A 55,380-nucleotide genomic window follows, 5' to 3' on the forward strand; every position below is an offset into this window, starting at 1 on the left:
GCACCGCTTTCGACCGAGAAGATCGAACCGTCAAAAGCGCCAAACAACCCTGCTCTTTCAACTCCTTCTGGGCTTCGATGACCTGAAGCAACTCGCTGTCGAAAACCGCATAACTCATTGTTTACCAAGGAGTTTTCCGTTTCGACTGCACCGGAAGTGGGGCGAATTATAGACTTCCAGGATCTGCCGTCAACCATTAATTACACTTTTCTATTAAGCATTTGGCTGGGTGCCACTCAACACCGCTATTACGGGAAAGTGCACCGGAGCGGTCGGGCTATCTCAGTTACCGCATATTGTCAGCTGACGACGTCTCTTCATCCGCCTCTGGCATGTTTCTCTCGGCCGGATCTCTCCAATCTTCAGGACGTTCGTCCTTTGGCCTTTTTAAAGGATCGGGCTGGCCTGGATCATCAGGACGCTGCGGCTCCTCGGAACCTGGCTCAGGCTTGGACGGAACAGAACCTTGTGTTCGATCTTCAAAACTCGAATCAATGGACATACCCACCTCGCAATTGAGGTCCAGCTTTTCTGGGCCGTACACATTTGAATTCTGCGTTAGCGCGGGGTGCAGTCCAGTTGATGAACGGGCTTGAAAAACCGGCGCTTGGGCCAGGTTCATGAACGACACGCAAGCGTCAAGGCTCTGGATGCTCGCTCGACACTGAGTTGGTGGCATCCACATCGGCCATTTCTTCATCGACAGGCGCTTCGTCGTCTGGAGGCAGCGGAACCTCAGGTTCTTTCTCGTTGGAATCATGTCCTGTTTCGTTATCAGTGCCGCCCGTTACGCCCTGCTGAGATTTATTTCCAGGAGCATTCTCATCAATGTCCATGCTGGCTCTCCGTTCTGATACACGGGAAGTCCGTGCTTGTATTTGAGAGATGACAACGTATTGGCAAGTGCCAAGCATTGGACGAACGGACAAACAAAAAAAGGCGCAATGGCTGCTGTCGCCCCTCTCAGGACACCGCGCGACATTTATAGAAGAAAAGATCGCTCTACACCGAATGCTTGGGCAGCCAGATAGAAATCAAGGCCGCGAGCAGCACGAAAGCGCTCGATATCCATAAGCAGGCCTCCAATCCATGCAGCTGGTACACCCAGCCTGAGAGCACCGTGCCGATAAGACGGCCCATGGCGTTGGACATGTAGTAAAAGCCCACGTCCAGCGATACCCCTTCTTCCTTGGCATAGGACACGATCAGGTAGCTGTGCAGCGACGAATTCACCGCGAACAGCGCTCCAAAAACCATCAATCCACCCAACAGCACCACCTGTTGCGACGGCCCAGCATTCAACCCCAGCGCAATGGCCGCAGGTAGTCCTGCCAAGGCAAGTGCCCATAGAAATGCCGCACGACCATCCGGTACGTGCCCACGTTTCTTGCCGGTAATGTTCGGAGCGAAGGACTGCACAATGCCGTAACCGATCACCCAAGCTGCGAGGAAACCGCCAACCTTCCAGAAGTCCCAGCCGAAAACACTGCTCAGGTAAACCGGCAAGGCCACCACAAACCAGACGTCGCGGGCACCGAACAGGAACATCCGCGCTGCTGAGAGGATATTGATCGCCCGGCTCTTGGACAGGATGTCGCGAAACCTGGGCTTGACTTTGGCCTTGCCCAAGTCCTTCTTCAACAGGATCAGGCTGCTGATCCAGATCAGCGTCAGGACGCTGGCCATAGTCAGCAACGCACCTTTAAAACCAATCAGCGCCAGCAAGGCTCCGCCGAGAAAGAAACCGATGCCCTTGAGTGCGTTCTTCGAGCCGGTGAGGATCGCCACCCACTGGTAGAGCTTGCCCTGCTGCCCATCGGGGACCAGGAGTTTGATAGAGCTTTTGGCACTCATCTTGTTCAGGTCTTTGGCAATTCCCGACAGTGCCTGAGCGCCCATCACCCAGGGAATGGTCAGCCAAGCCACCGGAACGGTCAGCATCAGCAGCGCCGCGACCTGAATGCCCAGCCCGATGTTCATGGTTCGGTTCAACCCCAGACGGGCGCCGAGGTAGCCACCCACAAGGTTGGTGATAACGCCAAAGAGTTCGTAGAACAGAAACAACGCCGCGATTTGCAGTGGGCTATAGCCCAACGCGTGAAAGTGCAGCACCACCAACATGCGCAATGCGCCGTCGGTGAGCGTAAAAGCCCAATAGTTGCCCGTAACGAGCAGGTACTGCCGCACTTCCGGAGCGAGGGCTGACAACGCTTTCATGACCGCTCCTTAGACTGCCAGACCGACCATTTTGGCCAGTTCGACGGTGCGATTGGCATAACCCCATTCGTTGTCATACCAGGCATAGAGTTTGACCTGGGTGCCATTGATGACCATGGTCGACAACGCATCGATGATCGATGAACGCGGGTCAGTACGGTAGTCGATGGACACCAATGGACGCTCCTCGAAACCGAGAATGTCTTTCAGCTCGTTCTCGGAAGCGTCTTTGAGGAACTGATTTACCTCTTCGACAGTGGTGGCTCGCTCGACTTCAAAGACACAGTCAGTCAGCGAAGCGTTGGCCAGCGGTACGCGTACGGCGTGACCATTGAGGCGCCCACGCAGCTCCGGAAAGATTTCGGCAATAGCGGTGGCCGAACCCGTGCTGGTTGGGATCAGACTCATACCGGAGGCACGCGCACGACGCAGATCCTTGTGCGGCTGATCGAGGATGCTCTGGGTGTTGGTCAGGTCATGGATGGTGGTGATCGAGCCGTGGCGAATGCCCAGCTTTTCGTGGATCACTTTTACCACTGGCGCCAGGCAGTTGGTGGTGCACGAAGCGGCCGTGACGATGCGATGTTCATCCGGTTTGAACAGCTGATGGTTGACGCCCATGACGACGTTCAACGCGCCTTTTTCCTTTACTGGAGCGCAGACCACCACACGCTTGACGCCCTGATCCAGGTAGGCCTGCAACACCGCCACGGTTTTCATCTTGCCGCTGGCCTCGATCACCAGATCGCAACCCGACCAGTCGGTGTCGGCAATGGCTTTGTTCGCCGTTACTTTGATCCGTTTACTATCGATGACGACGCTATCGCCTTCGGCGCTGGCTTCGTTGTGCCAACGACCATGCACCGAGTCGAAGTTGATCAGGTGCGCATGGGTTATCGCATCGCCTGCCGGATCGTTGATCTGCACGAACTCGAATTCCGGCCAGTTCCAGGCAGCTCGCAGGGCTAGGCGACCGATCCGACCAAAGCCATTGATTCCAACTTTGATGGTCATATTGTTGTGCTCCGTATCTGTAGTCAGTGAGAGTTCGACTGGGTGTCGAACTGGCCGATGAATTGCCTGAGACGCGGATGGTGCTGCGCCCATGCGGTTTTGAATGCTTCACCGGGAGCTTGATCGTCTTCTACCGGCAGGTGAAACCACTTCAACGATCTAGCTTTTACAGCAGGCGAGTGCCCGCTCAGGACGGTCGCCCATTTCATCAAGGCGTTTGGCGTCAGGGCTCAACCAACGCTTATTGCTTTCGAGCACAGTGGTCAGCACTTGATGGACCCAATCAGGAAGATTCGGGTGCAGTCGGTAATACACCCATTGGCCTTGCCGACGGTCCGACAGCAAACCGCAATTACGCAGCTGTGCCAGGTGTCTGGAGACTTTTGGCTGACTTTCATTCAACGCACAGGTCAGCTCACAAACACAAAGCTCTCCTTCACGAGTGATGAGCATCATGGTGCGCACCCGAGTGTCGTCAGCCAGGCATTTGAAAACAGTGGTCGGTGTCAGATGGTCAGCCATATCGTTTCTCAGTGTTTGTTTTTGACCTGGACGAACATCTTGATGCGCTCATGAATTTCGTGAAGGGTGTGACGGAAGGCGGATCTACCTGAACAGGAAGTCTCAGCTCATATACGGCTTTCCGAATATATGATTTATCGTATATCAGGTAAAGACTCAGCGGCAGATTGATCCATTAAAGGGACCTGACCCTGCCGAGCGGACTAATAAAAGCCAGAAACAGGGTCCAGCCATGGCGCATGACATGGCGTTGATGCGGCGCCCTTCTTATTTGATCCGATAATGGAACGTATTGCGCACGGCCGGCACCGGAACTGCTTGACCGTCGACGATTCGCGGTTGGTAACGGAAGGTGTTGGCGGCGGCCAGCGATGGACGAATAAACAGCGGATGGCAACCCTCAAGCACTCTGGGACTCTCGACTTTGCCCTGCGGGTTGACGGTGTATTCCACAGAGCAATCACCCTCTATGTTCTTGTCCAGAGCCCGCTGCGGATAGTCCGGCGCTTCCTTGCTCAAAGGCAAATATTGACGACTGTCGGCCGCCTTCTGTGCGGCCAGTTGGCGCGAGCGTTCGGCCGCCAGTCTGGCCTGCTCGGCGCGTTGTGCTTGCTGCTGGGCGAGTTCGCGTTGCTGTTGTTCGGCCTCACGGTTACGTCGTTGCGTCTCCTGACGCTCGCGCTGTTGCTCGGCTTGCTGCTCGCGTTTTTTATCGTCGACCCGTTTGCGCGCCAAGGCTGCCTGTTCGAGTTTTTTTTGTATCTGGAGCTGCGGATCGACAGCAGGTTTGATCGACTCGACGGGGGCGGCAGCAACGGGCTCGGGTGGAGCTGGCTCCGCTGAAGCTGGAACCGGTTCGGGTGCCTGCGGCTGCGGCGGCAACATCACCAATTGGGTTCTCAACACAGTCGGCTGCGTGGCTGGCGTTTTTTCCAGCGACCAGCCGTGTACCAACAAGGCCAGGACAATGACGTGCAGCGCCCCGGCCAGCCCCGCCGCCAAACTGTTTTGCCAGAACCCGCTGCGAACACTGCGCTGCAGCGAAATGGTCGAAGTGTGCATGATCATCGCCGTCATTGCAGAGCCTCGGTCACCAGCCCGAGGTTGCTGACCCCGCCCTGCTGCAACGCCGCCATCGCCGAGACCACACTGCCATAACCGGCGTCCTTGTCGGCGCGGATAAAGACCTGTGTGTCATGCCGCTCACTGACAATCTGCGCGACCTTTGCCCGCATGTCGTCGAGTGTCACGGCGCTGTCGGTCTGGTGCTGGGTATCGAGTTCACCGCCGAGGTTCCAGTAGTAACCGCCCTCGGCCTTCACCGACAGGGTCAGGATTTGCTGACGCGTGTCAATGGCGAGGGCTTCACTGGCCACCTTGGGCAGGTCGATCTTCACTCCCTGAGTCAGCATCGGTGCGGTGACCATGAAAATCACCAGCAGCACCAACATCACATCGATGTACGGCACGACGTTCATTTCGGCCTTCGGCCCGTGCTTGCGTTGCGGTCTGACCAACATCTTCATTCTCCTCTCAGGCTGCGGCGGCCAGGTTCAACGACTTGCCGTGCAACGTGCGATGCAAGCGCACTTGAAGCTCATTGCCGAAGGCGTAGTAACGGGTGAGCAAGGTCTGGCTGCGGGAGGAAAAACGGTTGTAGGCAATCACCGCCGGAATCGCCGCAAACAGGCCGATGGCCGTGGCGATCAGCGCTTCGGCGATGCCCGGTGCCACGGTCGACAGCGTTGCTTGCTGCACCTGAGACAAGCCGAGAAACGAGTTCATGATTCCCCAAACGGTACCGAACAGGCCGATGTAAGGGCTGACCGAACCGACAGTCGCTAGGAACTGCAAGCTTTTCTCCAACTGCACTTCCTGCTCGCTGATGGCAACGTACAACGCGCGCTCCACTCCTTCGAGCACCACGTCGGCGGCATTGCCCGTGTGCTGATGAAGATGATTGAACTCGTGAAGCCCGGCGTGAAATATCGGCTCGACGCCGTTCTCGCTGTCAGCCGTCTCCCGGTACAGCGGCAGCAGATCCGTCGTATCGCGAAAGCGCTGCACAAAAGCGTTCATCTGCCGTTCGCGCTGTTGCAGCACGCGACTGCGCTGGATGATCAAGTACCAACTGAGCAACGAGGCCAGCAACAGGGTAAGCATGACCGCTTTGACCAACAGACTGGCGTCGCTGATCAGCCCCCAGATCGTCATGTGTTCGAGTGTGGCCTGCATGGTGAAACTCCTTGTCTGATGCTCGCGGGCCGCCGACGCGCGACGGCTGTTGAGCTATTCGATGAAAAACGGATGACGGGTTGATGACAGCTCGGGTCAAGGCAACTTCAGGGCCTGGGTGACTTCGGCCCACGGCACAAATTTGAAGTTCTGCGTTTGCTCGGGCATGCGTTTGCGGCCGTCCTGCACCACCAGCATGCCTTGACTCCAAGGCCCGCCGAGGTTCACCGAGGTGACCTCCAGGCCGTCGGTTTCCGCCGCACCGTCGATGCCGAGCTCGGCGTTCAAACCGACGCGAAAGGCGCCGCGCGAAGCAAACGGTGGCTCGGCATCCAGCACCAGGTAGCTGTCGTTGCCTTGGCTGGAGATCACCAGATAGTCGTGAGCCGCACTTTGATAGAGCGCCAGTCCTTCCACATCGGCCTGCAGTTGCGGCCCGACCTTGATTACGCTGCTCAATGTCGCCGGTTGATCGGCGCGGGCATCCACCGCCCAGACGCCGACGTCTTCTTCACCGAGAAACAGTCGTTGGCGCTGGTCGTCGGCCACGCACCCTTCGGGTTGGCTATCGACCTTGAACTGACGCACCAACTCACCATGCACCGTGCCGTTCGGCGCGTTCAGGCGGTATTGCAGGAAGGTGCCGTCCTTGTCATTGGCAATGGCGTAGAGCTCACCACTCGCTGGCTGAAACAGGCAGATGCCGTAGATGTCCTTGAGTGGCGTGGGGATCTCGCCAGCTTCGCGCAGCTCGCCGCTATGACGGTCGATGCTGAACAGGCTAAGGCTGTTGCGATCGCGATTGCTGGCCACGGCGAGGTCGACCGTCTGCTGGCCGAGTTTGAAATTCGGTCGCACGTCGACGTTGTTCAGGCGTCCGACCGGCAGGTCCTGCAGCAACTTGCCTTGCAGGTCGTACGCCAGCAGCCCCTGCTTTTTATTGGTGCCCAGCACACGGCTCAGGGAGGGTTGCTGGGGGTGAATCCAGATCGCCGGATCGTCCGCCGCATCGCCCTGGCGCCCGACCGGATCACTTTGACTCAGCGCTTTTACGCTTGGCAGCACTGGCGTCAACGGCATCGGCGTAGGCTGCCAGTCGAGCACGCCTTGATACAGTCGGCCGTCGTCATCGTCACGCAGCAGTATTTGCAGGCCTTTATCGGTTGGGCGCAGGGCGAGGCTTTCCGGTTCGTTCAAGCCTGGCAGCGCCAGGATTGCCTGAGCTGACCAGCGTTCACCCTGCTGCTGATAGAGGTGCAATTGCGCCGCTTTCGGGTCGAGCGCGACAATGCCACCCGGCACCAACGCCATGGCGCCTGCGGTTTTTTTGATCTCGCCGAACGGTTCACGCATGGCCACCGGGCTGCGCGTGACATCGGCTTCGGGATGCGCCGGGTAGGCCCACCATCCGACGTTTTCCTCGTTGACCAGCAACTGATTGACGCCATCGTCGACCTGGCAATCCGTTGCCGAAGGCGGCAGCGGCAAACCGCGCACTCGTTGTGGCTGGGAGTTGAGCGTCGCGCCATTGCCCACCAGCCATTGCTCGCCCTTGCCCTCCTCGCCCACTAGAAACAGGAACAGGTTGCTCGCATCGTCGCGGTACAGGCACAGACCATTGACCGGGTAATCGCGCGGCGGCAGATAAACCGGTTGACCCCATGTGCGCTTACGCGGATCAAGGCTGACCAACAGTGCTTGCTGACGATTGTTGTCGAGGCTCGCGACCAACACTTGTTGGCCGGCGGCGCGGCTGTCCACGCCATTGAACGAGCCCTTCAAACGCAGCTGTTCCTTGCCTTGCGCATCCAGCAAGAGCAAGCCGTCACGCTCGCTGGCGGCGAGGCGTTCGCCGTCGGGGCTGGCGGGCAGAAACGCCACGGCGTCGACCGACAGGTTCGGTGCCCAGGGTTTCAGAGACAGGGTCGGCGCAGCCGCCAGCACCTGGCCGGTGGTCAGGCAAATCAATGCAGCCAACACGTGGCGCTTGGGTAGAAACGAAATACTCATGAACAGGCAAAGTCCTTGTCGTAAGAGAGCTGCAACGGGGCTTAGAAGTGGGTGAAGGTCAGGCCGAGCTTGTAGGTCGGGCCATATTCTTCGTACTGGCCGTTGTAGGAGCGGTTGCCGGTGTAAACGAAATAGGGCTCGTCGGTGAGGTTCTGCGCCTCGAAGCTGACCTGGAGGTTTTTGGTCAGCGAGTAACGAGCGCTGAAGTCGACAAAGGTCTGGGCATCGACGTGCAGGTCGTGGGCCTTGTCATTGATCGAGGCGAGCTCAAAGAGGTAATCCGACTTGTAGTTGGCCGACAGGCGCAGGCTCAGCTTGTCGTCCTCCCAACCGAGCATCAGGTTGCCGACCGTATCGGCCTGATTGGGCAAATCGATGCTGCGCTTGCGATTGATACCGCTGGCAGCGTCGAAGCCTTTGATCTCGGCATCCGATCGGCTGAAGGTGGTGTTGGCGCCAACCAGCAGGCCGTTCCAGGGCGCCGGCAGCCAGTCGAATTTCTGTGAGTACGCCAGCTCCAGGCCATAGAGTTTGGCGCTGTCGCCATTGGCGAACGTGTGGGCTTCGGAGAAATCGACCCAGGCACCCGAGCCTGCCAGGTCGGTGTTGTAGACGAAGTTCTTGATGTCCTTGTAGAACACGAACGCCGAGACGGTGCCGGCGCGGCCCATGTAGTGCTCGATACCGAGGTCGAGATTGCTCGACTCCAGCGGTTTGAGTTCCGGGTTGCCAAACGTGGCCTCGTCATCGTCGATGACAAACCCGGGCGCGAGCTGGCCGAAAGTCGGGCGCACCACGGATTTGGTCCAGGCCGCACGGACCTGAGTGTTCTTGTCCAGTTGATAGCGTGCGTGCAGCCCCGGCAACCAGTGGTGATAACGGCGCTTGGTCTCGGTGGACTGGAACTCACCGTCGGTCACGCCGGTGCCCTTGGCTTCGAACTCGGTGCCCTCGTAGCGCAGGCCGGCGATAAAGCGCCAGTCGTCGATATCGAGGGTGTTCATCAGGTAACCGGAATTGATGTCCTCGCTGATCTTGAAGTCGTTGACCCGCGATTCGGTCTCGTCATAGAAATCCGCTTGATTGAGGCCGCCGATCAACTGCTTCACCGCACTGCCACTGATACCCGGCCCGAACTGGCCGAGACGGTAGTCGACATTGCCCTTCTTGAATTGCGTCAGATTGAGTTGGTCATCACTGAATCCGAGATCGTCGAAGTCTTCATAGACCCAGGCGTCGAGGTTGTTGTCCTTGTTGCGCCGGCTGACCTTGCCACCGAATTTGACCTGGGACGCATAGCCTTTGAAGTCATAGTCGCGAGCGAGATCCAGGCGCAGGTTTTTCTCGGTGTCGGTGGTTTTCTGTTTTTCCCAGTCGACTTTGTCGAGGCTGAAATTGCTCGGGTCGTAGAAGGCCTGGCCAATGATCGGCCGTGGCTTGTCGTTGTCGTAGAAACCGCTGTCGGTGAAGTTATCAATACCGGCGAATTTGGCATTGGCGATGTGGCCCGGGCTGTCTTCGCTGGAGCGGCTGTAACCGGCCTGGCTGCTGACAGTCCAGAGGCCGAACATGCGCTCGCCACCGAAAACGTAGGACTGGATTTCCTGGGTCTCTTCGCGCTGCTTGAGTTTGCGCGAACCTTCGGCGTCACCCAATTCGCCTGCGGCCTGTGGATCGGCGAATTCGAAGCTGGTGGAGTTACGCGTTTCGCTGTCCTTGTAGCGGCTGTAAAGCGTGCGCAGGTAATAGCTGCTGAGGTCATCGGGCTTGTAATCGAAGTTCAGGCCACCGCCAGCACGTTCGCGGCTGATGTCGTAGTCACGTTGCTCGAACTCCTCAAGTTTGGCGCCCTGCTCGAAATCCCAGGCACCGCCGGTTTCGACGTTGTCCGAGCCGAAGTCGCGCTTCTGCCAGCTCAGCGCGGCGGCGACACCGAAGTTGTCGATGCCATCGCCGAGACTGAAACGGTCACTGACGGCGCCGGAAAACTTCGGGCTGGTCTGGTGGGTGTTCTTGTCATAACTGGCTTCGCTGCTGCCGGTGTAGAACAGGCCCGTGTGATCGAAGGCCGAGAGGCTTTTCACATCAACGGTGCCGCCCAGCGAGTTGGCATCCATGTCCGGGGTCAGGGTTTTGATCACCGACAAGGACTGCACCAGTTCCGAGGGCAACACATCGAGGGCCACGGCGCGGCGTTCGCTTTCCGGCGACGGCACCAGCGTGCCGTTGATGGTCACGCTGTTGAGGTCCGGCCCCAGACCGCGCACGCTGACAAACCGTCCTTCGCCCTGATCACGCTCGACGCTGACTCCCGGCAACCGCTGCACCGCTTCGGCGACGTTTTCGTCCGGCAATTGAGCCACGCCGTCAGCATGCACCACGCTCTTGATGCTGTCGGAGTTGCGCTGTTCCTTCAGCGCCTGATCGATGCTCGCAGCCTGCCCGACCACTTCGACGTGTTCAGTGTTGGGTGCGGTTTCAGCGGCGCTCAGGCGTTCGCTGGCCATTGCCATGGCCAAGGCGGTGAGCGTAAAGCTGACGATCCCGGCGGTGCTGCTGCGCTGGTACATGGTGGTCCTCCCCAGAGTCCTGTAAACGCCAGGCAAGTGGCCCGGCAACTGGGAGGGCACGCTAGGGTCGACGGATGACAGTCCTGTGACACAGGTTGGCGGGAAGCGCTTTAAACCGGGGGTTTTACCGGTATTGCGGCACACATTGAGCTGATTTGACCTGTCACCGCCAGCCACCACTCAACTCCCCGCACCTGCCGAAGGCTGCGTGAGGGTATTCAGGGCATCGGCAGACAGAAAACTGCGCAGGGCCATGAGCTGATTCGACCTCAAACCCCGGTCACATCGCTGTCACAAACATCTGCTGTGCTGACGCGCATTACCTCTTCGCCAAAGGATCACGGCCATGTTTTCAGTGCTCAAACCCCATCGTTGGAAACTCGCGCTGCTGCTGTTGGCGGCGAACATGGGATTGCTGCTGCACCTGGCCTGCGGTGAGCTGAAAAGTGTCAGCGAATGGGTCTGGCTGGACATCATCGGCGAAGGGGGATCCGCGCTGCTCGCGCTGGTCTGGCTGGGCCTGGTGCTCAAGAGTCGTCCGGCCGGGCGCGTCACCAATTACCTGGCACTGGGCTTGAGTTGCATCTTTTTTTCCTGGTGGATCGATAGCCTTGACGAGTTCATCCGCCTGCCCGACAGCATTACCTGGGACCACTGGCTGGAGTCCGGGCCGATGCCGGTGGGCATGATTCTGCTGACACTCGGCATCTATCACTGGCACCGCGAACAACTGGCGATCAGCGCGCAAATGGAGAAGCGTGAAAGGCTCTTTCGCGAACACCGGCTGTTCGACAAACTCACCCCTTTGGGCGGTGCCGATTACCTCAAACGCCAGTTGATCAGCAGCCTTGAGGACAGCCAGGGTCAAGCGCAACCCTTGTCATTGCTGGCGCTGGACATCGATAACTTCGCGGCGATCAATCAGGCGTTCGGGCATGCCGAAGGCGATGCCGTATTGCAGGCGCTCAGTCATTTGCTGCTGCTCAACCTGCGCCGCCAGGACCTGCTCTGCCGACTGGCCGGCGATCGTTTCGTGGTGTTGTTGCCCAACACCGGTGAGAGCCAGGCACGCTTGCTGGCGCTGGAACTGCAACAGGCAGTACAAGGGCTGGCCCACAAAACCCGACAACACGGCGAACGCATACACCTGTCGGCCAGCACGGCAGTGGTCATGGCCGTGGAAGAAGCGCCGGACGCCCTGCTCAAACGCCTCAATCTGGCACTGGCCCGGGCCAAACAGCCCTTGGCAAAAATTGCCTGAGGCCCGCTCATGACCCTGAAAAATACCTGGTTCGAAGCTGACAGCCGTTTCATTCCCGGGCATTACCAACCCGCAACCCTGATTGATCTGGCGCTGTCCCGGGACATTGACAGCCATCGCCTGCTGCGCGGGACTGGACTGTTTCATGAGGACATCCTGGCCGGCCAGACTCGTCTCAGCCCGCAACAATTTCTAGGGTTGATCGGCAATAGCCGGCGCTTGCTGGATGCCGATGACAGCAGTTTTTTGTTCGGCCAGCGCTTGCTGCCGGGGCATTACGGCCCTGCCAGCCACGCCCTGCGACACGCGCAAAACCTGCACCAGGCCCTCGACACTCTGGTGCAACAGCAGGCGGTGCTCTGCCCGCTGGCCACGCCGCGGCTGGTGCTGGACGAAAAGCATGCCTATTTCTACTGGCTGGACAGCTGCGGCGCGGGCGAGCAATGGCGTTTTTTGCTGGAGGCGAGCATGACCTCAATCGTTGCCATGAGCCGGTCACAGAGCGGCCAGCGCCTGCCGTGGGAATGCAGCTTCAGCCATGCCGAACCGCGTTATGTCGAGCAGTACTGGGTGCACCTGGGCGAGCACACACAGTTCAAACGCCCGCTGGACCTCATGCGCATCCCCCGGGAATTTCTCGCCCAATCCTGGCCCGACGCCTCGGCCACCGCGGGCCAGGTCGCCCGTCAGGAAGCCCACCGACAAATCGAACAATTGGGCTTTGCCTCAAGCTTCATCGATTGTGTTAACCGCTACCTGCAAAGCCACGTGCGCCAAGCTCCCAACCTCGAACAAGCCGCCCAGGCCTTCGCCATGAGTCCCGCCACGCTCAAGCGCAAACTGCAAAAACACGACACCGGATTTCAACAGCAGGTGGATTTGGTGCGCAAGCACGTGGCGCTTTACCTGTATCAGATAAAGGGATTCAGTAATGAACAAGTGGCGGACTATCTGAGATTCAACGATGCAGCTAACTTCCGGCGCTCCTTCAAACGCTGGACCGGCAGCACGCCCAACCTGATTCGCGAGATGTTCAATACCCGTTGAGGTCGGATTTGTGTGTGTGTGTGTGTGTGTGCGACAGAATGTAGCCAAACCAGATCGCCGTAATACGAACATAAGCTGTCTGGATCCCCTGCACCCACTGCTCAGCTCCGGTTGTCGTCATTTGAGCGTCACACTTCTGACTCCGGATCCCAACGGCGAAACAGCACGCTGGCGTTAACACCGCCGAAACCGAACCCATTTGATAGCGCATGCGTGATCGACAACTGCCGAGCGTTGAGTGCGACCAGGTCAAGGCCGCCGGCCGCCTCATCGGGATGATCGAGATTCAGTGTGGGCGGCACCACCTGGTCGCGAAGCGCTAGTACGGTGAACACAGCTTCAATGCCTCCAGCCGCTCCAAGCAGATGCCCGGTGGCGGACTTGGTCGAGCTGATCGCGACGCTTGAGTCGCTCCCGAATATCGAACGAATCGCTGCCAGTTCGCCTTTGTCACCGACCTGCGTAGAGGTCGCATGTGCATTGATATGCTGAACATCGGCAGGACTCACAGCCGCCTGGCGCAGTGCCTGTTCCATGGCGCGGCGTGCACCGCTGCCGTCCTCCGGCCCCGCCGTCAAGTGATAGGCATCGGCGCTGGTGCCGTAACCGACCAGTTCCGCCAGTGGTTTGGCTCCACGAGCCAACGCATGCTCCAGTGACTCGATCACCAGCAACCCGGCACCTTCGGACATGACGAAGCCGTCACGGTCGCGATCAAAGGGACGTGAAGCCTGCTGCGGGTACTCGGCAAAGCCTGTTGATAGCGCGCGGGCCGCCGCAAAACAACCCAGGGTTACACGGTCTATCGCGGCTTCGGTACCGCCGCATATGGCGATATCCGCCTCACCGCTTCTGATGATTCTGGCCGCATCGCCGATGGCTTGTACTCCAGCAGCACAGGCTGTTACCGGAGCGCCGAGCGGGCCTTTGAATCCGTTCCGAATGGATACGTGCCCGGCCGCCATGTTGGCGAGAAAAGACGGCGCAGTGAATGGCGACAATCGGCGAGGACCACGCGCATCGGTGGTGCGGACAGCGTCGGCTATCGCGCCAAAGCCACCCACGCCCGATGAAATGATCGTGGCGGTCCGCTCCTGGTCTGTGACTTCTATCGGATGCCAGCCTGCCTGCTCCAGAGCTTCGTGCGCTGCCACAAGTGCAAACTCGATGAAGCGATCCATCTTCTTGCGATCCTTGGCCGAGATGATGCGCTCCGGGTCGTAACCCGCGATGGCATCATCTTCCAGAGACGGCACCTGGCCGCCTACTGCAACGCCCGTACCCTCAGTAATATCGTCGGGCAGCTTACGGATGCCAGAGCGCCCAGCCAGCAGTCTCTTCCAGACTTCTTCTACTCCGCACCCCAGAGGCCCGACAATTCCGACGCCCGTGACCACGATTCGCTTTTGACCTTCGAGATTAATCATTGAACCCTCTTCATTTTTCAGTCGACGCCCACGCTATGGCCTATGGCTAAAGCTTTGTGGTGAGGTGAACGGCGAGAGGACGCGGTGGTGTCCTATCCACCAGGTTTGCTTGCTTACTCGCTGTTTCAGTTTGACCCGTATTGTCTGGACGGATCTTGAACCAGATGGCGTACATCGCAGGCAGGAACACCAGCGTCATGATGGTGCCGACGAACGTACCTCCGATCAGCGTGTAGGCCAGCGTCCCCCAGAAGACGGAATGGGTCAGCGGAATAAACGCCAGGATTGCCGCGAGTGCTGTCAGCAGTACCGGGCGGGCACGCTGTACCGTGGCTTCGACCACTGCGTGAAACGGGTCCAGCCCTTCTTGCGCGTTGTGATGAATTTGCCCAATCAGAATGAGCGTATTGCGCATCAAAATGCCCGACAGCGCGATCAGCCCGACCAGGGCGTTGATACCAAACGGCTGCTGGAAGATCAGCAGCGTTGGCACCACCCCAATCAATCCCAGCGGCGAGGTGAAGAACACCATGATCATTGCCGAGATAGAACGCACCTGGACAATGATAATCAGCAGCGTCAGGGCAATCATGATGGGAACCAGCGGCACTATCGCCTGACCGGCCTTGCCCGATTCCTCGATCGCACCCGCCTGCTCGATCCGGTACCCGGCAGGCAGCTTGTCTATGATCGGCTGCAGCTCCTTCATGATCACGCTCGAGACGTCCGGTGGCTGCAAGCCTTCGGCAATGTCGCCGCGCACGGTAATGGTCGGCGTGCGGTCACGGCGCCTAAGGATCGGATCCTCCATACGCACATCCACCTCTCCGACCTGGGACAGAGGGATACGCTGACCCGCCGCGCCCACCAATGTGAAGCCTTCAATCCGGGCGGGATCGAGCCGGATGTCCCCGGCGGCGCGCCCCACCACCTGCACTGAACGAATGCCTTCACGAACCGCCGTGATCGGCACTCCGGTCAGCAGGAATTGCAACTGCTGGGCGACTGCACTGGATGTCAGTCCAACCGCCTGCAAGCGATCCTGATCCAAGCTGAAATGCAGCGTCGGCGTCAGAGGGCCCCAGTCGCTGTTGACCGTCCTCATCATCGGGCTGGCTTGCATGACATCTTGCACACGACCCGCAATCTCGCGCAGCTTCGTCGGGTCCGGCCCCATCACCCGGTAGGCAACCGGGAATGGCGAATACGGACCGAACACAATTTGAGATGCCCTGACTCGGGCCTCTGGGGCGAGGCCTGCAGCGACCGCTTCGCGAAGACGGAACTTGAGGGTTTCACGCGCCTCCTGACTGTCCGTTAGCACCACGATCTTGGCGAACGATGGATCGGGCAGTTCTGGCGCCATCGCCAGGAAGAAACGCGGCGCGCCCTGCCCGATATAAGCCGTGACGATTTTTGCCTCTTCCTGCTGTTGCAGCCAGGCCTCGACCTTTGCCGCAGTGGCACTGGTCTGCTCGATGGAGGTTCCGTAGGGCATTTGCACCTCGACCATCACCTCGGGACGGTCCGAGGTCGGGAAGAACTGCTTCTTCACCAGGCTCATGCCCAGAACTGCCACGAAAAACAGCGTGATAACCGTGCCGGCCACCAGCCATTTACGGGCGATGACGCGTGTCAGAACCCGGCGGAAGCGGTTGTAATGGGGAGTGTTGTAGATAGCCGCATGCCCACCCTCGACCTTCTTGATGTCCGGCAACAACTTCACTCCCAGGTAAGGGGTGAAAGCCACCGCGACGACCCAGGAAGCGATCAGAGCAATGCCGACGATCCAGAACATGTTGCTGGTGTACTCGCCGGCAGTGGACTGGGCGAAACCGTTGGGCATGAAGCCAATCGCCGTTACCAGCGTACCGGAAAGCATCGGCGCGGCCGTATGACTCCAGGCATACGCGGAAGCTTTGATTCGGTCGTAGCCCTCCTCCATTTTCACTACCATCATTTCGATAGCAATGATGGCGTCGTCCACCAGCAGTCCCAGCGCCAGAATCAACGAACCAAGGGTAATACGGTCAAAATTCTTTCCGGTGGCCGCCATCACCACAAACACGATCGCCAGCGTCAACGGAACCGCCGCTGCGACCACGACGCCTACCCGCCAGCCCATGCTGAGAAAGCAGACCAGCATCACCACCAGCAGCGCGACAAAAAATTTGACCATGAACTCGCCAACGGCCGAGTCAATGTTCACGGCTTGATCAGTGACCTTGGTCAGCGTCATACCCAGCGGCATGCCTTCATTTATCTTCGTCGTTTCGGCGTCCAGCGCCTTGCCCAGGTCCAGGCCATTCCAGCCCTCGCGCATTATGACCCCCAGCAACAAGGCCTCTTCGCCCTTATTGCGCACCAGGAAGGTTGCGGGATCTTCATAACCACGCTCGATTGTCGCCACGTCGGCGAGTTTGAGCGTGCGCCCCTGAACCGCAATGGGTGTGTCCCGAATCTTCTGCACCTTATCGAAGGCGCCATCCAGCCGGAGGAAGACCTGTGGCCCATTGGTTTCGATCGAACCGGCGGGTGTGAGCACGTTTTGATTATTCAGCGCGGCAAAGAGGTCCTGGGGAGAAACGCCCAAGGTGGCCAGTCGGTCATGGGAAAAGGACACAAAGATGCGCTCGGCTTGCTCACCGATGATGTTGACTTTCTTTACACCCGGCACATGCAACAGTTGTTGGCGTAACGCCTCAGCATCACGCACCAACAGTCGCTGCGGCTCGCCTTTGGCTTTGAGGGCGAACAGCGCAAACGTCACGTCCGAATACTCGTCGTTGACCAATGGCCCGATCACACCCGCCGGTAGCTTGGTGGCTTCGTCATCGAGCTTTTTGCGCGCCTGATAAAACTCTTCCTGCACCTGTGAGGGTGGCGTGCGATCCAACAACGACACCATGGTGAAAGCGAGACCGGGCCGCGTATAGGTTTCCGTGCGGTCGTACCATTTCAGTTCTTGCAGGCGTTTTTCAAGTGGCTCTGCTACCTGATCCTGCATCTCCTGCGCCGTGGCGCCCGGCCACGCGGTAATGATCGTCAACTGCTTGACCGTAAACGGCGGATCTTCCGCACGCCCCAGCTGGAAGAACGCCAGGGTGCCTGCAACGGCAATCAGGAAGATCAGAAACACCGTAATGGAGCGCTCACGAACGGCGATCGCGGAAAGATTGAAGCGACCCTCGCTCATGGACGCCCCTCGGCAACTTTTTCGTCATCCTGTTGAGGCAATCTCACCTCTTCACCTTCGCGCAACAGATGTGCGCCTAACGCTACGATCTGCTCGCCGACTTTGAGGTCGCCCGCGACTCGCACTGTGTCGTCGCTCAAGCCCAGGACTTGTACAGATCGCCAGGTCACCTTCGCCGGTGTACCGGCGATCACCCACACGCCCGTGCCTTGGCCTGGGTCAAAAACGGCAGCGATCGGTACTTGCAGCCCCTGCCCTTGCGTGATGACTTCAGCGATCCGAAGTGTGACGGTCGAACCTATCGGTGCATTGGCCAACGCGCCCTCAAGCACGTACCGCGCCTCGAAGGTGCGTGTCATTCGGTCGGCCGAGTCAGACAGCAGCCTGAGCTTTGCTGTAACAGCATCCGTGGAATTGCCATAAAGCGTCGCCTGCGCAGTGGATCCTGCTGCGGGGCGCAACGTCTCGGGCAGGTGCACGATGGCTTCGCGCTGTCCTGCCCGCGCCAGTCGAACCACGGGCTGTCCCGGGCTGACAACTTGTCCTGGCTCGGCGAGCGTCTCCACCACCACGCCGTCGGAATCGGCAAGCAGCACCGCATAACCAGAAGCATTACGGGCAACGTCAGCCTGCGCTTCTGCAGCGCCAAGCTGCGCCTTTGCGGTATCCGCTGCGGCTTTGATCTGGTCGTAGGCCGATGCAGAAATAGCGCCTGCGGCAACCAGACTGCGGTATCGCGCCTCGTCATCTGCTGTCTGCTTGGCTCGGGCCCGTGCGGCTATGACCGACTCTTGCTGCGCTCGCGCCTGCAACCCCAGGTCGATTGGGTCAAGGCGCATGAGTGGCTGACCACGCTTAACGGTCTGACCGGTGTCAACCAGACGCTCAAGCACCTTGCCTGATACCCGAAAGCCCAGGTCGCCCTGGACGCGGGCAACCACGACACCACTGAAAGAACGCGAGACATCGGACGAAGCCTGAACAGCAGTGGACCTCACCAAAGGGGCATGCGTGCGTGGATCGTCAACGGTGGATGAGTCGCCACATGCCGTCAGGACGAGAGGCAACAAGCAAGCGGCAATGGGGAAAGGTCGAAGCCGGCGCATAGGTTCCCTTACTTAAACAAATAGGACAGGCGTCATATTCTCAGTCTAGTGACCATTTATGTCAACGGTCACACGCTATGAAGTTCTAAGCCCTTCCACCTCAGCGGCTAATTCGCCGTATACGCTGAGTCAAATTCGAACTTGACTGAACAAGCGTCGATTGACAGGAAGTGACCATAACGTAATATGGTCACAAACATGCTCAATTGAAGGAGCCTCAATGCCTCCCCTCCGCCCCGTTGCTCTCTTGGTGAGTGCCAGCTTGATGACAGGTTGCGCGGTCGGTCCGGACTATCACCGTCCGGACGCCCCGCTTTCGGACCGTTACTTGGGTCAGCCTTCTGTCGAACAGAGGCCTGGGGTGACGCCTGCCAGTCTTGTCGCCTGGTGGGAAGGCTTTGGTGATCCACTGCTCGCCGACTTCGTCTCCAAGGCACTTGAGCAGAACCTGGATCTGGCGCAGGCGTCGGCGCGAGTAACCCAGGCACGGGCAGGACTAGGCGCCGCAAATGCCGCTTTATTACCCTCGGGAAACATCAGCGGCCAAGCCGCGCGTTCCTACCAGTCAATCGAGACCCCGCTCGGCCAGGTGTTGAACTCAACCCCTGGCTATGATCGGTACGGAAGTTCCTACGAGGTCAATCTCGATGCCAGTTGGGAGGTGGACGTCTTTGGCGGATTGCGACGCGGACGCGAGGCTGCACTGGCCGAGTACCAGGCTTCCGAAGCGGGTGTCGCTGCCACACGACTGGCCATCGCCGCGCAAACCGCCGATATCTACATCACTATCCGCGGATTGCAGACCCGGTTGGACATTGCGAACCGACAAGTCAAAACGCAGCAGGAGCTGCTAGAAAAAGTCCAATTGCTCTACAGCAAGGGCCTCGCCGCCAACTATCAGGTTCGTCAGACTGAGGGGGCACTATCGCAGGTCCAAGCGACAGTACCGGCCCTGCAGACCGGCCTGGATGCTGCCATGAATGCACTGGACGTCATGCTCGGCACGCCGCCAGGCACTCACCGCATGCAATTGGCAAATACGGGGAACATTCCTGTAGCGCCGCAGATAAAGGCCACGGGATCGCCGGCCGATCTGCTGCGCCGCAGGCCAGATCTCATTATTGCTGAGCGCCATCTCGCAGCCTCAAATGCACGCATCGGGGAGGCGATTGCCGAGTACTACCCGAAATTCTCCCTGAGCGCATTGCTGGGCAGTGCCACGGCTGTATCCGCAGGCTACCTTTTTACCGGCGGAGCCAGCCAGTCGGCGGGCGTATTGGGGCTACGCTGGAGACTCTTCGACTTCGGTCGCATAAACGCCCAGATCGACCAAGCCAAGGGACAGGAAGCCGAAACCCTGGCCGCTTACCGTCAGTCTGTGCTGCGCGCCACCGAGGATGTCGAGAACGCGTTCTCCGCACTGGTAAATCGGGAAGCTCAAGCAACCACCCTCACCGGGGGAGAGGCGTCTCTGACGCAAGCTCGCCAATCGTCGTTCATTGCCTATCAGAAAGGTACGGCCAGCCTGATCGATGTCCTTCATGCCGACGAGACGATGCTGCAGGCTTCCGATGCAAGGGCGCAAGCACGAACGGAATCGGCACGGGCGGCGGTCGCGGCATTCAAAGCGCTTGGTGGCGGCTGGCAACCTCCTGAAGCCCAGCCTGTAGCGACCCGATGACTTAACCGGATGACGCGGCACTTAATGCACGCCCCCTCTTCTTTCAGCTACTACCCAAACCCGAGAGCGGGCTTCGCTCACTGACTGACGAGATGAAGCATTAGAAGAGAGGAACCGCCCTGTTTACTCATGTGACTAAATCGAAAAATGGTCACATCACAGATAAATAAAATGCCCTTCGACGGATGGAAGAAGGGCAAAGTGAAAAGCCATTGAAGATTCTGATAGGTAAACCTTAGCCAAAGGTCAAGGCATGAGGCTACGCAAGATGAGGTTGGAGGTGAGTGTGGGCGCCTCCTCGACGAAATCGAGGTTGTACTGCAGCAGCAAGGGGTTAACGAATGGCCGCAGCGCGAGATGTATCGCTTCTACTGTCTCGTCCAGCGGAGTCTTGCGTTCAAATTCGCCAATCTCTCGCCCCTCTCGCACGATTTGCAACACGAAGCGTTTGATCTGTGCCTCATAAGCCTGCGTACTGGGCCAGCTTTCCGACGCTGCGAACGCTGCAATGTCATAGAGTTTTCGGTCGTTAAAGAACAAATTCACACCTGTAGCGATCACCGTTTTGACCAAACGTCGAAAGCGCTCCGTCGGCGACAGGTCTTCTACATTGATAGCCTGCTCAACAGCCACGACGATTTCTGCCAGACAATTTGCGCAGATGGCTTCACCGATCGCCTGCTTGGAATCAAAAAATTTGTAGATGTAGGCCTTTGAAAACCCGATGGCCTTGGCCAGGTCGGAAACCGTGGTTTTGCCATAGCCGTATTGACTGAAGTGTTCGTTGGCCGCCGCGACAATTTGATCGCGAATCTCGTGATCGATTGGGCCACGGGGGCTAGGCGAAGATATTGATGGCTGATTCATGGAAATAGCTTACTCACCCTATCGAGGACTTACAATGTGACCAAACAAATACATAGTCACAAATCTACGTTTTGAAACCACTGCTGATCAGATTTGAAACGAGCTGACGTTTTGGGTAGCCCAACATGGCGCATTAGCGTTCCAACAGCTCATTGTCGCTAACGCTAGACAGGTTTATGCCCTTTGCCTCGTGCTGATGACGAAGCTCAGCCCAGTCTATAAGGGCAGTCATAGCCGGGCCGAGTGCATGCCCCAGCGCCGTTAGCGCGTACTCCACCCGCGGCGGCACCTCTGGGTATACGGTACGCTGAACGATGTCGTCCTGCTGAAGCCCTTTCAATTGCTGAATGAGCATCTTCTGCGTGACATCGGGAATTAGCTTCTCCAGTTCGGAGAACCGAAGCGGCCGGCCTTTAGCGGCCATCAACTCATTGATAATCACAATTTTCCATTTGCCCTCCAAAACGCGAAGCGTAGCGTTTATAGCGGCAGACCAGGCCTGCCGTCGTAAAGGGTTCTCACATTCCCACTCACGCGCCATCGATACTTACCTTTTGGTGGGTTACAGACTAAATCGTCGGTTCTTGCGGAACCTGCAGTACGAATACTAACGTATCCAGACTTTGAATCTCTGGAGGCATTATGAAAATCGCGATCGTTGGTATTGGGTCTATCGGCGGAACCCTTGCCCGAAAGCTCGTCACTGCTGGCCATGAGGTCAGCGTCGCCAACTCTCGCGGAAAAGACTCGGTAAGCACTTTTGCCAAGGAAGCGGGTGCTATTGCTTGCGATCTGAACGATGTCTTCGACGGCGCCGATACTGTGATTGTTTCCATCCCCCAACCAGCCATGGCAGCTCTTCCCAATAACCTGCTGGCGGCATTGCCATCTTCGGTTCCAGTGATCGACACGAGTAATTACTACCCTGGCCTGAGAGACGAGCGCATCGCTGCTTTGGAAAATGGTCAAACGGAGAGCGTCTGGGTTAGCGAGCAGCTTGGCCGACCGGTGATCAAGGCATTCAATAATATTCTGGCTTATTCGCTAGAAAATCTTGGTAAGCCAAAAGGTGCGGAAAACCGTCTGGGAGTCGCCGTTGCTGGTGACGATGCAAATCACAAGCGTCTCGTGATGCAACTTGTCAATGAAGTTGGATTCGAGCCAGTCGACAGTGGCCGCCTGGAGGACTCATGGCGTCAACAACCTTGTACGCCAGCGTACTGCTGCGATTACACCGCTGATGAGATGCGTCCCATGTTGAATGCCGCAGTCAAGGGAGTCGCAGCGCAGAAGCGAGAGGCATTCAATGCGCAACTCTCTGCCCTGTTCGCCAAAAATCCCTCTCATCATGACGTAGTTGAATTTAATCGGAGCTTCAACACGGCAAGCTGAATTCGTCGTCACCGATCTAACCATAGGCCCCACCCAGAGCCGGTGGTTTTTGTGAGTTAGCAGCGGATTTGGCACCGACCAGGACCTTGCAAGAGATTCCGAGCTGACCGCTAGAAACCGCGGCCGACGGATCTTTCGAGGGTTCAGCGGCACTCAATCGGTGCCAACTACCTGCAAAATGGTTTGTCACCAAAACAGCAAGAAATCGGGTGAATTTGCGGTCTGTTTGGCACTGCGATTTGGGCCCAAAAACGTCGAATTTGGAGGTTTGAGTCAGGCTCTCGGACGCGATGGTTTGATTCCATATCGGCCCCTGGGCTTTGTAATCAACGAGGCTTCACAAGGCCCACAGCCCGTCAGCAATCAATTCGAATAGATGCGCCCTCCCCGCGCTCTATTCCGTTTCCCTAGCGCACAATCGGAAGTCCGGCTTTCGCTGCTTCCGTTTGTCTTCAAAGGCACGACCCGCGTGACGTACAGCCGGTTTCGCTGATTTGGGATGGTGACCGTTAAGAACGAAGAATCGGAACTGAGCTTCCAGGGTTTAGCGTCGCGGAGCGGGTGAGGGAAAACGCCCTAATTGCCCGGAAACAAGGCGTTAGGCAAGACCATCTGACATGCGAAAAAGCTGAGAAAGGAAGAGAAATATCAAACAGGATTGGTGCCAAAGGCAGCGCGAAAAAGGGCCAAAAACGGCGTGAACTCACACCAGAGCCAGTGGTTTTGTGGGGGTAAAAACGCCGAATAATAAAAAGGGGTCGCGAGATAAAATCTCGCAACCCCTTGAAAAATATGGTCGGGACGGAGTGATTCGAACACTCGACCCCTAGCACCCCATGCTAGTGCGCTACCGGACTGCGCTACGCCCCGACTAGGCGTTAAATCCGTTCCTCTTCTCGAAGAACGCTCAAGAATATATCGCAAGCTTTTGAAAACTGGAAGTATTTAAAAGCAGGAATTTATTTCTTGAGTACCACCAGAACATCTTCCAGCTCGGCAATCATCTGGCGGATCATTTGCTTGTATTGGGTCGTGTCATCTTTGGCTTCATCGCCGGATAAACGCAAGCGTGCGCCGCCGATGGTGAACCCCTGATCGTAAAGAAGCGCGCGGATCTGCCGGATCATCAGCACGTCTTGTCGCTGATAATACCGGCGGTTTCCGCGGCGTTTGACGGGGTTGAGTTGAGGAAACTCCTGCTCCCAGTAGCGCAGCACGTGTGGTTTTACCGCACACAGCTCGCTGACTTCACCAATGGTGAAGTAGCGTTTACCTGGGATGACGGGTAGTTCGTCGTTATGACTTGGTTCCAGCATAAGCCTCAACTCGGGCCTTCAACTTCTGCCCTGGACGAAAGGTGACCACACGGCGAGCCGTGATCGGGATTTCTTCACCCGTTTTCGGATTGCGGCCAGGCCGCTGGCGTTTGTCCCGAAGGTCGAAATTGCCGAAACCGGACAATTTGACTTGTTCGTTGTCTTCAAGAGCGTGCCTGATTTCTTCAAAAAACAGTTCGACCAATTCCTTGGCCTCCCGTTTATTCAGGCCCAACTCTTCATACAGACGTTCCGCCATCTCAGCTTTCGTCAGAGCCCCCATACGTCACTTCCTTAACGTGGCGTTCAACCTTTGTTCGAGCGAGGTGAGGATGTTTTGCGTCGTGGTATTCACCTCATCGTCATTAAGAGTGCGCGATGGATGCTGCCAGGTCAAGCCGACTGCAAGGCTTTTTCTATCAGGATCAATGCCTTTACCCTGATATACGTCAAATAGCCTGAGGTCCGTCAGCCATTCCCCTGCATTTTCACGGATTACGTCCAGTACTGCACTGGCTGCGACGTCTTTTTCGGCGATCAGTGCAAGATCACGACGCACTTCAGGAAAGCGCGATAACTCCTGGAATTTAGGCATTTTACCCAATGCCACTTCCGCAAGAACGAGCTCGAAGGCGAAGACTGGGCGGTCAAGACCGAGGGTTTTAGACAATTCGGGATGGATAGCGCCGACAAAACCGACCAAACGACCTTCACGCTCAATACGAGCGGTTTGACCCGGGTGCAACGCAGGGTGTTTACCTGGTACGAAAGTGAACGAATCAAGCGCCCCGGCAAAGCCCAGCACCGCTTCCACATCGGCTTTGACGTCGAAGAAGTCCACTACATCGCGACCTTGCGCCCAACCTTCCGGCAAACGACTACCGCAAACAACACCTGCCAGCATCGGCTCTTGCTTCAGGCCTTCCAGCTGACCGACGAAACGCAGGCCGCTTTCGAACAGGCGCACGCGATCCTGTTGACGGTTCAGGTTGTGCTGAAGCGCCTTGACCAGGCCTGGCCACAAAGATGAGCGCATGGCGGCCATGTCGTTCGAAATCGGGTTGGCCAACAACAGTGGCTCGACACCTGGATTAAACAGTTCAAACTGTTTTGGATCGATGAAGCTGTAGGTGATCGCTTCCTGATAACCACGGGCTACCAGCAGACGACGCAGTTCAGGCAGATCGCTCCGTGCTTCAGCCTTGGCCTGCGGCGCCAGACGAGCTTGCGGGTAACGAACTGGCAGACGGTTGTAACCGTACAGACGGGCGAGCTCCTCGATCAGGTCGACTTCCAGGCTGATGTCGAAGCGATGGCTTGGCACTTCTACGCGCCACTGCCCTGCTCCATCGGCAGAAACCTTCAGACCCAAGCCACTGAGCAGTCGCTCGACTTCGGCCGAATCCATTTCCATACCCAGCATCTGAGTGATGCGTTGCGCCCGCAGGGTAACTGGCGCAATCGACGGCAGGTGCTGCTCGCTGACGGTTTCGATGATCGGGCCAGCTTCGCCACCAGTGATATCCAGAAGCAAGCCGGTGGCACGCTCCATGGCTTCACGGGCCAGTTGCCAATCCACGCCACGCTCATAGCGGTGCGAGGCATCGGTGTGCAGCCCGTAGGAACGGGCCTTGCCAGCAACAGCAATCTGATCGAAAAACGCGCTTTCCAGGAATACATCGCGAGTAGTCGCAGTGTTGACACCACTGTGTTCGCCACCCATCACGCCGGCGATGGCCAAGGCGCGGGTATGGTCGGCAATCACCAACGTATCGCTACGCAGACTGACTTCCTGACCATCGAGCAGTACCAACTTCTCGCCTTCTTCAGCCATGCGTACGCGGATGCCGCCATTAATTTCGGCGAGATCAAAGGCATGCAGTGGTTGACCCAACTCCAGCATCACGTAGTTAGTGATGTCGACGGCAGCGTCGATGCTGCGCACGTCACCACGACGCAGACGCTCGACCATCCACAGCGGCGTTGGTTTGGACAAGTCAACGTTACGGATCACACGACCCAAGTAACGCGGGCAAGCGGCTGGCGCCAGCACTTCGATCGAACGCACTTCGTCGTGCACGGCCGGCACTACAGCAACCACCGGGCGGGTGACTTCAGCGGCGTACAGCGCGCCGACTTCACGGGCCAGACCGGCCAAGGACAGACAGTCACCGCGGTTCGGGGTCAGATCGACCTCGATGCTGGCGTCGTCCAGGCTCAGGTATTCACGAATGTCCTGACCCACTGGCGCATCGGCCGGCAATTCCATCAGGCCATCGTTGCCTTCACCGACTTGCAGCTCGGCTTGCGAGCACAGCATGCCATTGGACTCAACGCCCCGCAGCTTGGCTTTCTTGATTTTGAAGTCACCTGGCAGTTCGGCACCGATCATGGCGAACGGGATCTTCAGGCCCGGGCGCACGTTTGGCGCACCGCACACGACCTGGAAAGTCTCCGAGCCATTGCTGACCTGGCAAACGCGCAACTTGTCGGCGTCCGGGTGTTGCTCGGTGCTCAGCACCTCGCCCACTACCACACCGGTGAATTCGCCGGCGGCCGGCGTAACGCTATCGACCTCAAGACCGGCCATCGACAGACGAGCAACCAGCTCGTCACGACTTACCTGCGGGCTTACCCAGCCACGCAGCCATTGTTCACTGAATTTCATCCTGCTCTCCTAAGAATTCGTTACGACTAGCGAAATTGCGCGAGGAACCGCAAGTCGTTGTCGAAGAACAGACGCAAGTCGTTCACGCCGTAACGCAGCATGGCCAGACGCTCAACGCCCATGCCGAAGGCAAAGCCCGAGAACTCTTCCGGGTCGATCCCGGACATGCGCAACACATTCGGGTGAACCATGCCGCAGCCCATCACTTCCAGCCAGCCAGTCTGCTTGCAGACGCGGCAGCCTTTACCGCTGCACATCACGCATTCCATGTCGACTTCGGCGGATGGCTCTGTGAACGGGAAGTACGAAGGGCGAAAACGCACGGCCAGTTCTTTTTCAAAGAACACGCGCAGGAACTCTTCGATGGTGCCTTTCAAGTCAGCGAAGTTGATATCACGGTCGACCAGCAGGCCTTCGACCTGGTGGAACATCGGGGAGTGGGTGATATCGGAGTCGCTACGGTACACACGGCCTGGGCAGACGATGCGGATCGGCGGCTGTTTCGATTCCATGGTGCGGACCTGTACCGGCGAGGTATGGGTGCGCAGCAACATGTTGGCATTGAAATAGAAGGTGTCATGCATCGACCGGGCCGGGTGATGGCCTGGGATGTTGAGTGCTTCGAAGTTGTGATAGTCGTCTTCAACCTCAGGGCCTTCGGCAATGCCGTAGCCGATATGGGTGAAGAACTGCTCGATTCGTTCCAGAGTGCGTGTGACCGGATGCAGACCACCCGAGGTCTGGCCACGGCCAGGCAGGGTCACGTCAATGGACTCGGCAGACAGTTTGGCGGCCAGGTCGGCCTCTTCAAACAGTGCCTTGCGCGCATTGAGAACCTCTGTGACACGCTCCTTGGCAACGTTGATCAGCGCGCCGACTTGCGGACGTTCTTCTGCCGGCAAATTCCCCAGGGTCTTCATCACCTGAGTCAATTCACCCTTTTTGCCAAGGTAGTGAACCCGGATTTGCTCCAGGGCATTGATATCTTCAGCGCTTTGCACAGCCTCTAGTGCTTGAGAGACGAGCGCATCCAGGTTTTCCATGTACAGACTCCAGATACAAAATAGGGGAAGAGCTTGAAGGCTCTTCCCCTATTTATGACGTTTAACACCTGACCCCACAGAGATGAGACCGGGTGACTGTCGGGGGTACTTAAGCCAAGGTGGCTTTAGCTTTCTCGACAATCGCAGCAAACGCCGCTTTTTCGTTCACTGCCAGATCAGCCAGAACCTTACGGTCGATCTCGATGGACGCTTTTTTCAGGCCGGCAATGAAACGGCTGTAGGACAGACCGTTGATACGTGCACCAGCGTTGATACGAGCGATCCACAGAGCGCGGAACTGACGTTTTTTCTGACGACGGTCACGGTAGGCGTATTGGCCTGCCTTGATTACCGCTTGCTTGGCAACACGGAATACGCGCGAGCGAGCGCCGTAGTAGCCTTTAGCAAGTTTCAGAATTTTTTTGTGACGTTTACGGGCAATGACGCCACGCTTTACACGAGCCATGAGTTACTTCCTCTATTCTTGACTAAATTAACGAAGGCGCAGCATGCGCTCGACTTTTGCCACGTCACACGGTGCCAGCAAGCTGCTACCGCGCAGTTGACGCTTACGCTTGGTCGACATTTTAGTCAGGATGTGGCTCTTGAAAGCGTGCTTGTGCTTGATACCGTTAGCAGTTTTCAGAAACCGCTTAGCAGCACCACTTTTAGTTTTCATTTTTGGCATGTTCGGATACTCCGCATTCAGTTGATAAACATAATCAGAAGGCCTGCCGTGCCCTATTGATTACTTCTTCTTTTTCGGGGCGATGACCATGATCAGCTGGCGTCCTTCCATCTTAGGATGCTGTTCGACCGAACCGTACTCGAGCAAGTCACCTTCAACTCGCTTGAGGAGTTCCATCCCCAGCTCCTGGTGGGCCATCTCACGGCCGCGGAATCGCAAGGATACCTTGGCCCTGTCCCCATCACTCAGGAAACGTACCAGGTTGCGCAGTTTTACCTGGTAATCCCCTTCCTCCGTCCCTGGACGAAACTTGATTTCTTTAACCTGAATCTGCTTCTGGTTTTTCTTGGCCGCGGCAATCTGCTTCTTCTTTTCGAAGATCGATTTGCCGTAGTCCATCAGTTTGCAAACAGGGGGTACTGCATCGGCGGAAATTTCCACCAGATCCAGTTTGGCCTCTTCAGCCTTAAGAAGCGCGTCTTCAATTGACACAATCCCAAGCTGTTCACCTTCAGCCCCAATTAACCGAACCTCGCGTGCCGAGATATTCTCGTTGATCGGGGCCTTCGGTGCAGCTCGTTTATCTTGTCTCATTTCACGCTTAATAGTAATTACTCCGAATCTGGGCGACCACGCCGGGAAACCGCTTGAGCGAGGAACTCGGCGAACTGGGCGACGGGCATCGAGCCCAGGTCAGCACCTTCACGAGTACGCACAGCGACAGTCTGCATCTCGACTTCCCGATCTCCGATAACCAAGAGATAAGGAACCTTGAGCAAAGTATGCTCGCGGATTTTAAAGCCGATCTTTTCATTTCTCAAGTCAGACTTGGCACGAAATCCGCTTTCGTTGAGAGTTTTTTCAACCTCAGCGGCGAAATCAGCCTGTTTATCAGTGATATTCATGATCACTGCCTGGGTCGGAGCCAGCCACGCAGGGAATGCACCCTCGTAGTGCTCGATCAGGATTCCGACGAAACGTTCGAAGGAGCCAAGGATCGCCCGGTGCAACATAACCGGGTGCTTGCGACTGTTATCTTCAGAGACGTATTCGGCTCCCAGACGGACAGGCAGGTTAAAATCGAGCTGAAGGGTACCACACTGCCAGACGCGACCAAGGCAATCTTTCAGCGAAAATTCGATCTTCGGACCGTAGAACGCACCCTCGCCCGGCTGCAGATCGTACGGCAGGCCAGCACTATCAAGGGCTGCAGCCAGGGCCGCTTCGGCGCGATCCCACAATTCGTCGGAACCGACGCGTTTTTCCGGACGAGTGGACAGCTTCATCTCGACGTCTTTGAAGCCGAAGTCGGCATAAACGTCCATGGTCAGCTTGATGAACGCAGCGGATTCGGCCTGCATCTGCTCTTCAGTGCAGAAGATGTGGGCGTCGTCCTGAGTGAACGCGCGCACACGCATGATGCCGTGCAGTGCGCCCGATGGCTCATTACGATGGCAAGCACCGAATTCGGCCAGGCGCATTGGCAGTTCACGGTAGCTTTTCAGGCCCTGATTGAACACTTGCACGTGGCAAGGGCAGTTCATCGGCTTGATGGCGTAGTCACGGTTTTCCGACTGCGTGGTGAACATGTTGTCGGCGTAGTTGGCCCAATGCCCGGACTTCTCCCACAGACTGCGGTCAACGACCTGCGGAGTTTTGATCTCCAGGTAACCGTTGTCGCGCTGAACCTTGCGCATGTATTGCTCGAGCACCTGGTACAGAGTCCAGCCGTTCGGATGCCAGAACACCATGCCCGGCGACTCTTCCTGGGTGTGAAACAGACCCAGACGCTTGCCGATCTTGCGGTGATCGCGCTTCTCGGCTTCTTCGATGCGCTGGATGTAAGCCGCCAGCTGCTTTTTGTCTGCCCACGCCGTGCCGTAAACGCGCTGCAATTGCTCGTTCTTGGCATCGCCACGCCAGTAGGCGCCGGACAACTTGGTCAGCTTGAAGGATTTCAGGAAGCGCGTGTTAGGCACGTGCGGACCGCGGCACATGTCGACATATTCTTCGTGATAGTACAGACCCATGGCCTGTTCGTTCGGCATGTCTTCGACCAGGCGCAGTTTGTAGTCTTCACCGCGGGCCTTGAACACTTCGATCACTTCGGCACGCGGAGTGACTTTCTTGATCACGTCGTAATCTTTTTCGATCAGCTGCTGCATGCGCTGTTCGATGGCGGCCAGGTCGTCCGGAGTGAAAGGACGTTCGAAGGCGATGTCGTAATAGAAGCCTTCGTCGATGACCGGACCGATGACCATCTTGGCCGTCGGGTACAGCTGCTTGACCGCATGGCCAACCAGGTGGGCGCAAGAGTGGCGAATGATCTCCAGCCCCTCTTCATCCTTTGGCGTAATGATTTGCAGCGTAGCGTCGCTGCCGATGATGTCGCTGGCGTCGACCAGCTTGCCATCGACCTTGCCGGCCACGGTGGCTTTGGCCAGGCCTGCACCAATGGATGCAGCGACCTCGGCTACGGATACCGGGTGATCGAATGAACGTTGACTGCCGTCGGGAAGAGTAATAGTTGGCATGGCGCCTCCTCTCCTAGTGGTGACCCCTACCAAAGGTCACGTGGGTTGGGATGAGCCAGTACAAGATCCGATCCAGGCCATTCAATGACGAACGCCTGCCTTACAGCGGCAGGAGCCTTGCGGCCAACCGGAAAACCGAACCAGAGTGACTGGGATTCAAATCAGGGTTATTCGCACATTTGCCGCTACCGGGACTGAAGGCCATCCGGAGCCTGCAAACGCCCGAGGCAGGCATGCTAGCACAGATGAACGGTCGTCGATGCGCCGAGGCTTTGTCTTGGGGCGAATCGGGCAATTTTATGCCAGAGTGCTGAACTAGAACCCTGTTTTACCCCTCAGATAACAAGACATTGACCCACAAGGAGCATCCCAGCATGCATCTGAAACGTTTATTCGCAGTAGTCGCCCCTATCGTTTTGCTGCTGCCACTGGCCGCCCATGCCGATTGGCCGAAGGGCGAACGCGAGAAATACATGGCTCAGTGCACAGAAGCAGCTACGCCACAGATCGGAGCTGCTGCAGCGAAGTCTCACTGCGCTTGCGGCGCCGATGCGATCAAGTCGTACCCTGCCAAAGACATTCAGTCCCTGATGGACAACACTGCCAGTGATGCCCTGAAACAAAAAGCATTGACCCAAATCTCGTCGTGTAAAGCCGAAAACAAAGCGAAAAAATAAGCCCGACAGAGCGCTTTTTTCGCCTGCAACGACAGTAAAAAGCCTCTGAAAACCGATTTTTCGTACAATTTATGCAGGTTTTACAGGTTTTTTTATCGTCTTTACTTTCGGCTGAAAGCCTTGTAAAACGGGGCTTTCAGCTACATCAAGCAGCAAACGGAACGCGACTGCTGGGCAAACAGCACGTCCGGGGGGCTCCCAAAGCGAACATTTCGACTATGATACCCCGGTGTGCCCAGTTGGCCTGAGCAGCACAGCACTACTGAAAATATATGTTTCTTGGAGATACACCATGTCTAATCGCCAAACCGGCACCGTTAAATGGTTCAACGATGAAAAAGGCTTCGGCTTCATCACTCCTCAAGGTGGCGGTGACGACCTGTTCGTACACTTCAAAGCTATCGAAAGCGACGGTTTCAAAAGCCTGAAAGAAGGCCAAACCGTTTCCTTCGTGGCTGAGAAAGGCCAAAAGGGTATGCAAGCTGCACAAGTTCGCCCAGAGTAAGTTTCTGGCGCACTAAAAAAACCCCGTCCATGTGACGGGGTTTTTTATGGGCGAAACAAAAGCGCGAAATGATCAGCCACAGTTGACTCGGGTCACAACCCGGCTGGCATCGGTGTTCAGGTTAAGACGATCGGAGCGGTACTCCAGGGTCACCATGTCGGTGGGCAAGAGGAACCGTGCATTTTGCGCACCTGCGCGAGTGCGTGCCTGCTCCAGCAGTTCAGGCGAAGCCTTTTTGCCAATGGTGAATTCGGCAGCTTTTGCCTCACAACGGCTGTGGCCCGTGTCAGTCGTGGTGACAGGGTCTGTTGTCGACTCGGTGGAGGTAGTGCTGCAACCGGCCAACATGGCAACGGCGAACAAAGTACCCAATGACGCGAGCTTCCAAGGCATGAAGCCTCCTTTTTCAATAGTTAAGCTGAGATCGTGCGACCGCCAATCTGGCGTTTTGTTTCACGGAGAGTACTAGCACCCTGCCCTCTATTGGGACACGCGGCGAGTTTGCCTGAGCATTGCCCTGCCGTTTACCACTCAATCGTGACTGAATATGAACAGCGCTCAATAGACGTCAATGTAGTCAAACGGCGGAATCGGCCAGTTCTCTTTCAGCGCGTTGAAAATCTGCATGACCCATACCTCGTCACTGGCCGCGACCAATCCTACATAACCGGAACCCTTGGCCCACGTCTCCAGACGAAACAACAGTCCACTGATATCAGTACCGCCTACAACGCCTGACGAAATGTAGGCGATGCCGCCCTTGGTGACTCGCAATTGAGTGTGCTCATCGTCGCTGGAAGAGGCCAGCAGCTGACGCACCGCCTCAAGGGTCAAGCCGTCAGGAGTGTTCAAATCGATCTGCACAGCACAGTCCTTGAAAAATCGTCAAAGACCAAGTGTCGCATAGCCCTCCCCTCATGCCTAAGTCGGAGTGTCAAAAGCAGCCCAAAATGGTTTACTCGACACTCAGACTTTCCCGACTTCACGAGCGCCATCATGACCACCGTAAGCATCGACGCCGACATCAAAGCCAAGTGGCCCCAGGGCCACAGCTCTTACAGCCCGGGCAGTCCGGAAGAGTTGGCGATCATTGGTATCGATCTATTAGTCAAGGAATTGGGAACCCAAGCCGCCCAGATATTCATCGCACAGGTATTCGAGAAGTACCCTGCCGACTTTATTGGCCTGATAGATAGCGAGTAAAGGTAAAACCCGCAGGCTGGCACCTGCGGGTATATGGCTTACTTCAGGCGAGCCAGACGCTCGGTCAGCAGGTCAAAGAAGCCCTGGGCGTCGCCACTTTCTACCCAGAAAGCGTTTTTCGGCGCTTTCAAGCCGTCATACCAGTCGACGATGGTTTGGCCGAACGTCGGGCCTTCACGACTATCAACCACCACATTCACCGAGCGACCGGTGAACAGCTCCGGCTTGAGCAGGTAGGCGATGACCGTCGCGTCATGCACCGGGCCACCCGGAATGCCGTAGTGCTCCATGTCGCCTTTGACGTACTCATTGAGAATATCGCCCACCAGCTTGCTGGCATTGTTGTTGATAGCCGCGATCTGTTTAAGACGCGCGTCACTGGTGAGAATCTTGTGGGTTACGTCCAGCGGCAGGTAGGTCAGCTTCACTCCGCTTTTCAACACCACTTCTGCAGCCTGTGGGTCGGCGAACAGGTTGAACTCAGCCACCGGAGTAATGTTGCCACCATTGAAGTGCGCCCCGCCCATGATCACCACTTCCTTGATGCCCTGAACGATCTCAGGTTCCTGGATCAGCGCCAGGGCCAGGTTGGTCTGCGGACCGAGCATGGCGATAGTGATGCTGTGGGGCTTGGCGGCTTTCAAAGTGTCGATCAGGTAATTGACCGCATTGCCTTGGGCCAGGCCTTTTTTCGGCTCATGTACGGTGACGCCCGAAAGTCCTTCCTTGCCATGGATGTTCTCGGCATAGATCGGCGTACGCATCAGCGGCTTCGGAGCGCCCGCGTAGACCGGCACCTCCTCGCGTCCCGCCCACTCGCGGGCCAGTCGCGCATTACGCGAAGTCTTGTCCAGACGCACATTGCCGGCGACGGTGGTCAGCGCACGAATGTTCAGCTCTTGCGGCGATGCCAGCGCAAACAGCAAGGCAACCACGTCATCGGCACCCGGGTCGGTGTCGATGATCAAGTCGATCTTTTCCGCCGCCTGGGCGCTTGTTGCGGTAATCAGGGACAAAAGCAGCAAACTCCGGAGCAGGTGGTGCAGTTTCTGAGCATAGCGGTACATAGCGCACTCCTTGTGCGTGGGACAACAGAAAGACAACAGCGAGTTAGAACGTAACCCCTGCCACCAGCACGATGTTGCAGTACGGCTGACATTCGCCCGTACGAACAATCGCCCGTGCCTGTCGGCTGAGGACTTTGAACTGGTCATGACTGAGCAGCTCACGCCGACCCAGCGCACCGTCGGCATTCAGCTCATCGAGCGTTGCCAATGCCGAAGGCTTTTTGCCCAGGATCTCATGGGCCAATACATGGCTCTCGACCTGCATTTCGCTGAGCACAACCTTCAATGTGCTGACGAAGTCCGGGATACCGTGGGTCAGGGCCAGGTCAATCAGCTCAACGCCTGGCGGCACCGGCAGACCCGCGTCGCCAATTACTACTATGTCGCCATGGCCCAGGGAGGCGATCAGCCGCGATAACGCGACATTGAGCAAAGGGGTCTTTTTCATGGTGCGTTAAAGGCCTGTACGTCGGACAAGTTGGGAATCGAGGGTTGCGCGCCAGCACGGGTCACCGACAGCGCGGCGGCGACCTGGCCGAAACGGATCGCGTCGGCTTCGCTTTTGCCAGCCGCCAGCGCAGCGGCGAAACCACCGACGAAGGTGTCGCCAGCCGCCGTGGTATCGACAGCTTTCACCTTCGGCGCAGGGAAGTGCTCGAAGCCTTTGCCGTTGGCAAACAGCGAACCTTGAGCACCGAGGGTGATGATGACCTTGCCGGCGCCCAACGAGATCAGCCGGGATGCAGCGGTTTCGGCAGATGCCAGGGAATCCACTGGCACACCACTCAGTGCCGCAGCTTCGCTTTCATTGGGAATCAGATAATCGATGGACGCGTACCATTCCGCCGGCAGCGGACGGCTGGCCGGCGCCGGGTTGAGGATCACGGTCTTGCCCAACTCACGGCCGCGCTTGAGCGCATGACCGACCGTGGCATCCGGGACTTCCAGCTGGCAGATGATCACGTCCGCCGCCTGCAACACGGCGTCGAAACGATCAATTACCTCTGCAGTCAGCGCACCGTTCGCACCGGCAACGATCACGATTGCGTTCTGGCTGTTGTCATCGACCACGATCAACGCTACGCCACTGGAATCGTCGACGGTGCTGACCGCTTGGCAATCGATCTGCTCAGCCAACAGCGCCCCGCGCAATTGTTCGCCGTAGGCATCGCTGCCCACGCAACCAACCATCGACACCTGCGCCCCCAGTCTCGCCGCGGCAACTGCCTGATTCGCGCCCTTGCCACCGGAAACCGTGGCAAACGACTCGCCGATCAGCGTTTCACCACCACGGGGCAGCCGTGGCGCCCGGGTGACCAGGTCCATGTTCAGACTGCCGATAACCACTACTTTTGCTGGCATGCGTCACTACTCATCAATTCTGTTTCAGCGGTGCTGTTGATTTTGCGGCTTTCTATTTCAACGGAACTGGGCGAACACGCCGGCCAGCGGCGCAGTCGACTCCCGCAGGACAATACTGGGCGTCACGATCCGTTGATCGGTGGCCATGTCCGGCGTGGCGATTCTTCTTAAAAGCACTTCGGCCGCCATCTCGCCGAGCTGCAGGATCGACTGCCCCACGGTGGTCAGCGCCGGGTACACATAGCGGCTCATTTGAATATCGTCGAAGCCGATTACCGACAGTTCCGTCGGCACGCGAATATTGCGCTCGGCCGCCGCTCGCAGCACACCAATACCGATCATGTCGTTACCGGCAAAGATTGCGCTGGGCGGGTTGTTTTCCAGCAGGATCGCGGCAGTGTTGTAACCGCCAGTACTGGTGAAGTCGCTTTCCAGCATGCGCTCGCGTGCTACTTCGACACCTGCCTCTTTCAGGGCACGGCAATAACCGGCCAGACGCATCTGCGCCACACTGGTACTCGCCGGGCCACCAATGGTTGCGATGTCCCGGTGCCCCAATTCCAGAAGGTGGCGGGTTGCCAGATAGGCGCCGTATTCGTGATCGATCCGCACCATGTCGGCATTCACACCTTCCAGTCCACGGTCGACGATCACCATCGGCGTGCGCACGCCCGCCAGGCCCTCCGCCAGCCCCGCGTCACCGCCCGCCGAAGCGACAATCAGCCCGTCGATGCGCTTTTCCAGCAGCACGCGCAGGTAACTGCGCTGCTTGTCCGGGTTGTCATCGGAGTTACAGAGAATTACGCAGTAGCCATTACGCTCGCAGTAATCCTCGATGCCGCGCGCCAGTTCGGCGAAGTACGGGTTGAGGCTGTTGGGCACCAGCAGTCCGATGGTCGCCGTGGTTTTGGCCTTGAGGGACCGGGCCACGGCGCTGGGCACGTAGTCGAGGGTTTTGATCGCGGCCTCAACCTTGACCCGCACCTCTTCGCTCACCGGCCGGGTCTTGTTCACTACGTGGGAAACCGTGGTGTAGGAAATCCCCGCGAGCGCTGCCACATCCTTGATTGTTGCCATGTCTCAGGTCCGCCGGCTTGCGCGCTGACTGCGATAAGTATCAAGCACCACCGCCACCACGATCACTGCGCCGGTGATGATGCGTTTGGTGGGTTCAGTCGCGCCGATCTGCGCAAGACCGGCCGCCAATACGGAGATGATCAGAACCCCGAAGAACGTACTGATGACCGAACCGCGACCGCCCATCAGGCTGGTGCCGCCGATCACGACCGCGGCGATCACTTGCAGCTCCAGCCCGGAGCCGGCATTCGGATCCGCCGCTTCCAGACGGGAAATCTGGAACAGCGCGGCAATACCGGCCAGCAGCCCCATCAGACTGAATACCAGAATCTTGTAGGGCTTCGGATTGATCCCTGCCAGACGCACCGCCTCTTCGTTGGTGCCGATGCCGATCAGGTAGCGACCGAACACGGTACGCGTCAGCACTGCCTGGGCAATGAAGATGATCAGCAAGGCAATGATGAACGACGGCGAGATGCCAAAGGCGATCGGGTTGGACAACCAGGCGAAGGCGTCACCGATGTAGGCCGTGCGCGACCCGGTCATCTGATACGCCACGCCACGGGCCATTTCCAGCACGCCGAGGGACACGATGAACGACGGAATCCGCCATGCCACAGTGATCGAACCGGTGATGGTCCCGGCCAGCGCTGCCGCCGCCATTCCGAGCAGCGCCGCAGGCAGCACGCTCCAACCCCAACCGAGAATCGCCACGCTGACCGTTGACGCCGCCAGCGCAAGCACCGAACCCACCGACAGGTCGATGCCGCCGATGATCAACACGAACGTCATGCCGACCGCCAGCACCATCAAGTCCGGAATCTGGTTGGCCAGGGTGCTGAAAGTGTCATAGGACAGGAAATGGCTGCTCAGAACCGAGAACAGCGCAACCATTGCCAGCAAGGCACCGGCCAGTCCCAGATAGGTACCGAGGCCATAAAAGTTGCCACTACGTTTGCCGGCAGTCACTGCAGTATTCATGCGAGATCCCTAGGCGCTGCTTCGTTGAGCAACGCGTCACGTTTTTGGTAGCCGGCGAACGCGGCGGCAAGCAAATCATCCTGGGTCCAGCTGTCACGCTCGAAGGTGTCGATCAGACGTCCCGCCGAGAGCACGCCGATGCGGTCGCAGATCAACATCAGCTCACGCAGGTCGCTGGACACCACCACCAGCGCTTTGCCTTGACGGGTCAGCTCACCGAGCAAGGCGTAAATGTCAAACTTGGCGCCGACATCGATGCCACGCGTTGGCTCGTCGAACAGCATTACCGAGCAATCACGCTCAAGCCAGCGGCCGATCACGACTTTCTGCTGATTGCCGCCGGACAGTTCCGACACCAATTGCGTCGGGCTGGAGCTGCGGATGCGCATGGTGTCGACCTGACGCTGGGCCAGCGCCATCTCGTCACCCTTGTTGACAATGCCCGCGCTGGAAATCACCGGCATATTGCCCAAGGCAATATTCGCGCTGATCGACTGGGTCAGCAGCAGGCCTTCGCCCTTGCGATCTTCGGTGATCAAGGCGATGCCATGACCGACCGCGTCAGCCGGCGACCGGATACTGACAACCTGTGCTGGCGAGCCGAGTGCAACCGTGCCGCTGTCCGCTTTATCGGCACCGAAGATCAAGCGCAGCAACTCAGTGCGCCCTGCCCCGATCAAGCCGGAAATCCCGTAGATCTCGCCGGCGCGCACCTCGAAGGACACATCGCGAACCTTGTCGGAACGGGTCAGCCCGTTGACCGTCAAGGCTGGAGCGCCGATCTTGCGCGGGCCCATATCGATGTGTTCGCCGAGTTCACGACCGACCATCAGCGTTACCAGTTGCTCGCTGTTGTAATTGGCCATCGGCTCGACGCAAACCAGGTTGCCATCGCGCAGTACCGCAATACGCTGAGCGACCCGCGCCAGTTCTTCGAGACGGTGCGAGATATAGATGATCGACACGCCGCGAGCTTGCAGGCGAGTGATCTGCTCGAACAGCATCTCGACTTCACGATTGGTCAACATCGCGGTCGGTTCGTCGAGGATCAGCACGTGGCAATCGCCGATCAGATTGCGGGCGATCTCCACCATTTGCTGGTGACCGATGCCCAATTCGCCCACCAGCGTGTCCGGGTCAATCGCGTCGAGGCCGACCTGGGCCATCGCTTCGATCGCCGCCTTGCGCAATTGCTTGCGACTGATCCAGCCGCCATTGCTGGGCAAGTTGTCGAGAAACAGGTTTTCCGCCACCGACAGGGTCGGCAACAGATTGAGCTCCTGCATCACCATGCGAATGCCGAGGTCTTCGGCCTGAGCGCGGCTTGCGGGGCGGTAATCCTGCCCCTGGAATTGCATGTGGCCGGTGGTCGGCGTGACCAGCCCGCCGATGATCTTCGACAGCGTGCTTTTCCCCGCGCCGTTTTCGCCGGTCAACGCCAGCACTTCACCGCGCATCAGCGTCAGGTCGATGCCGGTCAGGACCGGTTGGGCGTAGGTCTTACCGATACCGCTGACCGAGAGGACAGCGTTCGGGGCGGAAACTGACATAAAAACTCTCCATGCGCTCGCCCCGACGGGCGAGCACCGTTGTGTCGCCAGAAGGACTACTTGGTAACCAGCTCTACCGGAGTTTCGATCACACCATTGGTGCCGCTGTCGACTTTTTCACCCTTGATGATCTTCAGCGCAGTCTCGATGCCGAACACGGCTTGCTTGGCCGCAAACTGGTCAGCGGTGGCCAGGACACGGCCATCCTTGAGCATTGGCTTGATGGCGTTGATGTTGTCGTAACCGACCACTTGCACCTTGCCGGCCTTGCCCGCTGCACGCACGGCAGATACTGCGCCGACGGCCATGCTGTCGTTGCCGGCCAGCAGGGCTTTGACTTGCGGGTACTCGCTGAGGATCGAGGCAGCCACTTTGTTGCCCTTGTCGATTTCCCAGTCACCAGACTGCAAAGAGACGACCTTGATCTGCGCCGCTTCCATCGCATCCTTGAAGCCTGCGGTTCTTTGCTGTGCGTTGGTGGTGGTTGAAACGCCTTCGATGATGCCGACTTCGTCTCCGGCCTTCAGTTGCTTGGCCAGGTACTCGCCCACCAGACGCGCGCCTTTGCGGTTATCCGGGCCTACGAACGGTACAGTGATGTTTTTGCTTTTGACCACAGCAGGGTCCAGCTGGTTGTCGATGTTGATCACGGTGATACCGGCATCGATGGCTTTCTTGATCACCGGAACCATGGCCTTGGAGTCAGCCGGCGCGATGACCAGCGCATTGACCTTGGCCAGAATCATTTGCTCGACGATGCGTGTCTGGCCAGCTGTGTCGGTTTCGTCTTTGATGCCGTTGGAGATCAGCTCGAAATCGCCGGAGTGGTCTTTCTGATAGGCCTTGGCGCCGTCTTCCATGGTCAGGAAGAATTCATTGGCCAGGGATTTCATGACCAATGCGACTTTGGGTTTTTCAGGCGTTTCGGCGAAGGCCGAAGAGACGGGTAACGCGACGGATGCGGCAGCCAGCATAGCGACAGCGAGAAGACGTCCAGCGAATGGCAGCTTCATGGGTTCACTCCGATCTTATGATTATTTTGAGCAACGCTTGCGCTGGCGTAGGCTTCATTGCGCTCACAGATGGATAACCACCACGAGCACCGCGCAAACGTTTGCGAGACCGAACTATGCGAACCCTGCCGACATTTGTCAACGAGCAGAGAGGACCATTTATTTGAACTGGCTGGCAAAAGCCGGGCATTCAAGTCATGCCGTGGTGTTGACCACCGTTCCGGTGCTGGAACCCTTGGCCAGTTCCTTGACCAGGGCCGCGGACACTTCCAACAACGCCCCATTGGTGTCGGCAATCTGTCCTTGAAATGCCATGACCACAGTGGCCTTGGCTTCCGGTGTCGGATAAGACGCCGCCTGCGCTGCGGCTAATTGTTGCTGTTGCTCGCGCAGTTGCTGTTGTAGCTCTTGCATGCGTTTGAGCAGGACTTTCACCGCCACACTCTGGTTGCTCTCGTCTGGGGTTTCGGTCTGCGCGCCCGTGCTTTTATCCAACCCCAAAGGGCCAGTCTTGACTTGATTACCATCGCCTTCCATTGTGCCCAGCGCTTTGTCGGCAGCCTCTACGGTGGCGTCATTCAAAGCTCGGATCGTAGCGGCGGATTTGCCACCAATGGTGACGCCTGCAGCGTTTGAGATACCAATGGATAACGACATGTGAACTCCTGAGTAGAAAGATCCTTTAAAGGAGCATCGACCGAAGCGCGGGTTTCTTTAGCAATGATTCGTAATCTTGCAAGACGATTTACTCGACAGAGGTTGTAGTACTTTTCGGAGAGCCGAACACAAACACTCAACGCGTTCGGAAACCCGGACAACCGGCGGTGCACTCCCTCCGGAGACACAGATAAATATTTATATAAATCATCAAGTTAAAAGTTTTTCTCATTCAAAGTACGACTGGTACAGATCCTGCTCATCTCATTCACCCCAAGCGTTCAGATCCGCTGGGGGCGCATCTAGATGAACCTGCATCAGCACCGTCTCACTACTAGAGAGAAAAATAATGACATCTGCTTTCAAGACCTTCGTTCCGGGCGCTTTGGCCCTCTTGCTGCTCCTGCCTACTGCCCTTCAGGCAAAAGAAGTCGAAACCCAACAGAAACTGGCAAACGTGGTGATCCTGGCCACCGGCGGCACCATTGCTGGCGCGGGCGCCAGCGCCGCCAATAGTGCGACCTATCAAGCGGCAAAAGTCGGCATCGAACAATTGATCGCCGGGGTTCCGGAACTCAGCCAACTGGCTAACGTTCGTGGCGAACAGGTCATGCAGATCGCGTCCGAAAGCATCACCAACGAAAACCTGCTGCAACTGGGTCGTCGCGTGGCCGAACTGGCAGACAGCAAGGACGTCGACGGCATCGTCATCACCCACGGCACCGACACCCTGGAAGAAACCGCCTACTTCCTGAACCTGGTGGAAAAAACCGACAAGCCAATCATCGTTGTCGGCTCCATGCGCCCGGGCACCGCCATGTCGGCCGATGGCATGCTGAACCTGTACAACGCAGTGGCCGTGGCCAGCAGCAAAGAGGCTCGCGGCAAAGGCGTACTGGTGACCATGAACGATGAAATCCAGTCGGGTCGTGACGTCAGCAAAATGATCAACATCAAGACCGAGGCATTCAAAAGTGCCTGGGGCCCGCTGGGCATGGTGGTCGAAGGCAAATCCTACTGGTTCCGCTTGCCGGCCAAGCGTCACACCATGGACTCGGAATTCGACATCAAAAACATCAAGAGCCTGCCTGATGTCGAAATCGCCTATTCCTACGGCAATGTCAGCGATACCGCTTACAAAGCGTTGGCTCAGTCTGGCGCCAAAGCCATCATTCACGCCGGTACTGGCAATGGCTCTGTCTCGTCCCGTGTAGTCCCATCACTGCAAGCCCTGCGCAAGGACGGCGTGCAAATCATTCGTTCGTCCCACGTCAACGCCGGCGGTTTCGTACTGCGTAACGCTGAACAACCAGACGACAAGTACGACTGGGTTGTAGCGCACGACCTGAACCCGCAAAAGGCTCGCATCCTGGCCATGGTCGCACTGACCAAGACCAACGACAGCAAAGAGCTGCAGCGGATGTTCTGGGAATACTGATTGGCCCTCGCCCGACCGGCTCCGGTAGGGCACCGCTTCCACCACTCGCCAAACCCAGGCGAGTGGCTTACAAGCCCTCCCGATATTTCGATAAAAATTTTCCCTTCGTCCTACACCAAACGGAAAAAATTGCTGTCAGAGGATTTTCTTGAATTTTAAGCAGTTGCGAAAATGCTTACAGTTAAATACTGTATGCACGTACAGCTTAATAAGGATAATTCCGTGGCCAACACCTCTGCCTCTCCTGACTCCTATGCACGCATGGGTATGCGCGTTCAAAAAATCATCAATTCCCCCTCCGCCCAAAAAGCCAAAGCAGCGTTGATCTTCCGTCTGCCGGACGAACCCGTGGATGAGTGGGAACAATTGCTCGAAGAAATCGACGAGAACGACAACGTCACCCTCGCCTATCGCGACGATGGCGGCGTGCAGATTTTTTGGGTTGTGCCGAAGGAAGATTGAGTCAATGAGTGTCCGCTGGCTTGCTTTGCTGTTTTTGTTCATCACCCTCGGCGCCCAGGCTGGCGCCCCACGCACCTTCAACGAAGCCAAGAAAGTGGCCTGGAAGCTCTACGCACCGCAATCCACAGAGTTCTATTGCGGGTGCAAATACACCGGCAACAAGGTCAACCTCGCAGCCTGCGGTTATGTACCGCGTAAAAACGCCAAGCGCGCTTCCCGCATCGAGTGGGAGCACATTGTTCCGGCCTGGCAGATCGGCCATCAGCGTCAGTGCTGGCAAGAAGGTGGGCGCAAGAACTGCACGCGTTATGATCCGGCCTACCAGAAGGCCGAAGCCGACCTGCACAACCTGGTGCCGAGCATTGGCGAAGTGAATGGCGATCGCAGCAACTTCAGTTTCGGCTGGTTGCCGGTGCAGTCGGGCCAATATGGCTCGTGCCTGACCCAGGTCGACTTCAAGGCGAAGAAGGTCATGCCCCGCCCGTCCATACGCGGCATGATCGCTCGAACGTATTTCTACATGAGCAAGCAATATGGTTTGCGCCTGTCGAAACAGGATCGACAGCTCTACGAAGCCTGGAATAAAACCTATCCGGTAGAGGCCTGGGAACGACAGCGCAACCAAAGCGTGGGGTGCGTCATGGGACGCGGCAACGAGTTTGTCGGCCCCGTCGATATGAAAGCCTGCGGTTAAGCGCTCGCTGAAAACACAAAAGGCCTCGGGCTTGATATCCGAGGCCTTTGTTCGTTTCTAACCGCCGGCTTTGTGGTAGCGCCAGTAGCCCATCAGGCTGAGTGACTTCTTGGCATCTCCACGGCGATCCAGCCGTAGAAGCCATCACGGGCAGATTCGGCCGTTTCCCAGAGCGTCACGCATCAAATGAGGACTGCGCCTGGAAAAGGATTGTTACTGGGCTACGGGATGGTCGACAACCAACAGTTCGATGTTCTGTTTCTTCGCCCGGGTGAGCGCCGCGCGCACTTCTGTCTGTTTGGCTTCGGCCTCTGCTTTCGAACCGAATGGCCCGAGCAGAATCCGGGTCTTTCCATTTTCCTTGACGATATTGGAAACGAAACTGTGCTCAATCAACCAGCCGCTCAAATCGCTGACCGCCTGAGGTGTTTCGCCTCGAACTTCAAGATCCCATTGCGGACCGGAGACCACCGAAGGTGCAGTCGCGGCTGCCGGTTGCGGCTTTTGCGCGTCAACACTCTTGCCTTCACCGCATCCCGCCAGCGCCAATACCGCAATTACCAAGACCATTTTGCGCACAACGCGTCCCTCAGAATGCTTAAAGCGGCGATTTTAGCATCCATGAATACTTCCCGAGTGCCGCAAAATGGGCTTAAAACAACGAGAATGATGGTTGCGGCCTCTGTATAGTTACGCCTTGGGAATTAATGCAGCATCTGCGCGTCAGAAAGAGGCACCCAAACCATGAGACTTCGCACTAATCTATAGATACCACCGACCTCTGCACTGTCCGAATCAGGTGCCCTACAAAGCAATCAAGGAGAAGACCATGCTGATACTCACCCGCAAAGTCGGTGAAAGCATAAATATTGGCGATGACATTACGATCACCATTCTGGGCGTTAGCGGCCAGCAAGTCAGAATAGGCATCAATGCCCCGAAAGACGTTGCGGTTCATCGCGAAGAAATCTATCAGCGCATTCAGGCTGGCCTCACTGCTCCAGACAAACCGCAGACTCCCTGAATCCTGTTGCAGTCAGTAGCCAGCCCGTTCGTTACAGCGCAATGGCTGGCTAAAGATTCATGCTCGGCATTTTGCTGGGCACTCGCCTCCTCCCCGATTACGTGAAGCCGATGCTACCGGCTTCGGCCACGCCGTGACTGTCAGATTATTCGCTTTAACCCCGACGAATCCCGCCGTTCTTAGCCGAAGGTCACGCCGCGCGCCATGCCGGTGGCCGCAATCACCATCAACATCAACAACAGCGCTTCGACATGGCTGATGCGTGCAAACAGCCTGGCTCGACCCTGGTCAATCGAAGCGCCCCTGCCCAAGGCGATCCGCCACTTGATCAAGGTGATCATGGGGGCCACTTCAAGCAGCAGAATGATCACGAACAGCGTCATCTTCAAATGGAACAATGGCTGATGAAGGTAATAGTCAGTGCCTTTTTCGTACCCGCCGAAGGCCCGCATCAAACCTGTGATCAGCAAAATACCCGCACAGATGCCCCATACGTTATCGGCAACCAGCACACTGCGAACCGGCGCCGTACCGACAGCCAGGCGGCTTAACGCCGCACCTCGGGTGAGCACCGCCCAAAGGCCCAAGGCAACAGCCAAGAGATGGATCGCCGCAAGAAACCAGTGAAACAGCATAGGGATGCTCCAGACAGGGACAAGGAAACGGGCTTGTCAGTAGTAGTCCAGAATCTGGAAATCTGCCTGCAGGCCGTGACATGACTGGCGAAGAGCCAGCTATCCCCCTATCATGCCGCCCACTGGCCCTTGCGTAAGGAGCCAGAGGATAAACATTCAAAAGGGAATAGACGTGAAAGAGTTCGTAATTGGCGTAAACAACGTTGTTCTGTACGTCGCACTGGCCGTTATCTGGATCGTCGCAGTGGTCATGATCTTCGTTCAGGGCTTCTGGTCCGGGGCAGGCGTCTTCATTACCGGCACCCTGACGTGGTGCATCATCTCCGGCTTCTGGTTCGTACAGTCGGCGACTTATGAAGAACTGAAGAAGCTGAACGCCAAGTAAGATTAGTTTTAGTTGGTAGGGCCTACCAAGCAGGTCCGACAGGATCGTCTTGCACGAGATCCAGATGTGAAGAGCCCAGCGCGATGGCTGGGCTCTGGTTATTTTCTGTTTTCCATCATCTTGTCGGCGAGAGCTTTGGCCCTTTCAATCAACAGATTCTGCCTGTCTTCATGCGTAGCGCCTCCTACAACCGGTGCCGTCAAATTGCTTTCCGCAATCAACGCAGCGCAGAAGTATTGATCCCAAACAGCTCTGTCCTCAGATACCTGCTTGTTCATTTGGTCGGCGATCATATGCGGCTCCTTTTGATGAGGTAGCACCGCTATCTTACGCCTGAATCACTGGCAATCCGTGCCGCTGAAGCTGATCGGCAAACCGGGCGATCATTGACCGGTCCGAGGGCCGATGGCCAGCGCCTTCAGTCGTCTCTATCGTCACGATCACGATCACGATCACGATTGCGGTCATACCCATGATCATGGTCACGACGATCATATCGGCGGTCATACCCGCGATCATCGTCATACCCGCGGTCGTATCCACGACGGTAATCATGATCCCGATCACGATCTCGACCGTACCTTTCTCCGTCGTCCCAGTGAGGCCCACAGCCTCCCAGCAGGAGAGAACCTGAAATAACCATGAACATTATTACTGCACGCTTCATTTGAACGCCCTGAATGCAAAGTCAGCGATATGACCGTGAGGCCGCTGAATGATTCACAGGGTAGATACAACAAGCCAAATCCAAAGCCTGCCTGGAGGTGGGCGTTGAGTTGACGTTTTGAGGTGGGAGTTTTGCAAATCGCAGGCAACAAAAAAGGGCCCACCTTTCGGTGAGCCCTTCTAGACCGCCCAGCAGAGCGGATTTTGTTTGGTAGGCGCGATTGGACTCGAACCAACGACCCCCACCATGTCAAGGTGGTGCTCTAACCAACTGAGCTACGTGCCTGCTGTGAGGCGGCATTCTACGGAATTCCGAAGGGGTGTCAACACCTTTTTTCGAGCTAACCCTATGAATATGCAAAATATTTAATTTTGCGGCTGCAAAGAAGATTTTGCGGTGGCTGGCGGTCGATTTTTATCTCGGGTAGGATCGATACAACTCGTAAAATATATTAAACAGAGGCTGCAGGATGGCGAACACCCCCTACCCGGAATCCTATTACGCCTCATCGGCCAATGCGGTTCCGCCGCGCCCGGCTTTGCAGGATGACGTAGAGACTGACGTCTGTGTGATCGGTGCCGGTTACACCGGCCTGTCCTCTGCCCTGTTTCTGCTGGAAAACGGTTTCCGGGTCACGGTGCTTGAAGCGGCGAAGGTAGGTTTTGGTGCGTCGGGGCGTAACGGTGGCCAGATCGTAAACAGTTATAGCCGCGACATCGATGTGATCGAGCGCAGTGTCGGTCCCAAGCAGGCTCAGTTGCTGGGGCAGATGGCGTTCGAAGGTGGGCGGATCATTCGTGAACGGGTTGCCAAATATAATATCCAGTGCGACTTGAAGGACGGCGGTGTTTTTGCCGCCATTACCGCCAAGCAGATGGGCCATCTGGAATCCCAGAAGCGTCTGTGGGAGCGGTTCGGTCATAACCAACTCGAATTGATGGATCAGCGTCGCATCCGTGAAGTGGTCGCGTGCGATCAATACATCGGCGGCCTGCTCGACATGAGTGGCGGGCATATTCATCCGCTGAACCTGGCGCTGGGCGAAGCGGCAGCTGTGGAGTCGCTGGGCGGCACCATTTATGAGCAATCGCCGGCGGTGCGTATCGAGCGCGGCGCGAATCCGGTAGTGCATACACCTCAGGGCAAGGTCAGGGCCAAGTTCATCATCGTTGCGGGCAACGCGTATCTCGGTAATCTGGTGCCGGAACTGGCCGCCAAATCGATGCCCTGCGGGACTCAGGTGATCACCACTGAGCCCTTGGGCGAAGCGTTGGCCAAGAGCCTGTTGCCGCAGGATTACTGCGTCGAGGACTGCAACTACCTGCTCGACTACTACCGTTTGACCGCAGACAAGCGCCTGGTCTTCGGCGGCGGCGTGGTATACGGCGCGCGGGATCCGGCGAACATCGAGGCGATTATTCGGCCGAAGATGCTCAAGGCCTTCCCGCAGCTCAAGGACGTGAAGATCGATTACGCCTGGACCGGTAATTTCCTGCTGACCTTGTCGCGACTTCCCCAAGTCGGACGCTTGGGCGACAACATCTACTATTCCCAGGGTTGCAGCGGCCATGGCGTGACGTACACCCACCTGGCAGGCAAGGTCCTGGCTGAAGCGTTGCGTGGTCAGGCCGAGCGTTTCGATGCGTTTGCCGACCTGCCCCACTACCCGTTCCCCGGTGGACAACTGCTGCGCACACCATTCGCTGCGTTAGGCGCCTGGTATTACGGATTGCGCGACAAACTCGGCTTCTGACTGACCGGCGCAAAAAAGGGGCAACTGAACAGTTGCCCCTTTTCATTTCAGCTCGGGAAGTCAGCCCCTTCGCTGATTGAGCCTCTGCAAGAATTCGGCCCTGCGCTGCTGGTCCATTTGCTCTTTGGCCAGGAGCTCGGGAAGCAGCTCGGCCGCACGCGATGCATCGAGGATGTAGACACCATCATCATCACCGATAGCCAGGTCGCCAGGCTGTACCTGAACCCCGCCCACATTGATCGACTGATTGACTTCCCCATGGGCGCCAATGCCGCGAGTCGTGTACGAACTGACGTCCCGGCAAAAGACCGGCAACCCATGGCGACGCAATGCACTGACATCCGTGACCGCACCCGACACCACCACCCCGGCCAACCCTTTGATCAGCCCGGCCAGGGTGCGCAGTTCGCCCCAACAGCCACACTCCTGGTCGTTCACACATTCGATCACCAGCACGTCGCCCGGCTCACTCAGCAACAGCGCTTCACGCAAAATGCTGCCATCCGGCGGGAAGACTTTGACGGTGACGACAGTGCCGACCATACGGATGTCGTTGAACAGCGGCTTGATCCCGCGCAGGAAGCCCCGATCGGAAAAATGGCCGATGGTCGACGAAGGGATCGACTGGTAGGCGTTGAGCAGCTCCGGGGTAACGAGCTGCTGGCGAGGGTTGATCTGATAACTCATCGGCATTTCCCGGGACGCAGCAGTGGGCAGGTCGAACAATATTCAGCGGGCTCGGTAGCCAGGTAATAGAAGCAACAGGTTCGTCGAAAGCGAATGCTGCGCTGCCCCTCGTCGACGAGTGTCGGCGGTCGGCGGAAATGGCTCAGCGGGTTGTAATCAAGGCCGAACAGAGCGGGGTCTGCTTGGGTCAGCAACCACCTGAAGTCGGCTTCATAGCGCTCGCGTATCGATGGATCATCGATTTTCGCCATGCGTTTTTCATACAACGAATACACGCGCACGGCGGTGTTTTCCCACAAGATGCGCCGTGAAACACCACTCACCCGGTTGAAGGTTTGCCACAGCGGCTTCAGCAGCCCGGCAAACAGTGACTGCACCACGGCTTCCCGCCAGGCCTCGCGCTCACCTGCGCCGTACGTCAGCGGCAGGGAATGAGCCAGCGGCATCGAAGACGTCCACAGCCCGTCATCGTGGCCGTATTCGACCACCGTGTTGTCCAGCGTCAGCAGCAGTCCTTTGTCGTACACCGACATGGCGTACAAACAGGCGCCGGTGGCCAGGAACGACAGGCGTTTGCCCAGCAGCGAGGCAGTGATTTTCCGCGACGGTGAGCCAATGACCGGGCCCAATGCGTCCAGCAAACGCTCGCACACTTCTTCTTGCAACAGGTCACGCGCCATCAGCGAGCGTAATGGGTCACGTTCGGCGCAGTCCTTCAACCGCAACCCACCGCCCAGCACGTTCCATTCTTGTGCGGTGAAGTGGCGAGCCAGACTCATTGCGGCAATTCCCGACCAAACGGGATGCACATCGGCGTACCAAAGAACGGATCAGGAATAATCCTGCAGTTGAGGTCGAACACGGTTTTGACCAGTGCCTGAGTCAAGACGTCCTCTGGCCGGCCTTGGGCAAATGCCGTACGCTCATGCACCGCCACCATATGATCGGCATAACGACAGGCCAGGTTGAGGTCGTGAAGCACCATGATGATGGTTTTGTTCTCGAGCCGGTTGAGGTCGCGCAGCAGGTCCAGCACTTCAATCTGATGAGCCAGGTCGAGGAAGGTCGTCGGCTCGTCCAGCAGCACGATGCCGGTGTCCTGGGCCAGGGTCATGGCGATCCACGCACGCTGGCGCTGCCCGCCGGACAAGGTATCCACCGGCCGATCCGCCAGCGCTTGCAGACTGGTCTGCGTCAATGCGCGATTGACCATGGTTTCATCCTCGGCCGACCACTGTTGCATCCAGCTTTGATAAGGGTATCGGCCCAGGGCCACGAGCTGGCGAACGGTAATGCCCTCGGGCGCCATTGGTGTCTGAGGCAGGATAGCCAACTCGCGCGCCACCGCCGCCGTGGATTTTTGCTGGATATCCACACCGTTGAGAATCACCGAGCCTTGCTGCGGTTTCAGCAGTCGTGCGAAGGATTTGAGCAAGGTACTTTTGCCGCAGCCGTTACTGCCAATAAGTACCGAGATCTTGCCCTTGGGCAGTTGCATGTCCAGCGCGTCAATAATCACCTGGCGCTGATAACTCAGGGTCAGGCCGCGACTTGCAATCGACGTCATACGTTGAATTCCTTAATGACGCTGTTTAATCAATAAATAGAGAAAAAAGGGCGTGCCCAGCACCGCGACAAAGATCCCGGCCGGTAGATCCAGGGGCAGGAACAGCGTGCGTCCGACCAGGTCCGCCAGCATCACCAGGTTTGCGCCAATCAGGGCTGCCATCACGGCCTGCCCAGCGAAACCGGGGGCTACCAGGCGCTTGGCAATATGCGGCGCGATCAGCCCGACAAACGCAATCGCGCCACCCCAGGCAATGGCCGCACCGGCCAACGCCACACTCACCAGCAACAAACCGGCCCGCAGCCATTGCACGCGCACACCGATGCCCTGGGCCAGATGGTCATCCAACTGTTGCACCATCACTTGACGGGCCAGCAGCACGAGCAGCGGACAAATGCCCAACAACCAGCCAGCCAGCGCCAGCGGTTCGGGCCAACTGGCGCCGTACACACTGCCGGTCAGCCAGACGTAGGCCGACAGGGTGGTGGTCAGCGGACTGAACACCAGAATGAAGGTGGTCGCGGCCGTCAACATCGCCGAGACGCCCACGCCGATCAGCACCAGCCGAAGCGGCGAGGCCCCCTGCTTCCAGGCCAGCAGATAAATGGCCAGTGTCGCCAGAGCCGCACCGAGCATTGCGGCCAGAGGCAAAAATTGTTGCCCCAACGTCGCGGACAAGAACGACAGATAAAGCACAGCAGCGGCGCTGGCACCGCTGGTGATGCCCAGCAGGTCCGGCGATGCCAGCGGATTGCGGATGATGCTTTGCAGGATCAGCCCGGATACCGACAACGCAGCCCCCACCAGCGCCGCCAGCACAATGCGTGGAAAGCGCAGTTGCTCGACGATCAACGTCAGGCTGGCGTCCTGGCTGGAAAACAGGATTCGCATCACCTCAAGGGGCGAAAGGATGACTTTCCCCAGCGATAACGAGCCAAGCATCACCAACGCCGTCAGCAGCAGCGCCGCCGCCAACCGCAGCCACGTGGAGAGGTTGACCCGCCGGGAATACCCGCCCCGGCGCCAGGTCACCACCTTATCCATAACGACCTCCACGCCGGGCCAACAGGATGAAAAACGGTGCGCCGAACAGCGCCGTCATCACCCCTACCGGCACCTCCTGAGGCAGGATCAAAACCCGCGACAGCGTATCCGCCAACAGCAGCAGAATCGCGCCGAGCAGAGCGCAACCGGGCAGCAACCAGCGATGGTCGATGGACAACCCTTTGCGCACCATGTGCGGAACCAGAAGACCGATAAAACCAATGCTGCCGGCCAATGCCACTGCGCTGCCCGCGAGACAAATCACCAGCACGCTCATCAGCAGCCGGATCAGGCCGGTTCGCTGCCCCAGCCCCGTGGCAATCTCTTCCCCGGCGTTGAGCACATTGAGCTGCCCGGCCAGCAGCAGCGCCCCCGCCAACCCGAGCACGGCGCACAGCAACAATGGCGCAGCGGTCGACAGGCTGCGTTCGGTCAACGAACCGGCCATCCAGAACAGCACCGTGTCCAGGCCATCCTGATTCACCACCAGCAGCGCCTGGCTGAAAGCGGAGAACAACGCGGCGATCGCCGCGCCTGCCAGCACGATGCGCAGCGGACTGAGACTGCCTTGCCCCATGTTGCCGATCAGCCACACCAGGCAACCCGCCACGCCAGCGCCAATGAACGCCGACCATAGCCAGGCATCCGGGGATGACAGCGAGAAAATCGAGGAAAACAGGATGATAAAAAAAGTCGCACCGGCATTGATCCCGAACAGTCCGGGTGATGCCAGCGGATTGCGGGTCAGTGCCTGCATCAGTGCGCCCGCGACCGCCAGGCTGGCGCCTACGGAAATCGCCATCAGGGTTCGTGACAGGCGCGTAGTGGTCACCAGCACATGATTGATGCTCAACGGATCGGGATCGACAAACGCCGCGGCAATCTGTGGCAGTGGAATCCAGGTGGCACCGACCGCCAGGCTCAACACGCAGCACAGCAGCAACACGACACCTGCGCTGCACAGCTTTACTCCCGGACTCATGAAGCCACCTGCGCGGCGGCCACACGGGCCACGTCGTCGAGCATCAGGTTAGCCCCCAACATCCCGCCCGACAGACTCCACGCGACGCCATCGACCTGCCACACCTGCCCTTGCTGCGGGGCACGCATCTGCTTCCACAGCGGGTGTTGCACCAGGCTCTCGTAGTTGCGCTGCACCGCCGCGTTTTGCGCGCGCAGGAAGACAAAAAAGATATCGGCATTCACCACGGCAAGGCTTTCCTTGCTGGTGAGTTTGATCGACACCCCGCTCGCCTCCCGGCTGCTGTCACTCCAGTTGAACCCCAGCTCGGTGAGCACCGAGCCCGGAAAACTCGCCGGCAGGTAACTGCGGATGTGGTCTTCGCGGATGTCCAGAATCGACACCGTGGGTGGCCAGCGTCCGGCAAATGTCTGCCGCAGTTGCTCGCACAGCTGTGCCACGCGCTGCTGCCATCGATTCAAAATCTCGTCGGCCCTCTGTTGCTGGTGTAATGCAGCGCCCATCAGCGCCAGGGTCTTTTTGAACTCGAACACTTCCTCCAGCATCAGCACCGGGGCGATCTGCTTGAGTAACGGCGCAATGCGCTCATGGCGAAAGCGCGAGGCAACGATCAAGTCCGGCTTGAGCAGCGCGATGTCTTCAAGGCTGGGCTGGGTCTCCAGTCCGACATGGGGCACCTGCTCCAGTGCCGTGCGCAAATAACGATAGGTCGGTTTTTCGCTCCAGGAATCAACCACGCCACACGGGGTCACGCCCAGCATCACGGCGCAGTCGGTGGCGCCCTGAAACAGGGTGACTACCCGCAACGGCGCGGGGCCGGTCTCGGACCATGCCGGCGCAGAAAACCTGAGGGCGAGCGCCCCCAGGGACAGGCGCAACAGCGTGCGCCTGGAGGGTTCATGTCGCGGTTCAGGCATTACGATCGAGCCTGTGAAACGGGTTGACCACATGGCCTTTGCCAAACGGCATGCTGCCGGGGCCGCCCGCGCGTTCGATCATCGGGGTGAGCAACAATTTCTGCGGCCAGTGCGGCGATTCGAATAACTGGTGCTTGATCATGATCCGCGCCTCGGCATCAAATTCGATTGTATCGATCAACTCGTTGAGCACTTCGCCCATCGCCTTCCACAATTGAGTGGCCGGCAATGCGTAGACCTCAGCCAGCGTATCGATGATGGCGCGGAGGTTGACCTGAATACCCAGGGTCTGCAACCAGAACAGCAAGTCTTCAGGGCGATCGTGGTACAGCGTGTTGGCGTGCCCCTTCTTCAACCGGTAAGCCGGATCCGCCAGACCGTTGCGTTCCAGCCACGGCACGAAGATGCGCAACGAATCGTGATCGCGCAACAGCAAGCCCTGGGCGTAACCGGCCTTCCACACCAGCACCGCGTTCTGCCCGTGAATTTCACCCAGCATGCCGATGCGGAACATCCGCAGGTTGATATCGAAGAAGCTGTGGCACAGCTCGCGGAACAGGGTCATCACCGACGCGGCGTTGGCCGGCAGTTGACGGTAGGCCATCCAGTCATCGAAGAAGTGTTGATTGCTTCCGGGCAACGGCGTGCCGAGGGCGGCCATGGGCACCAGTCGGGTATCCGAATCTTCCAGCAGCGCGGGCGGATAGCCGCGCACCATGGCCGACAGGTGACGCGGCGCTTCGTCAAACAGCGTCGCGTCTGGCGGCATGAATGCCCACCATTTGGTTTCGTCGCACAGGTGCAGGGACTGTTGCAGGGTTTGATCCTTGTTCAGCGCCTGACGCAGCAGCGCCTCACTCAGGCCGCCGTTGATCATTTTCACCGCAGGCAGATAACGCGAAGCGCCCAGCGAATAGATCGCCATCGGCAACTTGAGGTAATCGGCACTGTTGAAGCACGGCGTCATCGAGCGCAACGACGAAGTGGCGAAGAAATCAGCGTCGCTGAAGTCCAGGCGATGGCAGTCACCCTTGGCGAACGCGTCGCCAAGTTGCGCCTCCAGCACATGTTCGAACTGCCACGGGTGCACCGGCAGCGCGATGTGGCTGTGGGCAATCCCTCGCTGCTGCAACTCTTGTTGCAAGTTGGCCTGCAACGGCGGCGGCAACAGGTACTGGGCGGGATAGCTCTGCGCCAGGTCAGTCACACCGCCGCCGCATTGCAGCAACGTGCGGTCGACCGCGACCCAATTGAGCGCCACCGGCCGGGCGAATTCCGCCTGGTATTGCTGATATTCGACGTCGTCCAAACCCTGCTTGGCTTTGGCCAGCGGATGGTAGGGACGATCACGCAGCGAAGCCCACTGCTCCATCGCCAGGAAGAAGTCCGCGTTGCTCTTTTCCAGCAAGCGTTCGCTGTCGACGCGATGAGCCAGGGACAACTCGGTTTGCCGGACGCTGGTGCGCAGCACATCCAGAAACAGGGCGAAGCCTTTTTCATTGTCCGGGTAGCGATCAGTCATGCCGGCCAACACCTGGGTCGTGAAAGCCTCGGGTGACAGCGCGGTCAGCTGGTCATTCTGTCGCGCCCAAACCGGCGTGCCCGGTACCTTTTCCCATTGCTGGGTAATGCCGGGACGCAGGGCAATGACGATGCAACCTTGGGGATCGATAGGCCATTCCCAGATCCGTTGTTCGGCGCTCAACCCGGTAAACGGCTGATCGGCCGATGACGAGGGCGCCAACAGGTTCAGCGGCTCGGTCCCGAAAAAATGTTCGGCCAGCAAACAATCGACCAGATCCTGCATCACCTTGTCGGCGGCCATTGTGGTGAAGTTCATCCGATTATTTTCCTTCTGCTGAAGTGGCGGCCAATTTGGCCTGGAGGGCACGAAAAGCGATGCCACGCTCGTCACCCAAAACAAAACTTTTTACGCCGCGCGCCAACCATCGTTGGTGGTCACCCGGCTGACGCGGAATCGCGCAATACGGCACGCCCGCGTCACTCGCCGCTTGCCAGCTGGAGAGCAGCGCTTGCTGCACCTCGGGTCGGTCGGTCTGCCAGGGCATGCCCATCGATTGCGACAAATCGGCAGCCCCTTCGAGGATCATGTCGAGGCCGGGCACGGCGGCAATTTCTGCCGCGCGCCGCACACCTTCGGCACTTTCGATCATCGCCACGACCATGATTTGCTCGTTGGCCAGCGTGACGTACTCCGCCAGGCTGTGTTTGCCAAACG

Annotated in this window: 58 protein-coding genes, 2 tRNA genes and 1 pseudogene (1 of these 61 only partly in view); 13 read left to right on the forward strand and 48 right to left on the reverse strand. The window is 57.9% G+C overall.

Annotated elements, in window-relative coordinates:
* Positions 1-286 precede the first annotated feature (286 nt).
* The 11 genes and pseudogenes from ACQ4OB_RS10345 to ACQ4OB_RS10395 all read right to left on the reverse strand — a co-directional run bounded on the left by ACQ4OB_RS10345 (position 287) and on the right by ACQ4OB_RS10395 (position 10,568).
* Positions 287-622, reverse strand: a complete 336-nt coding sequence (locus ACQ4OB_RS10345; RefSeq protein ID WP_146011621.1) for a hypothetical protein — start codon at positions 620-622, stop codon at positions 287-289.
* Between the two features lie 16 nt (positions 623-638).
* Positions 639-836, reverse strand: coding sequence for a hypothetical protein (locus tag ACQ4OB_RS10350; RefSeq protein WP_074875509.1), 198 nt, complete (start codon positions 834-836; stop codon positions 639-641).
* A gap of 166 nt (positions 837-1,002) precedes the next feature.
* On the reverse strand, positions 1,003-2,217 hold the full coding sequence (gene arsJ, locus ACQ4OB_RS10355; protein WP_430955638.1) for an organoarsenical effux MFS transporter ArsJ: 1,215 nt from the start codon (positions 2,215-2,217) through the stop codon (positions 1,003-1,005).
* 9 nt (positions 2,218-2,226) lie between these two features.
* The gene (locus ACQ4OB_RS10360) at positions 2,227-3,231 is read right to left on the reverse strand and encodes an ArsJ-associated glyceraldehyde-3-phosphate dehydrogenase (RefSeq protein ID WP_430955640.1); all 1,005 of its coding nucleotides are present in this window, start codon (positions 3,229-3,231) and stop codon (positions 2,227-2,229) included.
* Positions 3,232-3,390: 159 nt separating this feature from the next.
* Entirely contained in the window at positions 3,391-3,753 is a 363-nt protein-coding gene (locus ACQ4OB_RS10365; RefSeq protein WP_074875503.1) for a metalloregulator ArsR/SmtB family transcription factor, read from the reverse strand.
* 8 nt (positions 3,754-3,761) lie between these two features.
* Positions 3,762-3,833, reverse strand: a pseudogene (locus ACQ4OB_RS10370) (arsenate reductase ArsC); the annotation flags it as partial.
* Between the two features lie 187 nt (positions 3,834-4,020).
* On the reverse strand, positions 4,021-4,830 hold the full coding sequence (locus ACQ4OB_RS10375; protein WP_074875501.1) for an energy transducer TonB: 810 nt from the start codon (positions 4,828-4,830) through the stop codon (positions 4,021-4,023).
* On the reverse strand, positions 4,827-5,273 hold the full coding sequence (tolR, locus tag ACQ4OB_RS10380; RefSeq protein WP_430955641.1) for a protein TolR: 447 nt from the start codon (positions 5,271-5,273) through the stop codon (positions 4,827-4,829). The genes ACQ4OB_RS10375 and tolR overlap by 4 nt, the downstream gene beginning before the upstream one ends.
* A 13-nt stretch (positions 5,274-5,286) precedes the next feature.
* Positions 5,287-5,988 carry a protein TolQ gene (gene tolQ / locus ACQ4OB_RS10385; RefSeq protein ID WP_074875499.1) on the reverse strand — a complete coding sequence of 234 codons (702 nt, stop codon included), beginning with the start codon at positions 5,986-5,988 and terminating at the stop codon, positions 5,287-5,289.
* A 96-nt stretch (positions 5,989-6,084) separates the two neighbouring features.
* Positions 6,085-7,998, reverse strand: a complete 1,914-nt coding sequence (locus ACQ4OB_RS10390; RefSeq protein ID WP_430955642.1) for a phytase — start codon at positions 7,996-7,998, stop codon at positions 6,085-6,087.
* 41 nt (positions 7,999-8,039) lie between these two features.
* A complete protein-coding gene (locus tag ACQ4OB_RS10395) occupies positions 8,040-10,568 on the reverse strand; it encodes a TonB-dependent receptor (protein ID WP_430955643.1) in 2,529 nt (842 codons plus the stop codon).
* Between the two features lie 346 nt (positions 10,569-10,914).
* Here ACQ4OB_RS10395 and ACQ4OB_RS10400 point away from each other — a divergent pair, with 346 nt between their 5' ends.
* Positions 10,915-11,829 carry a GGDEF domain-containing protein gene (locus ACQ4OB_RS10400; RefSeq protein ID WP_074875492.1) on the forward strand — a complete coding sequence of 305 codons (915 nt, stop codon included), beginning with the start codon at positions 10,915-10,917 and terminating at the stop codon, positions 11,827-11,829.
* Between the two features lie 9 nt (positions 11,830-11,838).
* On the forward strand, positions 11,839-12,876 hold the full coding sequence (locus ACQ4OB_RS10405; RefSeq protein WP_074875490.1) for an AraC family transcriptional regulator: 1,038 nt from the start codon (positions 11,839-11,841) through the stop codon (positions 12,874-12,876).
* Between the two features lie 128 nt (positions 12,877-13,004).
* Here the strand turns inward: ACQ4OB_RS10405 and fabF are convergent, their stop codons facing one another.
* The 3 genes from fabF to ACQ4OB_RS10420 are packed head-to-tail and all read right to left on the reverse strand — an operon-like array spanning position 13,005 to position 18,605.
* Positions 13,005-14,303, reverse strand: a complete 1,299-nt coding sequence (gene fabF, locus ACQ4OB_RS10410) for a beta-ketoacyl-ACP synthase II (RefSeq protein ID WP_430955644.1) — start codon at positions 14,301-14,303, stop codon at positions 13,005-13,007.
* A 46-nt stretch (positions 14,304-14,349) separates the two neighbouring features.
* Complete coding sequence (locus ACQ4OB_RS10415; protein ID WP_430955645.1) at positions 14,350-17,499, reverse strand: efflux RND transporter permease subunit; 3,150 nt, start codon at positions 17,497-17,499, stop codon at positions 14,350-14,352.
* A complete protein-coding gene (locus tag ACQ4OB_RS10420; protein WP_430955646.1) occupies positions 17,496-18,605 on the reverse strand; it encodes an efflux RND transporter periplasmic adaptor subunit in 1,110 nt (369 codons plus the stop codon). The genes ACQ4OB_RS10415 and ACQ4OB_RS10420 overlap by 4 nt, the downstream gene beginning before the upstream one ends.
* A 220-nt stretch (positions 18,606-18,825) precedes the next feature.
* Here ACQ4OB_RS10420 and ACQ4OB_RS10425 point away from each other — a divergent pair, with 220 nt between their 5' ends.
* On the forward strand, positions 18,826-20,286 hold the full coding sequence (locus ACQ4OB_RS10425) for an efflux transporter outer membrane subunit (protein WP_430955647.1): 1,461 nt from the start codon (positions 18,826-18,828) through the stop codon (positions 20,284-20,286).
* Between the two features lie 246 nt (positions 20,287-20,532).
* Here ACQ4OB_RS10425 and ACQ4OB_RS10430 read toward each other — a convergent pair whose 3' ends face one another.
* Positions 20,533-21,153 carry a TetR/AcrR family transcriptional regulator gene (locus ACQ4OB_RS10430; protein WP_076030530.1) on the reverse strand — a complete coding sequence of 207 codons (621 nt, stop codon included), beginning with the start codon at positions 21,151-21,153 and terminating at the stop codon, positions 20,533-20,535.
* Positions 21,154-21,286: 133 nt separating this feature from the next.
* The gene (locus ACQ4OB_RS10435) at positions 21,287-21,694 is read right to left on the reverse strand and encodes a winged helix-turn-helix transcriptional regulator (RefSeq protein WP_074875478.1); all 408 of its coding nucleotides are present in this window, start codon (positions 21,692-21,694) and stop codon (positions 21,287-21,289) included.
* A 101-nt stretch (positions 21,695-21,795) separates the two neighbouring features.
* Between ACQ4OB_RS10435 and ACQ4OB_RS10440 the strand changes: the two genes are divergently transcribed.
* On the forward strand, positions 21,796-22,545 hold the full coding sequence (locus tag ACQ4OB_RS10440; RefSeq protein ID WP_074875476.1) for an NADPH-dependent F420 reductase: 750 nt from the start codon (positions 21,796-21,798) through the stop codon (positions 22,543-22,545).
* 793 nt (positions 22,546-23,338) lie between these two features.
* Here the strand turns inward: ACQ4OB_RS10440 and ACQ4OB_RS10445 are convergent.
* The 9 genes from ACQ4OB_RS10445 to thrS form a co-directional block, all read right to left on the reverse strand.
* A tRNA-Pro gene (locus ACQ4OB_RS10445) sits at positions 23,339-23,415 on the reverse strand.
* An 89-nt stretch (positions 23,416-23,504) separates the two neighbouring features.
* Positions 23,505-23,861 (reverse strand): MerR family transcriptional regulator, encoded by a 357-nt coding sequence (locus ACQ4OB_RS10450; RefSeq protein WP_003179985.1) that lies wholly within the window; start codon positions 23,859-23,861, stop codon positions 23,505-23,507.
* Positions 23,842-24,144 (reverse strand): integration host factor subunit alpha, encoded by a 303-nt coding sequence (ihfA, locus tag ACQ4OB_RS10455; RefSeq protein ID WP_002553164.1) that lies wholly within the window; start codon positions 24,142-24,144, stop codon positions 23,842-23,844. The genes ACQ4OB_RS10450 and ihfA overlap by 20 nt, the downstream gene beginning before the upstream one ends.
* 3 nt (positions 24,145-24,147) lie before the next feature.
* Positions 24,148-26,529, reverse strand: coding sequence for a phenylalanine--tRNA ligase subunit beta (gene pheT / locus ACQ4OB_RS10460; RefSeq protein ID WP_102615201.1), 2,382 nt, complete (start codon positions 26,527-26,529; stop codon positions 24,148-24,150).
* 26 nt (positions 26,530-26,555) lie between these two features.
* Positions 26,556-27,572: a phenylalanine--tRNA ligase subunit alpha gene (gene pheS / locus ACQ4OB_RS10465; protein WP_007905876.1), complete on the reverse strand. Its 1,017-nt coding sequence runs from the start codon at positions 27,570-27,572 to the stop codon at positions 26,556-26,558.
* Between the two features lie 109 nt (positions 27,573-27,681).
* Positions 27,682-28,038, reverse strand: a complete 357-nt coding sequence (rplT, locus tag ACQ4OB_RS10470) for a 50S ribosomal protein L20 (protein WP_007905879.1) — start codon at positions 28,036-28,038, stop codon at positions 27,682-27,684.
* A 27-nt stretch (positions 28,039-28,065) separates the two neighbouring features.
* A complete protein-coding gene (rpmI, locus tag ACQ4OB_RS10475; RefSeq protein WP_008145659.1) occupies positions 28,066-28,260 on the reverse strand; it encodes a 50S ribosomal protein L35 in 195 nt (64 codons plus the stop codon).
* 60 nt (positions 28,261-28,320) lie between these two features.
* Positions 28,321-28,872: a translation initiation factor IF-3 gene (infC, locus tag ACQ4OB_RS10480; protein ID WP_169857083.1), complete on the reverse strand. Its 552-nt coding sequence runs from the start codon at positions 28,870-28,872 to the stop codon at positions 28,321-28,323.
* A complete protein-coding gene (gene thrS / locus ACQ4OB_RS10485) occupies positions 28,872-30,794 on the reverse strand; it encodes a threonine--tRNA ligase (RefSeq protein WP_008145656.1) in 1,923 nt (640 codons plus the stop codon). Before thrS ends, infC begins: the two co-directional genes overlap by 1 nt.
* A gap of 374 nt (positions 30,795-31,168) precedes the next feature.
* On the opposite strand from thrS, the gene ACQ4OB_RS10490 reads away from it, so the two are divergent.
* Both ACQ4OB_RS10490 and ACQ4OB_RS10495 read left to right on the forward strand, forming a co-directional pair.
* Positions 31,169-31,471 carry a hypothetical protein gene (locus ACQ4OB_RS10490; protein ID WP_074875316.1) on the forward strand — a complete coding sequence of 101 codons (303 nt, stop codon included), beginning with the start codon at positions 31,169-31,171 and terminating at the stop codon, positions 31,469-31,471.
* A gap of 292 nt (positions 31,472-31,763) precedes the next feature.
* Positions 31,764-31,976, forward strand: coding sequence for a cold-shock protein (locus ACQ4OB_RS10495; RefSeq protein ID WP_003179963.1), 213 nt, complete (start codon positions 31,764-31,766; stop codon positions 31,974-31,976).
* Positions 31,977-32,048: 72 nt separating this feature from the next.
* On the opposite strand, the gene ACQ4OB_RS10500 is transcribed toward ACQ4OB_RS10495, so the two are convergent.
* Together ACQ4OB_RS10500 and ACQ4OB_RS10505 are read right to left on the reverse strand one after the other, a co-directional pair.
* Complete coding sequence (locus ACQ4OB_RS10500; protein ID WP_074875314.1) at positions 32,049-32,369, reverse strand: I78 family peptidase inhibitor; 321 nt, start codon at positions 32,367-32,369, stop codon at positions 32,049-32,051.
* 165 nt (positions 32,370-32,534) lie between these two features.
* On the reverse strand, positions 32,535-32,840 hold the full coding sequence (locus tag ACQ4OB_RS10505; RefSeq protein WP_102615202.1) for a hypothetical protein: 306 nt from the start codon (positions 32,838-32,840) through the stop codon (positions 32,535-32,537).
* A gap of 132 nt (positions 32,841-32,972) precedes the next feature.
* Between ACQ4OB_RS10505 and ACQ4OB_RS10510 the strand changes: the two genes are divergently transcribed.
* Complete coding sequence (locus ACQ4OB_RS10510; protein WP_074875309.1) at positions 32,973-33,179, forward strand: hypothetical protein; 207 nt, start codon at positions 32,973-32,975, stop codon at positions 33,177-33,179.
* A gap of 38 nt (positions 33,180-33,217) precedes the next feature.
* On the opposite strand, the gene ACQ4OB_RS10515 is transcribed toward ACQ4OB_RS10510, so the two are convergent.
* The 8 genes from ACQ4OB_RS10515 to ACQ4OB_RS10550 form a co-directional block, all read right to left on the reverse strand.
* On the reverse strand, positions 33,218-34,246 hold the full coding sequence (locus ACQ4OB_RS10515) for a nucleoside hydrolase (RefSeq protein ID WP_074875307.1): 1,029 nt from the start codon (positions 34,244-34,246) through the stop codon (positions 33,218-33,220).
* Positions 34,247-34,289: 43 nt separating this feature from the next.
* The gene (gene rbsD / locus ACQ4OB_RS10520; RefSeq protein ID WP_074875305.1) at positions 34,290-34,694 is read right to left on the reverse strand and encodes a D-ribose pyranase; all 405 of its coding nucleotides are present in this window, start codon (positions 34,692-34,694) and stop codon (positions 34,290-34,292) included.
* Positions 34,691-35,608, reverse strand: coding sequence for a ribokinase (gene rbsK / locus ACQ4OB_RS10525; RefSeq protein WP_074875303.1), 918 nt, complete (start codon positions 35,606-35,608; stop codon positions 34,691-34,693). The genes rbsD and rbsK overlap by 4 nt, the downstream gene beginning before the upstream one ends.
* A 57-nt stretch (positions 35,609-35,665) precedes the next feature.
* Positions 35,666-36,685 (reverse strand): LacI family DNA-binding transcriptional regulator, encoded by a 1,020-nt coding sequence (locus tag ACQ4OB_RS10530; RefSeq protein ID WP_102615203.1) that lies wholly within the window; start codon positions 36,683-36,685, stop codon positions 35,666-35,668.
* A 3-nt stretch (positions 36,686-36,688) separates the two neighbouring features.
* A complete protein-coding gene (locus ACQ4OB_RS10535; protein ID WP_008145645.1) occupies positions 36,689-37,666 on the reverse strand; it encodes an ABC transporter permease in 978 nt (325 codons plus the stop codon).
* Positions 37,663-39,216: a sugar ABC transporter ATP-binding protein gene (locus tag ACQ4OB_RS10540; RefSeq protein WP_430955648.1), complete on the reverse strand. Its 1,554-nt coding sequence runs from the start codon at positions 39,214-39,216 to the stop codon at positions 37,663-37,665. The genes ACQ4OB_RS10535 and ACQ4OB_RS10540 overlap by 4 nt, the downstream gene beginning before the upstream one ends.
* A 56-nt stretch (positions 39,217-39,272) precedes the next feature.
* On the reverse strand, positions 39,273-40,229 hold the full coding sequence (locus tag ACQ4OB_RS10545; RefSeq protein WP_282483140.1) for a sugar ABC transporter substrate-binding protein: 957 nt from the start codon (positions 40,227-40,229) through the stop codon (positions 39,273-39,275).
* 195 nt (positions 40,230-40,424) lie between these two features.
* Positions 40,425-40,886: a hypothetical protein gene (locus ACQ4OB_RS10550; protein ID WP_430955649.1), complete on the reverse strand. Its 462-nt coding sequence runs from the start codon at positions 40,884-40,886 to the stop codon at positions 40,425-40,427.
* Between the two features lie 349 nt (positions 40,887-41,235).
* On the opposite strand from ACQ4OB_RS10550, the gene ACQ4OB_RS10555 reads away from it, so the two are divergent.
* From ACQ4OB_RS10555 to ACQ4OB_RS10565, 3 genes are all read left to right on the forward strand, one after another.
* Positions 41,236-42,324 carry an asparaginase gene (locus tag ACQ4OB_RS10555; RefSeq protein WP_074875294.1) on the forward strand — a complete coding sequence of 363 codons (1,089 nt, stop codon included), beginning with the start codon at positions 41,236-41,238 and terminating at the stop codon, positions 42,322-42,324.
* Between the two features lie 171 nt (positions 42,325-42,495).
* Positions 42,496-42,786: a DUF1654 domain-containing protein gene (locus ACQ4OB_RS10560; RefSeq protein ID WP_074875292.1), complete on the forward strand. Its 291-nt coding sequence runs from the start codon at positions 42,496-42,498 to the stop codon at positions 42,784-42,786.
* Positions 42,787-42,790: 4 nt separating this feature from the next.
* A complete protein-coding gene (locus ACQ4OB_RS10565) occupies positions 42,791-43,480 on the forward strand; it encodes an endonuclease (protein ID WP_074875290.1) in 690 nt (229 codons plus the stop codon).
* A 213-nt stretch (positions 43,481-43,693) separates the two neighbouring features.
* On the opposite strand, the gene ACQ4OB_RS10570 is transcribed toward ACQ4OB_RS10565, so the two are convergent.
* Positions 43,694-44,059 (reverse strand): penicillin-binding protein activator LpoB, encoded by a 366-nt coding sequence (locus tag ACQ4OB_RS10570; protein ID WP_102615206.1) that lies wholly within the window; start codon positions 44,057-44,059, stop codon positions 43,694-43,696.
* A gap of 250 nt (positions 44,060-44,309) precedes the next feature.
* Here ACQ4OB_RS10570 and csrA point away from each other — a divergent pair, with 250 nt between their 5' ends.
* Entirely contained in the window at positions 44,310-44,504 is a 195-nt protein-coding gene (gene csrA / locus ACQ4OB_RS10575) for a carbon storage regulator CsrA (protein WP_007938114.1), read from the forward strand.
* A 179-nt stretch (positions 44,505-44,683) separates the two neighbouring features.
* Here csrA and ACQ4OB_RS10580 read toward each other — a convergent pair whose 3' ends face one another.
* Positions 44,684-45,139 (reverse strand): DUF2214 family protein, encoded by a 456-nt coding sequence (locus tag ACQ4OB_RS10580; RefSeq protein WP_074875286.1) that lies wholly within the window; start codon positions 45,137-45,139, stop codon positions 44,684-44,686.
* A gap of 172 nt (positions 45,140-45,311) precedes the next feature.
* Between ACQ4OB_RS10580 and ACQ4OB_RS10585 the strand changes: the two genes are divergently transcribed.
* Positions 45,312-45,524 (forward strand): hypothetical protein, encoded by a 213-nt coding sequence (locus tag ACQ4OB_RS10585; protein ID WP_074875284.1) that lies wholly within the window; start codon positions 45,312-45,314, stop codon positions 45,522-45,524.
* 98 nt (positions 45,525-45,622) lie between these two features.
* On the opposite strand, the gene ACQ4OB_RS10590 is transcribed toward ACQ4OB_RS10585, so the two are convergent.
* The 3 genes from ACQ4OB_RS10590 to ACQ4OB_RS10600 form a co-directional block, all read right to left on the reverse strand.
* Entirely contained in the window at positions 45,623-45,817 is a 195-nt protein-coding gene (locus tag ACQ4OB_RS10590; protein WP_074875283.1) for a hypothetical protein, read from the reverse strand.
* Positions 45,818-45,942: 125 nt separating this feature from the next.
* A complete protein-coding gene (locus ACQ4OB_RS10595) occupies positions 45,943-46,191 on the reverse strand; it encodes a hypothetical protein (RefSeq protein WP_430955650.1) in 249 nt (82 codons plus the stop codon).
* Between the two features lie 208 nt (positions 46,192-46,399).
* Positions 46,400-46,476: transfer RNA gene (locus ACQ4OB_RS10600), tRNA-Val, on the reverse strand.
* Between the two features lie 184 nt (positions 46,477-46,660).
* Between ACQ4OB_RS10600 and ACQ4OB_RS10605 the strand changes: the two genes are divergently transcribed.
* Positions 46,661-47,944: an NAD(P)/FAD-dependent oxidoreductase gene (locus tag ACQ4OB_RS10605; RefSeq protein ID WP_430955651.1), complete on the forward strand. Its 1,284-nt coding sequence runs from the start codon at positions 46,661-46,663 to the stop codon at positions 47,942-47,944.
* Positions 47,945-48,004: 60 nt separating this feature from the next.
* On the opposite strand, the gene ACQ4OB_RS10610 is transcribed toward ACQ4OB_RS10605, so the two are convergent.
* The 8 genes in view from ACQ4OB_RS10610 to ACQ4OB_RS10645 are tightly spaced (at most 12 nt apart) and all read right to left on the reverse strand, a layout consistent with a single transcriptional unit that may run on beyond the window.
* On the reverse strand, positions 48,005-48,637 hold the full coding sequence (locus ACQ4OB_RS10610) for an RraA family protein (protein ID WP_430955704.1): 633 nt from the start codon (positions 48,635-48,637) through the stop codon (positions 48,005-48,007).
* Positions 48,628-49,410 carry an IucA/IucC family C-terminal-domain containing protein gene (locus tag ACQ4OB_RS10615; RefSeq protein ID WP_430955652.1) on the reverse strand — a complete coding sequence of 261 codons (783 nt, stop codon included), beginning with the start codon at positions 49,408-49,410 and terminating at the stop codon, positions 48,628-48,630. The genes ACQ4OB_RS10610 and ACQ4OB_RS10615 overlap by 10 nt, the downstream gene beginning before the upstream one ends.
* On the reverse strand, positions 49,407-50,198 hold the full coding sequence (locus ACQ4OB_RS10620) for an ABC transporter ATP-binding protein (protein WP_430955653.1): 792 nt from the start codon (positions 50,196-50,198) through the stop codon (positions 49,407-49,409). The genes ACQ4OB_RS10615 and ACQ4OB_RS10620 overlap by 4 nt, the downstream gene beginning before the upstream one ends.
* 12 nt (positions 50,199-50,210) lie before the next feature.
* Positions 50,211-51,242 (reverse strand): FecCD family ABC transporter permease, encoded by a 1,032-nt coding sequence (locus ACQ4OB_RS10625; RefSeq protein ID WP_102615211.1) that lies wholly within the window; start codon positions 51,240-51,242, stop codon positions 50,211-50,213.
* Entirely contained in the window at positions 51,235-52,224 is a 990-nt protein-coding gene (locus ACQ4OB_RS10630; RefSeq protein ID WP_102615212.1) for a FecCD family ABC transporter permease, read from the reverse strand. Before ACQ4OB_RS10630 ends, ACQ4OB_RS10625 begins: the two co-directional genes overlap by 8 nt.
* A complete protein-coding gene (locus ACQ4OB_RS10635; protein WP_102615213.1) occupies positions 52,221-53,141 on the reverse strand; it encodes an ABC transporter substrate-binding protein in 921 nt (306 codons plus the stop codon). The genes ACQ4OB_RS10630 and ACQ4OB_RS10635 overlap by 4 nt, the downstream gene beginning before the upstream one ends.
* Entirely contained in the window at positions 53,134-54,981 is a 1,848-nt protein-coding gene (locus ACQ4OB_RS10640; protein ID WP_430955654.1) for an IucA/IucC family protein, read from the reverse strand. The genes ACQ4OB_RS10635 and ACQ4OB_RS10640 overlap by 8 nt, the downstream gene beginning before the upstream one ends.
* Before the next feature lie 4 nt (positions 54,982-54,985).
* A protein-coding gene (locus ACQ4OB_RS10645) for an HpcH/HpaI aldolase family protein (protein WP_430955655.1) crosses the window boundary here: on the reverse strand, positions 54,986-55,380 show its 3' portion. It continues 379 nt past the right edge of the window; 395 of the gene's 774 nt are visible here — the last part of the coding sequence; its start codon lies beyond the right edge, outside the window; it ends in the stop codon at positions 54,986-54,988.

Origin of the sequence: Pseudomonas sp. ES4 (assembly GCF_050586665.1) — a bacterium.
Classification (GTDB): Bacteria; Pseudomonadota; Gammaproteobacteria; order Pseudomonadales; family Pseudomonadaceae; genus Aquipseudomonas; species Aquipseudomonas frederiksbergensis.

Bases quoted from the DNA above. Each gene is read 5' to 3' on its own strand.
- ACQ4OB_RS10420 (WP_430955646.1), bottom strand. From the start codon at position 18,605: ATGCGCCGGCTTCGACCTTTCCCCATTGCCGCTTGCTTGTTGCCTCTC.
- ACQ4OB_RS10490 (WP_074875316.1), top strand. From the start codon at position 31,169: ATGCATCTGAAACGTTTATTCGCAGTAGTCGCCCCTATCGTTTTGCTG.
- thrS (WP_008145656.1), bottom strand. From the start codon at position 30,794: ATGCCAACTATTACTCTTCCCGACGGCAGTCAACGTTCATTCGATCAC.
- ACQ4OB_RS10610 (WP_430955704.1), bottom strand. From the start codon at position 48,637: ATGCCGATGAGTTATCAGATCAACCCTCGCCAGCAGCTCGTTACCCCG.
- ACQ4OB_RS10540 (WP_430955648.1), bottom strand. From the start codon at position 39,216: ATGTCAGTTTCCGCCCCGAACGCTGTCCTCTCGGTCAGCGGTATCGGT.
- pheT (WP_102615201.1), bottom strand. From the start codon at position 26,529: ATGAAATTCAGTGAACAATGGCTGCGTGGCTGGGTAAGCCCGCAGGTA.
- csrA (WP_007938114.1), top strand. From the start codon at position 44,310: ATGCTGATACTCACCCGCAAAGTCGGTGAAAGCATAAATATTGGCGAT.
- rbsK (WP_074875303.1), bottom strand. From the start codon at position 35,608: ATGCCAGCAAAAGTAGTGGTTATCGGCAGTCTGAACATGGACCTGGTC.
- arsJ (WP_430955638.1), bottom strand. From the start codon at position 2,217: ATGAAAGCGTTGTCAGCCCTCGCTCCGGAAGTGCGGCAGTACCTGCTC.
- ACQ4OB_RS10560 (WP_074875292.1), top strand. From the start codon at position 42,496: ATGCTTACAGTTAAATACTGTATGCACGTACAGCTTAATAAGGATAAT.
- rpmI (WP_008145659.1), bottom strand. From the start codon at position 28,260: ATGCCAAAAATGAAAACTAAAAGTGGTGCTGCTAAGCGGTTTCTGAAA.
- ACQ4OB_RS10500 (WP_074875314.1), bottom strand. From the start codon at position 32,369: ATGCCTTGGAAGCTCGCGTCATTGGGTACTTTGTTCGCCGTTGCCATG.
- ACQ4OB_RS10615 (WP_430955652.1), bottom strand. From the start codon at position 49,410: ATGAGTCTGGCTCGCCACTTCACCGCACAAGAATGGAACGTGCTGGGC.
- ACQ4OB_RS10625 (WP_102615211.1), bottom strand. From the start codon at position 51,242: ATGGATAAGGTGGTGACCTGGCGCCGGGGCGGGTATTCCCGGCGGGTC.
- ACQ4OB_RS10360 (WP_430955640.1), bottom strand. From the start codon at position 3,231: ATGACCATCAAAGTTGGAATCAATGGCTTTGGTCGGATCGGTCGCCTA.
- ACQ4OB_RS10595 (WP_430955650.1), bottom strand. From the start codon at position 46,191: ATGAAGCGTGCAGTAATAATGTTCATGGTTATTTCAGGTTCTCTCCTG.
- rplT (WP_007905879.1), bottom strand. From the start codon at position 28,038: ATGGCTCGTGTAAAGCGTGGCGTCATTGCCCGTAAACGTCACAAAAAA.
- ACQ4OB_RS10435 (WP_074875478.1), bottom strand. From the start codon at position 21,694: ATGGCGCGTGAGTGGGAATGTGAGAACCCTTTACGACGGCAGGCCTGG.
- ACQ4OB_RS10405 (WP_074875490.1), top strand. From the start codon at position 11,839: ATGACCCTGAAAAATACCTGGTTCGAAGCTGACAGCCGTTTCATTCCC.
- ACQ4OB_RS10510 (WP_074875309.1), top strand. From the start codon at position 32,973: ATGACCACCGTAAGCATCGACGCCGACATCAAAGCCAAGTGGCCCCAG.
- ihfA (WP_002553164.1), bottom strand. From the start codon at position 24,144: ATGGGGGCTCTGACGAAAGCTGAGATGGCGGAACGTCTGTATGAAGAG.
- fabF (WP_430955644.1), bottom strand. From the start codon at position 14,303: ATGATTAATCTCGAAGGTCAAAAGCGAATCGTGGTCACGGGCGTCGGA.
- ACQ4OB_RS10565 (WP_074875290.1), top strand. From the start codon at position 42,791: ATGAGTGTCCGCTGGCTTGCTTTGCTGTTTTTGTTCATCACCCTCGGC.
- ACQ4OB_RS10530 (WP_102615203.1), bottom strand. From the start codon at position 36,685: ATGGCAACAATCAAGGATGTGGCAGCGCTCGCGGGGATTTCCTACACC.
- ACQ4OB_RS10395 (WP_430955643.1), bottom strand. From the start codon at position 10,568: ATGTACCAGCGCAGCAGCACCGCCGGGATCGTCAGCTTTACGCTCACC.
- tolQ (WP_074875499.1), bottom strand. From the start codon at position 5,988: ATGCAGGCCACACTCGAACACATGACGATCTGGGGGCTGATCAGCGAC.
- ACQ4OB_RS10345 (WP_146011621.1), bottom strand. From the start codon at position 622: ATGAACCTGGCCCAAGCGCCGGTTTTTCAAGCCCGTTCATCAACTGGA.
- tolR (WP_430955641.1), bottom strand. From the start codon at position 5,273: ATGTTGGTCAGACCGCAACGCAAGCACGGGCCGAAGGCCGAAATGAAC.
- ACQ4OB_RS10630 (WP_102615212.1), bottom strand. From the start codon at position 52,224: ATGAGTCCGGGAGTAAAGCTGTGCAGCGCAGGTGTCGTGTTGCTGCTG.
- ACQ4OB_RS10535 (WP_008145645.1), bottom strand. From the start codon at position 37,666: ATGAATACTGCAGTGACTGCCGGCAAACGTAGTGGCAACTTTTATGGC.
- ACQ4OB_RS10350 (WP_074875509.1), bottom strand. From the start codon at position 836: ATGGACATTGATGAGAATGCTCCTGGAAATAAATCTCAGCAGGGCGTA.
- rbsD (WP_074875305.1), bottom strand. From the start codon at position 34,694: ATGAAAAAGACCCCTTTGCTCAATGTCGCGTTATCGCGGCTGATCGCC.
- ACQ4OB_RS10590 (WP_074875283.1), bottom strand. From the start codon at position 45,817: ATGATCGCCGACCAAATGAACAAGCAGGTATCTGAGGACAGAGCTGTT.
- ACQ4OB_RS10450 (WP_003179985.1), bottom strand. From the start codon at position 23,861: ATGCTGGAACCAAGTCATAACGACGAACTACCCGTCATCCCAGGTAAA.
- pheS (WP_007905876.1), bottom strand. From the start codon at position 27,572: ATGGAAAACCTGGATGCGCTCGTCTCTCAAGCACTAGAGGCTGTGCAA.
- ACQ4OB_RS10580 (WP_074875286.1), bottom strand. From the start codon at position 45,139: ATGCTGTTTCACTGGTTTCTTGCGGCGATCCATCTCTTGGCTGTTGCC.
- ACQ4OB_RS10605 (WP_430955651.1), top strand. From the start codon at position 46,661: ATGGCGAACACCCCCTACCCGGAATCCTATTACGCCTCATCGGCCAAT.
- ACQ4OB_RS10555 (WP_074875294.1), top strand. From the start codon at position 41,236: ATGACATCTGCTTTCAAGACCTTCGTTCCGGGCGCTTTGGCCCTCTTG.
- ACQ4OB_RS10365 (WP_074875503.1), bottom strand. From the start codon at position 3,753: ATGGCTGACCATCTGACACCGACCACTGTTTTCAAATGCCTGGCTGAC.
- ACQ4OB_RS10425 (WP_430955647.1), top strand. From the start codon at position 18,826: ATGCCTCCCCTCCGCCCCGTTGCTCTCTTGGTGAGTGCCAGCTTGATG.
- ACQ4OB_RS10400 (WP_074875492.1), top strand. From the start codon at position 10,915: ATGTTTTCAGTGCTCAAACCCCATCGTTGGAAACTCGCGCTGCTGCTG.
- ACQ4OB_RS10440 (WP_074875476.1), top strand. From the start codon at position 21,796: ATGAAAATCGCGATCGTTGGTATTGGGTCTATCGGCGGAACCCTTGCC.
- ACQ4OB_RS10390 (WP_430955642.1), bottom strand. From the start codon at position 7,998: ATGAGTATTTCGTTTCTACCCAAGCGCCACGTGTTGGCTGCATTGATT.
- ACQ4OB_RS10515 (WP_074875307.1), bottom strand. From the start codon at position 34,246: ATGTACCGCTATGCTCAGAAACTGCACCACCTGCTCCGGAGTTTGCTG.
- ACQ4OB_RS10635 (WP_102615213.1), bottom strand. From the start codon at position 53,141: ATGCCTGAACCGCGACATGAACCCTCCAGGCGCACGCTGTTGCGCCTG.
- ACQ4OB_RS10495 (WP_003179963.1), top strand. From the start codon at position 31,764: ATGTCTAATCGCCAAACCGGCACCGTTAAATGGTTCAACGATGAAAAA.
- ACQ4OB_RS10640 (WP_430955654.1), bottom strand. From the start codon at position 54,981: ATGAACTTCACCACAATGGCCGCCGACAAGGTGATGCAGGATCTGGTC.
- ACQ4OB_RS10550 (WP_430955649.1), bottom strand. From the start codon at position 40,886: ATGTCGTTATCCATTGGTATCTCAAACGCTGCAGGCGTCACCATTGGT.
- ACQ4OB_RS10620 (WP_430955653.1), bottom strand. From the start codon at position 50,198: ATGACGTCGATTGCAAGTCGCGGCCTGACCCTGAGTTATCAGCGCCAG.
- ACQ4OB_RS10375 (WP_074875501.1), bottom strand. From the start codon at position 4,830: ATGACGGCGATGATCATGCACACTTCGACCATTTCGCTGCAGCGCAGT.
- ACQ4OB_RS10415 (WP_430955645.1), bottom strand. From the start codon at position 17,499: ATGAGCGAGGGTCGCTTCAATCTTTCCGCGATCGCCGTTCGTGAGCGC.
- ACQ4OB_RS10545 (WP_282483140.1), bottom strand. From the start codon at position 40,229: ATGAAGCTGCCATTCGCTGGACGTCTTCTCGCTGTCGCTATGCTGGCT.
- ACQ4OB_RS10430 (WP_076030530.1), bottom strand. From the start codon at position 21,153: ATGAATCAGCCATCAATATCTTCGCCTAGCCCCCGTGGCCCAATCGAT.